General features: G+C 66.9%; 53 protein-coding genes and 1 pseudogene (1 of these 54 cut by a window edge). 19 read left to right on the plus strand and 35 right to left on the minus strand.

Going from position 1 to position 47,057, the window contains the following annotated elements; genetic code table 11:
- The 3 genes from IEX69_RS20035 to IEX69_RS20045 form a co-directional block, all read right to left on the minus strand.
- Nucleotides 1-137: the beginning of a hypothetical protein gene (locus tag IEX69_RS20035; protein WP_085021771.1), read on the minus strand. It extends 412 nt beyond the left edge of the window; only the first 137 of its 549 coding nucleotides appear in the window; it begins with the start codon at nucleotides 135-137; its stop codon lies beyond the left edge, outside the window.
- 62 nt (nucleotides 138-199) lie between these two features.
- Nucleotides 200-1,705 carry a ParB/RepB/Spo0J family partition protein gene (locus IEX69_RS20040; RefSeq protein ID WP_085021770.1) on the minus strand — a complete coding sequence of 502 codons (1,506 nt, stop codon included), beginning with the start codon at nucleotides 1,703-1,705 and terminating at the stop codon, nucleotides 200-202.
- Between the two features lie 96 nt (nucleotides 1,706-1,801).
- Nucleotides 1,802-2,185 (minus strand): DUF3846 domain-containing protein, encoded by a 384-nt coding sequence (locus tag IEX69_RS20045; RefSeq protein ID WP_085021769.1) that lies wholly within the window; start codon nucleotides 2,183-2,185, stop codon nucleotides 1,802-1,804.
- 659 nt (nucleotides 2,186-2,844) lie between these two features.
- Between IEX69_RS20045 and IEX69_RS20050 the strand changes: the two genes are divergently transcribed.
- On the plus strand, nucleotides 2,845-3,165 hold the full coding sequence (locus IEX69_RS20050; RefSeq protein ID WP_085021768.1) for a hypothetical protein: 321 nt from the start codon (nucleotides 2,845-2,847) through the stop codon (nucleotides 3,163-3,165).
- Between the two features lie 90 nt (nucleotides 3,166-3,255).
- Here IEX69_RS20050 and IEX69_RS20055 read toward each other — a convergent pair whose 3' ends face one another.
- Nucleotides 3,256-4,161: an ArdC-like ssDNA-binding domain-containing protein gene (locus tag IEX69_RS20055; RefSeq protein WP_085021856.1), complete on the minus strand. Its 906-nt coding sequence runs from the start codon at nucleotides 4,159-4,161 to the stop codon at nucleotides 3,256-3,258.
- Nucleotides 4,162-4,758: 597 nt separating this feature from the next.
- On the opposite strand from IEX69_RS20055, the gene IEX69_RS20060 reads away from it, so the two are divergent.
- Together IEX69_RS20060 and IEX69_RS20065 are read left to right on the plus strand one after the other, a co-directional pair.
- Nucleotides 4,759-4,929: a hypothetical protein gene (locus tag IEX69_RS20060; protein ID WP_157127517.1), complete on the plus strand. Its 171-nt coding sequence runs from the start codon at nucleotides 4,759-4,761 to the stop codon at nucleotides 4,927-4,929.
- Between the two features lie 312 nt (nucleotides 4,930-5,241).
- Nucleotides 5,242-5,757 (plus strand): hypothetical protein, encoded by a 516-nt coding sequence (locus IEX69_RS20065; protein WP_157127516.1) that lies wholly within the window; start codon nucleotides 5,242-5,244, stop codon nucleotides 5,755-5,757.
- 41 nt (nucleotides 5,758-5,798) lie between these two features.
- Here the strand turns inward: IEX69_RS20065 and IEX69_RS20070 are convergent, their stop codons facing one another.
- Together IEX69_RS20070 and IEX69_RS20075 are read right to left on the minus strand one after the other, a co-directional pair.
- Nucleotides 5,799-6,257, minus strand: coding sequence for a hypothetical protein (locus IEX69_RS20070; protein ID WP_157127515.1), 459 nt, complete (start codon nucleotides 6,255-6,257; stop codon nucleotides 5,799-5,801).
- Nucleotides 6,212-6,514 carry a hypothetical protein gene (locus tag IEX69_RS20075; protein ID WP_174604630.1) on the minus strand — a complete coding sequence of 101 codons (303 nt, stop codon included), beginning with the start codon at nucleotides 6,512-6,514 and terminating at the stop codon, nucleotides 6,212-6,214. Before IEX69_RS20075 ends, IEX69_RS20070 begins: the two co-directional genes overlap by 46 nt.
- A gap of 70 nt (nucleotides 6,515-6,584) precedes the next feature.
- On the opposite strand from IEX69_RS20075, the gene IEX69_RS20080 reads away from it, so the two are divergent.
- Entirely contained in the window at nucleotides 6,585-6,920 is a 336-nt protein-coding gene (locus tag IEX69_RS20080; protein WP_157127514.1) for a hypothetical protein, read from the plus strand.
- A gap of 375 nt (nucleotides 6,921-7,295) precedes the next feature.
- Here IEX69_RS20080 and IEX69_RS20085 read toward each other — a convergent pair whose 3' ends face one another.
- The 12 genes from IEX69_RS20085 to IEX69_RS20140 all read right to left on the minus strand — a co-directional run bounded on the left by IEX69_RS20085 (nucleotide 7,296) and on the right by IEX69_RS20140 (nucleotide 18,320).
- Nucleotides 7,296-7,559 carry a hypothetical protein gene (locus tag IEX69_RS20085; protein ID WP_085021761.1) on the minus strand — a complete coding sequence of 88 codons (264 nt, stop codon included), beginning with the start codon at nucleotides 7,557-7,559 and terminating at the stop codon, nucleotides 7,296-7,298.
- An 85-nt stretch (nucleotides 7,560-7,644) separates the two neighbouring features.
- Nucleotides 7,645-8,691: a PDDEXK nuclease domain-containing protein gene (locus IEX69_RS20090; RefSeq protein WP_085021760.1), complete on the minus strand. Its 1,047-nt coding sequence runs from the start codon at nucleotides 8,689-8,691 to the stop codon at nucleotides 7,645-7,647.
- Between the two features lie 799 nt (nucleotides 8,692-9,490).
- Nucleotides 9,491-10,033: a DUF3093 domain-containing protein gene (locus IEX69_RS20095; protein ID WP_085021759.1), complete on the minus strand. Its 543-nt coding sequence runs from the start codon at nucleotides 10,031-10,033 to the stop codon at nucleotides 9,491-9,493.
- Nucleotides 10,030-11,646 carry a cytochrome c biogenesis protein ResB gene (resB, locus tag IEX69_RS20100; protein WP_085021758.1) on the minus strand — a complete coding sequence of 539 codons (1,617 nt, stop codon included), beginning with the start codon at nucleotides 11,644-11,646 and terminating at the stop codon, nucleotides 10,030-10,032. The genes IEX69_RS20095 and resB overlap by 4 nt, the downstream gene beginning before the upstream one ends.
- Nucleotides 11,647-11,653: 7 nt before the next feature.
- Nucleotides 11,654-12,829, minus strand: a complete 1,176-nt coding sequence (locus IEX69_RS20105) for a M23 family metallopeptidase (protein ID WP_174604628.1) — start codon at nucleotides 12,827-12,829, stop codon at nucleotides 11,654-11,656.
- A 127-nt stretch (nucleotides 12,830-12,956) separates the two neighbouring features.
- Nucleotides 12,957-13,343 (minus strand): hypothetical protein, encoded by a 387-nt coding sequence (locus IEX69_RS20110; protein WP_085021756.1) that lies wholly within the window; start codon nucleotides 13,341-13,343, stop codon nucleotides 12,957-12,959.
- Between the two features lie 276 nt (nucleotides 13,344-13,619).
- Nucleotides 13,620-14,264, minus strand: a complete 645-nt coding sequence (locus IEX69_RS20115) for a copper resistance CopC family protein (RefSeq protein WP_085021754.1) — start codon at nucleotides 14,262-14,264, stop codon at nucleotides 13,620-13,622.
- Nucleotides 14,261-15,235 (minus strand): cytochrome c oxidase assembly protein, encoded by a 975-nt coding sequence (locus IEX69_RS20120; RefSeq protein ID WP_085021753.1) that lies wholly within the window; start codon nucleotides 15,233-15,235, stop codon nucleotides 14,261-14,263. Before IEX69_RS20120 ends, IEX69_RS20115 begins: the two co-directional genes overlap by 4 nt.
- A complete protein-coding gene (locus IEX69_RS20125) occupies nucleotides 15,232-17,220 on the minus strand; it encodes a bifunctional copper resistance protein CopD/cytochrome c oxidase assembly protein (RefSeq protein WP_229756497.1) in 1,989 nt (662 codons plus the stop codon). Before IEX69_RS20125 ends, IEX69_RS20120 begins: the two co-directional genes overlap by 4 nt.
- Nucleotides 17,217-17,420, minus strand: coding sequence for a hypothetical protein (locus IEX69_RS20130; RefSeq protein WP_308420522.1), 204 nt, complete (start codon nucleotides 17,418-17,420; stop codon nucleotides 17,217-17,219). The genes IEX69_RS20125 and IEX69_RS20130 overlap by 4 nt, the downstream gene beginning before the upstream one ends.
- Before the next feature lie 102 nt (nucleotides 17,421-17,522).
- On the minus strand, nucleotides 17,523-17,903 hold the full coding sequence (locus IEX69_RS20135; RefSeq protein WP_157127513.1) for a hypothetical protein: 381 nt from the start codon (nucleotides 17,901-17,903) through the stop codon (nucleotides 17,523-17,525).
- Between the two features lie 99 nt (nucleotides 17,904-18,002).
- Nucleotides 18,003-18,320: an ArsR/SmtB family transcription factor gene (locus IEX69_RS20140; RefSeq protein WP_085021751.1), complete on the minus strand. Its 318-nt coding sequence runs from the start codon at nucleotides 18,318-18,320 to the stop codon at nucleotides 18,003-18,005.
- A 72-nt stretch (nucleotides 18,321-18,392) separates the two neighbouring features.
- Here IEX69_RS20140 and IEX69_RS20145 point away from each other — a divergent pair, with 72 nt between their 5' ends.
- On the plus strand, nucleotides 18,393-19,316 hold the full coding sequence (locus IEX69_RS20145; protein ID WP_085021853.1) for a cation diffusion facilitator family transporter: 924 nt from the start codon (nucleotides 18,393-18,395) through the stop codon (nucleotides 19,314-19,316).
- A gap of 15 nt (nucleotides 19,317-19,331) precedes the next feature.
- The gene (locus IEX69_RS20150; protein WP_085021750.1) at nucleotides 19,332-19,640 is read left to right on the plus strand and encodes a TFIIB-type zinc ribbon-containing protein; all 309 of its coding nucleotides are present in this window, start codon (nucleotides 19,332-19,334) and stop codon (nucleotides 19,638-19,640) included.
- On the opposite strand, the gene IEX69_RS20155 is transcribed toward IEX69_RS20150, so the two are convergent.
- Nucleotides 19,637-20,212, minus strand: coding sequence for a signal peptidase II (locus IEX69_RS20155; protein WP_085021749.1), 576 nt, complete (start codon nucleotides 20,210-20,212; stop codon nucleotides 19,637-19,639). The two genes, IEX69_RS20150 and IEX69_RS20155, sit on opposite strands and share 4 nt — an antisense overlap.
- 29 nt (nucleotides 20,213-20,241) lie before the next feature.
- On the opposite strand from IEX69_RS20155, the gene IEX69_RS20160 reads away from it, so the two are divergent.
- Both IEX69_RS20160 and IEX69_RS21175 read left to right on the plus strand, forming a co-directional pair.
- On the plus strand, nucleotides 20,242-21,093 hold the full coding sequence (locus IEX69_RS20160; protein ID WP_308420523.1) for a calcium:cation antiporter: 852 nt from the start codon (nucleotides 20,242-20,244) through the stop codon (nucleotides 21,091-21,093).
- The gene (locus tag IEX69_RS21175) at nucleotides 21,078-21,332 is read left to right on the plus strand and encodes a calcium:cation antiporter family protein (RefSeq protein WP_308420524.1); all 255 of its coding nucleotides are present in this window, start codon (nucleotides 21,078-21,080) and stop codon (nucleotides 21,330-21,332) included. Before IEX69_RS20160 ends, IEX69_RS21175 begins: the two co-directional genes overlap by 16 nt.
- Here IEX69_RS21175 and IEX69_RS20165 read toward each other — a convergent pair.
- The 6 genes from IEX69_RS20165 to cmtR all read right to left on the minus strand — a co-directional run bounded on the left by IEX69_RS20165 (nucleotide 21,329) and on the right by cmtR (nucleotide 27,652).
- The gene (locus tag IEX69_RS20165; RefSeq protein ID WP_085021748.1) at nucleotides 21,329-22,063 is read right to left on the minus strand and encodes a cytochrome c biogenesis CcdA family protein; all 735 of its coding nucleotides are present in this window, start codon (nucleotides 22,061-22,063) and stop codon (nucleotides 21,329-21,331) included. The genes IEX69_RS21175 and IEX69_RS20165 overlap by 4 nt on opposite strands.
- Complete coding sequence (locus tag IEX69_RS20170; protein WP_229756498.1) at nucleotides 22,060-22,638, minus strand: TlpA disulfide reductase family protein; 579 nt, start codon at nucleotides 22,636-22,638, stop codon at nucleotides 22,060-22,062. Before IEX69_RS20170 ends, IEX69_RS20165 begins: the two co-directional genes overlap by 4 nt.
- A gap of 4 nt (nucleotides 22,639-22,642) precedes the next feature.
- Nucleotides 22,643-23,290 carry a DsbA family protein gene (locus tag IEX69_RS20175; protein ID WP_229756499.1) on the minus strand — a complete coding sequence of 216 codons (648 nt, stop codon included), beginning with the start codon at nucleotides 23,288-23,290 and terminating at the stop codon, nucleotides 22,643-22,645.
- Between the two features lie 79 nt (nucleotides 23,291-23,369).
- Nucleotides 23,370-23,963, minus strand: coding sequence for a M23 family metallopeptidase (locus IEX69_RS20180; protein ID WP_174604626.1), 594 nt, complete (start codon nucleotides 23,961-23,963; stop codon nucleotides 23,370-23,372).
- A 1,287-nt stretch (nucleotides 23,964-25,250) separates the two neighbouring features.
- On the minus strand, nucleotides 25,251-27,296 hold the full coding sequence (locus IEX69_RS20185; protein ID WP_085021851.1) for a heavy metal translocating P-type ATPase: 2,046 nt from the start codon (nucleotides 27,294-27,296) through the stop codon (nucleotides 25,251-25,253).
- Nucleotides 27,293-27,652 carry a Cd(II)/Pb(II)-sensing metalloregulatory transcriptional regulator CmtR gene (cmtR, locus tag IEX69_RS20190; protein WP_085021852.1) on the minus strand — a complete coding sequence of 120 codons (360 nt, stop codon included), beginning with the start codon at nucleotides 27,650-27,652 and terminating at the stop codon, nucleotides 27,293-27,295. The genes IEX69_RS20185 and cmtR overlap by 4 nt, the downstream gene beginning before the upstream one ends.
- Before the next feature lie 107 nt (nucleotides 27,653-27,759).
- Here cmtR and IEX69_RS20195 point away from each other — a divergent pair, with 107 nt between their 5' ends.
- Together IEX69_RS20195 and IEX69_RS20200 are read left to right on the plus strand one after the other, a co-directional pair.
- Nucleotides 27,760-28,134 carry an ArsR/SmtB family transcription factor gene (locus IEX69_RS20195; protein WP_157127512.1) on the plus strand — a complete coding sequence of 125 codons (375 nt, stop codon included), beginning with the start codon at nucleotides 27,760-27,762 and terminating at the stop codon, nucleotides 28,132-28,134.
- 200 nt (nucleotides 28,135-28,334) lie between these two features.
- Nucleotides 28,335-29,243 (plus strand): cation diffusion facilitator family transporter, encoded by a 909-nt coding sequence (locus tag IEX69_RS20200; protein WP_373284513.1) that lies wholly within the window; start codon nucleotides 28,335-28,337, stop codon nucleotides 29,241-29,243.
- A gap of 108 nt (nucleotides 29,244-29,351) precedes the next feature.
- Here IEX69_RS20200 and IEX69_RS20205 read toward each other — a convergent pair whose 3' ends face one another.
- From IEX69_RS20205 to IEX69_RS20235, 7 genes are all read right to left on the minus strand, one after another.
- On the minus strand, nucleotides 29,352-29,591 hold the full coding sequence (locus IEX69_RS20205) for a ferredoxin (RefSeq protein ID WP_085021743.1): 240 nt from the start codon (nucleotides 29,589-29,591) through the stop codon (nucleotides 29,352-29,354).
- Nucleotides 29,588-30,802, minus strand: coding sequence for an NADH-ubiquinone oxidoreductase-F iron-sulfur binding region domain-containing protein (locus tag IEX69_RS20210; protein ID WP_085021742.1), 1,215 nt, complete (start codon nucleotides 30,800-30,802; stop codon nucleotides 29,588-29,590). The genes IEX69_RS20205 and IEX69_RS20210 overlap by 4 nt, the downstream gene beginning before the upstream one ends.
- Complete coding sequence (locus IEX69_RS20215; protein WP_229756500.1) at nucleotides 30,799-31,371, minus strand: ferric reductase-like transmembrane domain-containing protein; 573 nt, start codon at nucleotides 31,369-31,371, stop codon at nucleotides 30,799-30,801. The genes IEX69_RS20210 and IEX69_RS20215 overlap by 4 nt, the downstream gene beginning before the upstream one ends.
- Nucleotides 31,364-32,263: an FAD:protein FMN transferase gene (locus tag IEX69_RS20220; protein ID WP_085021741.1), complete on the minus strand. Its 900-nt coding sequence runs from the start codon at nucleotides 32,261-32,263 to the stop codon at nucleotides 31,364-31,366. The genes IEX69_RS20215 and IEX69_RS20220 overlap by 8 nt, the downstream gene beginning before the upstream one ends.
- A 409-nt stretch (nucleotides 32,264-32,672) precedes the next feature.
- Nucleotides 32,673-33,851 carry a sensor histidine kinase gene (locus IEX69_RS20225; RefSeq protein WP_085021740.1) on the minus strand — a complete coding sequence of 393 codons (1,179 nt, stop codon included), beginning with the start codon at nucleotides 33,849-33,851 and terminating at the stop codon, nucleotides 32,673-32,675.
- Nucleotides 33,848-34,516 (minus strand): response regulator transcription factor, encoded by a 669-nt coding sequence (locus tag IEX69_RS20230; RefSeq protein WP_174604624.1) that lies wholly within the window; start codon nucleotides 34,514-34,516, stop codon nucleotides 33,848-33,850. Before IEX69_RS20230 ends, IEX69_RS20225 begins: the two co-directional genes overlap by 4 nt.
- Before the next feature lie 23 nt (nucleotides 34,517-34,539).
- Nucleotides 34,540-35,262, minus strand: a complete 723-nt coding sequence (locus tag IEX69_RS20235) for a VIT1/CCC1 transporter family protein (protein WP_085021847.1) — start codon at nucleotides 35,260-35,262, stop codon at nucleotides 34,540-34,542.
- A gap of 190 nt (nucleotides 35,263-35,452) precedes the next feature.
- Here IEX69_RS20235 and IEX69_RS20240 point away from each other — a divergent pair, with 190 nt between their 5' ends.
- Both IEX69_RS20240 and IEX69_RS20245 read left to right on the plus strand, forming a co-directional pair.
- Nucleotides 35,453-36,175, plus strand: coding sequence for a DUF2231 domain-containing protein (locus IEX69_RS20240; protein ID WP_174604623.1), 723 nt, complete (start codon nucleotides 35,453-35,455; stop codon nucleotides 36,173-36,175).
- Between the two features lie 16 nt (nucleotides 36,176-36,191).
- Nucleotides 36,192-36,893: pseudogene (locus IEX69_RS20245) on the plus strand (recombinase family protein).
- Between the two features lie 98 nt (nucleotides 36,894-36,991).
- Here IEX69_RS20245 and IEX69_RS20250 read toward each other — a convergent pair.
- Nucleotides 36,992-37,759, minus strand: coding sequence for a COG4705 family protein (locus tag IEX69_RS20250; RefSeq protein ID WP_229756501.1), 768 nt, complete (start codon nucleotides 37,757-37,759; stop codon nucleotides 36,992-36,994).
- A gap of 237 nt (nucleotides 37,760-37,996) precedes the next feature.
- Between IEX69_RS20250 and IEX69_RS20255 the strand changes: the two genes are divergently transcribed.
- The gene (locus IEX69_RS20255) at nucleotides 37,997-38,545 is read left to right on the plus strand and encodes a DedA family protein (RefSeq protein ID WP_229756507.1); all 549 of its coding nucleotides are present in this window, start codon (nucleotides 37,997-37,999) and stop codon (nucleotides 38,543-38,545) included.
- Nucleotides 38,546-38,596: 51 nt separating this feature from the next.
- On the plus strand, nucleotides 38,597-39,376 hold the full coding sequence (locus IEX69_RS20260) for a COG4705 family protein (protein ID WP_157127511.1): 780 nt from the start codon (nucleotides 38,597-38,599) through the stop codon (nucleotides 39,374-39,376).
- A 51-nt stretch (nucleotides 39,377-39,427) separates the two neighbouring features.
- Here IEX69_RS20260 and IEX69_RS20265 read toward each other — a convergent pair whose 3' ends face one another.
- Nucleotides 39,428-39,727, minus strand: a complete 300-nt coding sequence (locus IEX69_RS20265; RefSeq protein WP_085021738.1) for a hypothetical protein — start codon at nucleotides 39,725-39,727, stop codon at nucleotides 39,428-39,430.
- 138 nt (nucleotides 39,728-39,865) lie between these two features.
- On the opposite strand from IEX69_RS20265, the gene IEX69_RS20270 reads away from it, so the two are divergent.
- The 4 genes from IEX69_RS20270 to IEX69_RS20285 all read left to right on the plus strand — a co-directional run bounded on the left by IEX69_RS20270 (nucleotide 39,866) and on the right by IEX69_RS20285 (nucleotide 45,529).
- Nucleotides 39,866-40,561, plus strand: coding sequence for a response regulator transcription factor (locus IEX69_RS20270; protein WP_229756502.1), 696 nt, complete (start codon nucleotides 39,866-39,868; stop codon nucleotides 40,559-40,561).
- Nucleotides 40,558-41,940 carry a sensor histidine kinase gene (locus tag IEX69_RS20275; RefSeq protein WP_085021737.1) on the plus strand — a complete coding sequence of 461 codons (1,383 nt, stop codon included), beginning with the start codon at nucleotides 40,558-40,560 and terminating at the stop codon, nucleotides 41,938-41,940. Before IEX69_RS20270 ends, IEX69_RS20275 begins: the two co-directional genes overlap by 4 nt.
- Before the next feature lie 86 nt (nucleotides 41,941-42,026).
- Nucleotides 42,027-42,872: an undecaprenyl-diphosphate phosphatase gene (locus tag IEX69_RS20280; RefSeq protein ID WP_085021736.1), complete on the plus strand. Its 846-nt coding sequence runs from the start codon at nucleotides 42,027-42,029 to the stop codon at nucleotides 42,870-42,872.
- Nucleotides 42,873-43,066: 194 nt separating this feature from the next.
- Nucleotides 43,067-45,529: a bifunctional lysylphosphatidylglycerol flippase/synthetase MprF gene (locus IEX69_RS20285; RefSeq protein ID WP_373284512.1), complete on the plus strand. Its 2,463-nt coding sequence runs from the start codon at nucleotides 43,067-43,069 to the stop codon at nucleotides 45,527-45,529.
- Here the strand turns inward: IEX69_RS20285 and IEX69_RS20290 are convergent, their stop codons facing one another.
- Nucleotides 45,530-46,279, minus strand: coding sequence for an ABC transporter permease (locus IEX69_RS20290; protein ID WP_085021734.1), 750 nt, complete (start codon nucleotides 46,277-46,279; stop codon nucleotides 45,530-45,532).
- A gap of 203 nt (nucleotides 46,280-46,482) precedes the next feature.
- On the opposite strand from IEX69_RS20290, the gene IEX69_RS20295 reads away from it, so the two are divergent.
- A complete protein-coding gene (locus IEX69_RS20295; RefSeq protein WP_188760997.1) occupies nucleotides 46,483-46,995 on the plus strand; it encodes a hypothetical protein in 513 nt (170 codons plus the stop codon).
- Nucleotides 46,996-47,057: the final 62 nt, after the last annotated feature.

Genomic DNA, 47,057 nt, shown 5'->3' on the forward strand with positions numbered 1-47,057 from the left:
AGCAGGCCCCGGTCGCGCATCTCTAGGGTGACGGCGTCGAGTTCGGCTTGGTCCTCGGTGACGCTGTCGAGGCAGAGTCGGTGCAGCTCGCCCAGCTCTTTGTCGGTGCTGATCTTCACCTGGTCGTAGATCGTCATGATGCTTCTCCCTTCGGGCGAGGGGTGGGGCGGCGTGTGGCCGCCCCACCCCCTTGGCCGGATCAGGCCGCGTCAGCCTCAGCAGTCACGGACTCGGACTCGACCTCGACCGCCTCGGCGGGCGCATCCGCGTCCGCCGTGCTGGCCTCGGGGTCGGTGGGCTCGGGGTCGGGCTCGTACCCGGCTGCGATCCGCTCCACGGGGGACAGGTGGTAGCCCCACGTCTCCAACTGGCGCAGGTACGCCGCGTGCTCGGCGCGGGGGTGTCTCCACGACTCGCGGCTCGTCGCGTGCTCCCGAGCAGACAGCGCCACCGCGAGGGAGACGTAGGCCGCACGGGTGGGGGTCTTCTCCACCTGGGCCGCCATGGCCTCGCGGTTGTTGTAGCCGGTGATGCCGAGCAGCTCGCCCGCGATCCCGTCGTTGTCGTTGCTCAGTTCCCAGCGGTGCCGCGTCATCGTCACCGCGACGAACGAGCCCACACCGGTAGGCAGCTTCTTCCGCGACAGCAGGGTCTTGAGCCAGTCGATCCGGACGGTGGTCGCGGTGTCCCACGCCTTGTTGTTCGCGATCAGAGTCCGACGCGCCTCCCGCTTCGCCGTAGCCTCAGCCTCGGCGCGGGCCTCCGCTTCCTCAGCCGTCAGCTCCGGCTCGTCTGACGCGGCGCAGGCGGTGGTGTTCTGGTAGCGGTAGATCGAGCGGTGCAGCTCCTTGCGGGTGCAGTACGCGGTGACCTGCACGTCGCCTTCATCGAGGCCGTAGACCTCGACCCGCACGACGTGACCGGGGCAGGCGGCATGCGTCTCCGGGTCGAGGGTGGGACGCTCGTCGGCGTCGTCGTCCGCGTCGGTGAGGCGACCCAGCTCGGTCATGGTCGACCAGTCGTACCGGGTGACCACCGTGAGCCCCTGGGCCTCGTACTGGGCGACGAGTTCGGCCTGGCGGACCCGGATCACGTGCTCGTCGCGCTGCTCCTGGGCGACGAACTCCAGATCGTCGTCGTCGCAGTCGGTGACCGCCGAGATAGCGTCGTCATCGCCCTCGAACTCCGCGATCAGCATCAGCCGATCCAGCGAGTACGTGCCGTATCCGGCGTACTGGGTCGCGGTCTTCGACTTCGCCACGGTCAACGCGCCGGTGACGTGCTCCGCGCTCTGTCCCGCGCTCTTGGCGATCTTCTCCACGCTGATCCCATCCAGCGCCAGCTGCTCATACGCCGCGATCCGGTCCGTGAGGGCCAGATCGGCACGAGCGAACGTGCGCAGCTGATCCTGGATGCGCCCGGACTCGCTGCCGGTCGCATCTTCCAGCCCGAACACGGCGAGCATGCTCTCCACCCCGGCCTCGCGGGCGGCGAGGAGGCGACGCTGACCGTCGTACACGTACACGGCACCCTCCGCGGTGCGGCGGGCCAGGACGGGCTCACGGACGCCCTCGGCCCGGATCGAGTCGACGAACTCGGGCGGGAGGACGACCTGGGTGCGGATGTTGGGGTCCAGCTCGACCTCGTTCGGATCGATCTGCTCGATACTCACCACGGGAGCGGCGGTTTTAGTGGTCTTAGTCATCTTTTTCTCTTTCAGATAAAGTGATCGGTAGCGGTCGGGAACCGAGGCAGCTGAAATGCTTCGGTCCCCGACCTTTGTTCTTGGGTACTGCGAGGGTTAGACGAAGCTCGCGGCGGCGAGGTCCGCGGTGGGACTGCTGTGCAGCCACCACTGGACGACGGCGAGAGCCTGGTCCTGGGACAGGGACGCGATATCCCCGTCCGGCGTGGAGGCCAGGAACACCCCCGCCCCGTGGATCGGCGTCTGCTCCGACACCGACTGACGCACGACCTGCGTCAGCATCGGGTTCGGTTCCTGCCGGAACAGGCCCTCCTCGTCCACCCACACGGTGATCCCGTGGGCGACGTCGACCGTCTCGACCACATCGCAGCCGATCAGCCGGTACAGGGCCGTGAGCCGGTCGTGCACGTCCTCCGCGTCGAACTCGATCACGTGGATGGAGCCCTCCACGTCGATCTTCACGCCCAGATAGCTGGTCATCTGTTCTCCTTTCTCTTCCCCTTGTTGTTTTGCCTGGAAGGCGGTTTACCGCCGCTAGGGACAGGGCGGGGCGCGCAACCCGAAGGGCGGTGGAGGAGAGAATTTCGGCGCGAAATAAGGCCACGCCAGTGGCCGCGTGCCGAAAATCTCGGGGGAACCGGCCGCGCAGCGGCTTGAGCGCCCCGGTCTGGCCCGTACGCTGCCGAAGGCTTCCAGGCAAAACGACAAGCCACCCCCTCGGGGTGGCGGCACAGCGCCGGCCCCTGGCCGGCTCCACTCAGTCAGACAGCGGCCGCCGCCGGCGGCCGGGCCTCATCCGCTCTTGCACACAGCTCGCGGGCTTCTCTCTACCGAGGTCGATAGCGTGAGAGGACACCCACCGGAGGGGAGCTCGTCATGGGAGTTGTCATCGCCGCCGTCAGCGCCGGAGCGCTCGGCCTTGCTGCAGCCATCACAGGGGCGCTCGCCCTGCTCCGCCGTCACGACCACGTGGGGCGGCGGGCTGATGCGGTTGCCGGGACAGATCCTCGCCTGGCAACGGAGCTGCGCGACCTCCAGTCTCAGATCGATGCGGGCCGATCGGGCTACCGGCCGTAGTTCCGCATCGCGGCCCGCCACCTGATCTTTCCCGTGTCAGGGGCGAGAGCTACCGTGGGTGCATGGACGAGGACTACAGGCGCTACCCCGGAGCCGTCAGCGACGGGCTCTACCGCGGCCTGCGCACCGCCGGCCTCATCGGCCTCATCGTCTTCGCCGCGGGTAGCGTGCTGCAGCTGGCACTCACGTACGGCGCCGGCATCGAGACGCCGAGCTGGGCGATGGCGCCGCAATGGATCGGCATCACCCTGTTCCTGACCACCTCGATCATCCAGAGCATCGACGACCGGCAGCGCTACAAGGCCATGCTCGAGGCCGCGGCCTCGGCCGAGCGAGCTCGTCGAAACCCGCTGGCCTTCCTGCTCCCGAGCCGATCCCGGTAGACCCGCCCGTCCCGCTGGGTCTGGTGGGGAGCACGAGGGGCACCGCGCCCTCGTGGGCCGGCCCCCGGGGTGGGGCCGGCCCACGCGAGTTCACACCTGGCTGGGCTCGTCCTCGGGTGTCGGGCTGATGATGTCGTGGACCTGGTGCGCGACCCGCAGCACCACCGCGGCCGTCGACCGGATCAGGGCGGTGTCCGCGTCGGCCCATCCGGCGATGTAGCCGATCGAGTAGGCGGCGGTGTCCAGACCGAGCATGCCCGCGACGACGTAGGCGACCGACTCGGCCTCAGTCTCGGCACGCCCCCGATGCTCGGCGTAGTCGTCGACGTCGTCGACGTGCCCGGCGAGAATGTGAGCCGCCTCATGGATCAACGTCTTCGCAGCCTGAGCGGGGGAGAGGTCCTCCCGGATCGCGACCACCCGACCGGCGGGCCGGGCGTAGCCGTTCTTCTGACCTGCCATCGGCTCCCGCTTCACGCTCCAGCCCTCTCGCTCGAGGTAGCCAGTCAGGGCGGTGATGATGCCGTGATCGTCTGTGCCCTCGATCCGGCGCGTGAGCTCACCAGCAGCGGCGAGCTCCGGGTCGACGACATCGGTCTGAGAGATGTCGAACACGGACAGGATCGGGAACCTCGGCGACCTGGTCTCTTCCTCCTCCCCGTCGTCGTTCAGACGGGTTCCCTTCTTCGTCGAGTAGCCGATGATCCGCAAGGCTCGCTCACCCTTCCGCACTGCCCGTCCCAGGGTCAGCCACTTCCGGAACCCGGCCACCTGCGACGCCTCCGGGCACTGACCCAGGATCAGGAGGACGTTGCTGAGGCTGTAGCTGTGGAACGCGGATGAGAACGCCAGGAACCGCTCCCACGCCCCGGTGTCGCGCAGCTGCTCGACCTGCACCGCGATCTGCTCGTGCAACGCCTCGGCCTGCTGCTTGCGCTCCTCCACGCTCACCCGCGGCCGCGCCGTCTTCCGCGCCTTCGTTGCTGTGGTGACCATCAGCTCCACTCCCTCTCTTCCCCCTCGTTGTTTGCCGGGGAGGCACGAACGTGCCGAGCAGGGACGGGAACCGGAGCGCAACCCGGAGGGTGGCGGGGGAGAGAATCTCGGCGCGATGTGAGGGAGCGCAGCGACCGCGTGCCGAGAATCTCGGCGGAGCCGGCCGCGCAGCGGCTTGCACGCAGGAGCCCGGCCCGTACGATGCCGAAGGCTCCCCGGCAAACCACGAGCCACCCCACGGGTGGCGACACAGCGCCCGGCCCCAGGCCGGCTCCACTCAGACCAGTCAGCGGCCGCCACCGCGGCCGGGCCGTTCGAACGTGTGGGATGCGGGCCGCCGGTCGTTCCCGAGTAATTAGACGGCCCGCGCCGCCATCATCCCAGAACACCGCTGGAGCTCGTCGACGGATGGGCGTCACGATTCGCTGCGAATCGCGTCTCTCTTGGTGGAGGCCACGGCTGTCCGACCCCCACCTGGGCGGCCGTGGCCTTCACCCCGCAGCCAGTGGGGGCCGCCGTCACGGTTCGGCGCCACGTCCCGAAGGAGCAAGCCGCTTGCATATCGACCGGCTACCCTCGATGCCGGGGGTCACAGTCATGAGCGAAACCATCACCACCGCAACAGAGACCACACCCGTCACCACCATCGAACCCACGGCAGACCGCACCAACCCGAGCGGCACGTGGGAAGTGATCGTGCTTGGCTCAGCCTGCGCGATCACTGTCCTCGCGGCCGTGACCTCGATCTGTACCCTCGGCATCCAGTAGGCGGCGCGGTCAGTCCGTATCCGGGATCTCTGAGCGTTTCACGGCCCCCGGCCGTGAGTGCTTCCAGCTATCCCGGATCCGCCCTCTCCCGGGCTGACGGAGACTCGCTGGAGACTCGCTATGGAAGAGTCTTCGGACCCTAGTCCCCGGGTGCTGCAGGGGCTACGGTGGTGCTCGCACGAGCATCAGCTGTCCCCCCACAGCGCGCGTGTATGCGCCCCGCTGGCTTCCCCCGAGCCGCGGGGCGCCCTCGTTACTCAGCCCGGGCTGGTGCTGGGTCCAGTGTCGGCCGTCTTCGGTAGCGTGACGCTCATGACCGAGGACATCCGGACGATCGCCGCACGGCTCCTGGGCGCCCTCGACGATCCGAACGCGCCGCACCTGGTCATGGTCACCGATCCCAAGCTGGTGCCGGGCTTCTGCGACTTCTACGGGCCCTATCCGAGCGCGATGGCGGCCGCGAACGCGATCGACGATGTGCGGGCCACGATCGACCCGCGGGGGCCGCTGGACGTACACGGTGCATCGCCTCGAAGCGCCCCCGACCCCGTAGCGCGATCAGCGCCCCTCAGGCGGCACCGGGGGCAGGGTGCGGCCGATCTGGTTCCCGTTCCGGTCCAGGAGGAGACGTCGGCCGTCGGTGAGTTGAACGCGCATCTGTCGGACGGCGTGGATGACGTAGACGTGGGCGAGCTGGTCGCCGTAGAGAGCGCGGGCGCGATCCCAATACGGCTGATCGTCGTGGCTGATGTCAGTCGGCCCCTTCCCCGGGTCAGGAGCCACTCTAGGAGAAGGGTTCCATCCGCGGGGGAGTGCGTTCTAGCGTGAACGAGGGGCCGTCGCTTTCCTGTCCACGGCAGCGGCGGCCTTCACCGACCTCGACCGCCCCGCCGTCCTGGCGCGTAGACCTGTCGGGCGCCAGGCTCCCAGTCATGCGGCTGCTCGAGAGTCGCGTAGACGAGAGACCACCCCTCCGGCACCCGCAAGCCCGCGGCTTCCTCAGGGGTATCGGCGGTCTTGCCGTCGACCGTGTACCCAATGGTCAGCCCGTCGACGTCACGACGCATGCGCGCCCACACCACCGGCCTCATCCCACGGTGCGGCCGCAGGTAGCGATCAGGCCAGAGCTCCGGATTGTCTCGCACATCGACGCCGTCCGCCCAGATCCTGAGGCTGGGCGGGACGGCGCCGGCGTCGACGTACATCTGCTCCACCGACTGCTGCTGCGCCCGCCAATCCGGGTAGGCCGACGTGGCGTCGCGACGGTCGACCGCGAAGCCTTTCAGGGCGCCTCCCGCGGCTTGGTGACGGCCGATCGCCACACCCACGCCCGCTGTGTCCCCCCACCGAGCACGTCGTACTCAACCAGCGCGACGCGCTCGTTGAACGCCAGCACTCGGCCCTCGACCTCGACGGTGGCCTCTGGGTAGCGCACCCACGCCTTCACCCGCGGCGGGGCGGCTGGCTCGATCGTCGCTCCCGCTGAGCGGAGCTCCTCATCGGTGAGGGTAATCGGCTTGGGCTGAGTGAGGAAGGCGTTAACGGCCTTCCATGTCACGTCTCCATAGCGCCGGTTTTGACCCATTCCGAAAGAGTAGAACAAATGTTCGAATGATGCCCGCCTCGCGGCGGCCCACGGATCCTAGAGTGGGAGCGTGGATGAGTCGCGAGGGAGGGCCGTCATGGGGCGCCTGTGGCTCTGGGGTGTCCTGGTCGTCCCGACACTGGCCTATGCGTTCGCATGGCTTTCCCTGCCGATAGATTTTGGCGCGCCGGGCCCGATGGACCCGGGCAGGTTTGTGGGGCCGCGCGTGACGGCTGCAGTCGGGCTCGCGTGTGGAGTGGCATGCACGGTCGCAATCTGGGTGGTCGTGATGCGCAACAAGAATCTCCCGTTCGCGTTCTGGCCTCTCAGCTCACCACTCATCACAGCAGGGCTCGGCACGGTCGGGATGTACACGGTCGGCATCTACCCCGCCTTTCAGCTCTAGCGCAGCAGCCTCTATGGTGGCCAGCCAAGAAGGGCACACGAGCTCGATCCCGCGTTTCGATGACATCGGCGTAGCCTGCGCTCATGGGGGCTAGAACGTCGTGGATAACTAGCTGGTGGGCCCGCTTCGGGATGCCTGCGGTCATCATCGGTGTTGGGATGCCGATAAGCGCTGCGATCCGGCAGAAGGAAGACCTCACGGGCTACTTCATCTACGGCGCGATCTTCGTGATTGTGGGTGTCGTTTGCTTGCTCGTCGCAGCGTTCAGAGCCGCCCGTCAGCGACACACGCCTACGGCGGAGTCATCTACTCGCTCGCCCGGTTCCCGGAGTTTCTAGACGTTCGGATATGCGGACCACTGAGATCCAGCACCAATCACGGCGTGCACCCGCCGATCAGAGCATGCGCACACTGCGCGGATCCGATCGACAAGAAGAGCTGGAAGAGGAACTCAAACACGTACGGGATCGCGTAGGCGAGCCCGACCCCCGCGGCGACCATCAGCGCAAGGATGACGAGGAGCGAGCCGGAGAGCTGCAGCGCTTCGCCACGAGGCTCGGTTTCGGATTCGATCGAACCAGACAGCACGAAATCCCGGATTGTGTCGTCGTCGCTGGGTTTCTCGTTCACAGCCGGCATCGCCCCCTCCGAGATCCAGGGTCGTCGTCAAGGCTGGGGAAAACCTGGCTCGGCAGAGACCCTGAAACTGCGCTGATAACCTGCGTTACGTCGTGTCAGACAGCGCCTGCTCCGAAGGGTCTGCAACAGCATCGGCTGCAATTCTCGTGAGGGTGTCCTCCGCTGGAAGGGCGGCAGCGTCAGAGGCGGAGAGCTCGTACCTTGACACGGCGACAGGTTGTGCGGTGCCTGCGAGGGCGTAGCGGACGACGGTCTCGTTCTTGTCGGCGACGAGCAGCATGCCCATGGTGGGGCGGTGGAGGGTTTCGTCGCGAAGGCGATCGTCGACGAGTGCGACGTAGAAGCCGAGCTGTCCGGCATCGCGCGGATCGAACTTTGTCGTCTTGAGTTCAATGACCACGTAACGGAGTTGCTGGACATGGAAGAACAGAAGGTCGACGTAGTAGTCGTCTCCCTCGACGTCGAAGTGGACCTGACGACCGACGAACGCGAACCCCCGGCCGAGCTCACGGAGGGTCTCCATGATCCGTGCAGTGAGCCGGTCCTCGAGCTGGCGTTCGGACGCGTCTGAATCGATAGCGAGGAAGTCAAGCGTGTAGGGGTCTTTGGTGATCTGCTGGGCCAGTTCGGAATCGGCCGACTCGAGCGCGGTGGCGAAGTTGCTGGGAGCCGCTCCCTCCCGGTCGTGAAGACCGGTGGCGATCTGATGGGTGAGGACCGCGCGGCTCCATCCGTGCTGCAGGTCTCGGAGCGCGTACCAGTCGCGGAGGTTGGGGTCGTCGAGCTTGTCGAGCAGGGAGACGATGTGGCTCCAGGGCAATTCTCCAACAGGCTGTTGGAGAATTGCGTCCTCGGTCCAGCTCTCGGCGAAGCGCCGCATGTAGGCGAGATTCGCGAGCGAGAATCCCTTCATCGAGGGGAACTCGTTTCGCAGATCGGTCGCGAGCCGCGTCAGGACCCCCGTTCCCCACCGTTCGACGCGCTGCCGGGCAAGGATAGTGTCGCCAATCCGCCAATAGAGACGCAGCATCCCCGTGTTCGCCTGACGTTGGACGGCGAAGCGCGCTTCACGCACCTGCTGCTTCAGAATGGCGAGCGTCTCGCCGTAGCTGTCCGGCTCGATCTCCAGCATCTCGGACTCCTACTAGGGCTCGGTAAGTTTTCCAACAGGCTATTGGAGGACCGTCGCCGCGATCCGGAACCGGCTCAACCCACACTCACGACTCCGAAGCGCACTTCGCTCTATCCGGCCCCGCCACAGGCAACGCGCGAGGCCGTTGTCTTTGCCTGGCTGACCTGTCAGTGAGTTTCGAGAGACGATTAGGCTCCGGCAGAACATCTTGGTCCGTTTGGACGGTCTCTACTGACGGGAGGAGCAAGGAGGTCTCGCGGGGTCTTTGCTCCAACTGGTCCGGCTAGATTGCACGCTGGATGCGATAGCCATCAATCGAGGATCCGTCAGAGCGGGTGTCGCGTCCTCGGCTAGTTGTGTGGCTTGGCAGTAGAGCTGATTGAGCAGTTGGGTTGCGGCTTGTGGTCTGTCGGCGGCGGCGATGGTGTCGAGAGCACGGAGTTGATCCGTGGTCTGTTGAAGGTCGGGGTGGCTCTGCGTGAGTATCGCGGTCGGTTGTGCGGGTTGTCCCCACTCTGTGAGCACTGACGCGGCGAGGGTGTTCTCTGACTCGAGGGCGAGGGTGATGTCGTTGACGTAGGAATCTGACCCAGCCAGCGCCGTGAGCGCATCGAGGGTTTCGTCGTTGTGTTGGATCAGCGCGGTGGCGAAGAGGATCTCGTCATCGGAGACGGTGGCTGGCGTGGTTGGTCGTGGTGACGGTGGGTGGATGGTGTTGGGGGAGCGTGACATCTCTTTGGTGCATCCGGTGAGGGCGAGTCCGACGGTGGTGAGCGCCGCGATCGCTGTCAGCGCGGTCCTAGTCCTCATGGCCGTTGGGCGTTGAGGGTTCGGGGGTGGGGGTCGGTGTGGGAGCTGGTGGTGTGGGCTCCGGTAACGCGAGGACGGCGAGGAGCGTTTCTGGGCGCCGGGTGGAGAACAGCCAGTAGGGGGTGGGGTCTTGGGGGTCGTTGAGAGTGATCTTCGCGACTGGCTTGATCCAGCCGCGGATGGAGAGGTAGCTTCGCGCGTCAAGGCGGGTGCCGCGTTCGGCGGTGGCATCTGGACCGAAGTGTGCTGAGGCGGTGGCGAGGTGTTTTCTGTCGATGTGTGCGCGGCCGACAGTGAGCGTGGACGGGGTGATGCGGATAACGGGCGAGGTGAGAAAGAGCAGCCCGAGGATGCCGGCGTAGAGCAGGATGCCGACGGTGATTCCGACGGCGGCGCCGGGTATGTCGGATTCGGGGTTGATGGGTATGAAGACGACCAGGCTGGCGGGAATGACGAGGGCGATGGAGAGGATGATCCCGAGGGAGGGTCGCATCCTCTCGATGTATAGCGGCGACGTCGGTTGCGGGGTCATGGCTGCTTTTCTGGATCGAGGGTGGGCTGGGCCGCGGGCGGGTAGGCGCGCGTGAGGCTGTCGCGGAGTCGGGTGAGGGCCTCGTCGAGACGGGGGTCGTCGCCGCGGGCGAGGGCTGCATATTCCACGTACGTCCCTGTCTCGGTGGGTTTGACCTTGACCCAGATGCGGCGGCGGGGCACGAATAGGGAGGTCAGCAGGCCGGCGGTCGCGGTGAGGGCGAAGAGGAGGACGGCGTCCTGGGCGGGGTCGGAGCTGAAGTCGAACGAGGCGAACCGTCGCACGGAGTCGAAGGTGATGCTTCCAAGTCCGTTGGGGAGCGTGACGGTCTCGCCTGGCTGAAGGCGGAGGGACTCGGTTCCGGAGTCGCCTCCGGTGAGTTGTTGGAGGGAGTCGGTGTCGAGGGAGTACGCCGAGATGGGGGATCCCGTGTCCAGGCCGAGGTCGCCTTGGAAGACGTTCAGGGTCATGGCGGGATAGATCAGGTCGGGGAAGCTGGAATACTTCGCGCCTGTCGTGCTGGTGGCTTCGGTGGGATAGAGGAAGCCCAGCATCCCGATCTGTTCAGTCAATCCGTCGGGAACCTTGATCACTCCTAGAGAGGTCAGGTTGGCGTCCTGGGGCAGGAAGGCGATGGCGTCGGAGAACACGACGTCGCCCGCGGGGTTTCGGACGGTGATCTGGGGTGCGTATCCGTTTCCGAGGAGGAAGACGTCTGTGCCGCCGATCTCGAGGGGCTGGTTGACGCGGATAGTGGAGGTGGTAGCTGCCTGGGCGTCGGTGACGGTGACGCGTGCGGTGAAGTCGAGGGGTTGGCCGAGGGCGTTTCGGTTTCCTGTTTCATAGGTGACGTCGAGTCCGTCGAGCGCGAGCGAGTACCGGTCCAGAAGTGCGGGGGTGAAGAGCCGGCCAGGGGTGAATGAGTCGTAGGAGCCCTGGGTGTTAGCGAACCCTTCGCCTTCGACCACGACTCGCTGGCCGGAGTAGCCGTAGAGGCCTCCCGCAGCGACGGCGAGGAGAACGCCGACCAGGGAGAGGTGGAAGACCAGGTTGCCGGTCTCGCGGAGGTAGCCGCGTTCCGCGGAGATGCTTCGTATGGGTCCTGAGTCGTAGCTGGTGACGCGGTAGCGCTGGGCACGAAGCGACCGGGCGGTGTTCTCGAGGATGCTGCTGGGGGCGACATCGAGGGTGAGTGAAGTGTGGGCTGGCAAGCGGGAGAGCCGGGATGGGGTCCTGGGCGGATTGGCCCGGAAGGCCTTCCAATGGTGGCCGATCCGGGGGATGACGCAGCCGATGAGAGACACGAATAGCAGAAGGTAGATGCTCGAGTACCACCAGGACCCGTAGGAGTCGAAGGCTTGGACGGCATCGAGGATTGGCGCCAGCTGGGGGTTGTTGTCGAAGTACTGGGTGACTCCGTTGGGATCTGAGCTTCTCTGGGGGACGAGAGACCCGGGCACGGAGGCCAGCGCGAGAAGCAGCAGCAGAAACAGGGCCGTGCGCATGCTGGTCAGTTGACGCCAAGCCCAGCGCACCCAGCCACGGGAGGCACGGGGTGGCTGCACTGGGGCGTCGACGTGGTCGGCTGGCCGGTCGGGGGAGAGAGCGGTCATGGATGGGTCAACCCAGCGTGGCGCCCCGTGCCGACATGAAGGGCTCGGGGTCGATTCGGGTGCCGTTCACCGTGATCTCGTAATGCAGGTGACACCCGGTGGACACGCCGGTCGTGCCGGCGAGGGAGATGACTTGTCCGGCGGCGACGGTCTCGCCGGGACTGACGAGAAGCTGGCTGTTGTGGGCGTAGCTTGTTTGCACTCCTGACCCGTGGGTGATCTGCACCCAGTTTCCGAACCCGCCGAACCAGCCGGCGTAGTTCACCGTCCCTGCGGACGCGGCGTAAACGGGAGTGCCGCAGCTGGCCCCGAGATCTACACCATTGTGGTAGGTGCTGGCGCCGGCGGTCGGGGCGATGCGGGGCCCGAAGCCGTCGGAGATGCGCCCGCCCACGGGACGCCCCCAGCCCTGGTCGGAGAGCTGCCCGGAGTCCAGTTGCGGCGCGCCTGAGGCTGCAGCACGGGCGGCGGCCTCAGCAGCGGCGGCGGCACGACGCACCTCCTCACCCTTGGCGTAGTCAGCTTCGGTCGCCTGCCGGTTCTCTGTCAGGACAGTGAGTTGCGCCTTCATCGTCTCGGCGGCGGCCTGCTGCTCGAGGAGGTTCGCTTGAACCTGCTGGGAAGCGGCGACCGCGTCCTGCATGGCTGCTTCGGCTTCCACGGCGAGGCGGGCTCGTTCCTCTTCTGCCGTGGCGGCTTGACTGGCCAGGGCGGTCGCGGTGTTGCCCGCGGCGTCGGCTTCGGCGTAGAGCACGGACACGGTCTGGGTCAACTGCGAGGTGCTTGTCAGCCGGGACAGCAGATCCGTGGCGTTGTCGCCGGAGAGCAGGAGTTGTGCGGTGAGCTGGTCGATCCCGCCGGTGCGGGTCATGGTCGCCGCGAGCTGGCCGACCGTCGTTCTGGCCTGGTCGGCTTCCGCGCTGGCGGTGGCTGCTTCCGCGGTGAGGGCCTGGGTTCGCACGGTCGCAGCGTCGAGATCGCCTTGGGCTTGATCCCATGCCTGTGTGGCCTGTGTGGCCGCGTTCTGCGCGGTAGCGAGGTCGGCTTCGAGGGTGCTGATCATGGCGGTCAGCTCCGCGATCTGCTGTCGTTGGGCGGCTTCGTTGTTGCGAGCCGCCTCGACTTCAGCCCATGTGGGGTAGTCCGCGGCCTGTGCGGAACTGGGAGCGAGGATGAGGCCCATAGTCAGCGCGAGTGAGCTGAGGATGGCGGCGTGAGGGCGTGCGCGTGAAGCACTTCGAGACATGGATCTGCTTTCGACGAGAGTGGGCAGCGCGAGATGGCGCGCTCGGATCGGAGGCGGATCGTGTCTAGATACGGAGGCTGATGGGTCCCGGGCCGACCGCGAGGTCGTACCCGTACCATGCGGACCCAGCAGGGGGGTGATGATCTTCACGGCTCATGACGTGAACGGGGCGGAAGCGGATCGCAGCGATCAACAGGAGAAGGACCGATCCCGTCAGGGCGAGGATTCCCGCGCAGGTGGTGGAGGTCCCGTCTTGGTCTTGCCCGTCGTCTGCTTGAAGTGCTGCGGTCGCGACGTGGCCGGTGGCGGGCGCCGCCGCGACGACGGAGGAAGGCTGCTGTTGGAGGGCCTGCTCGGTGGCGGTGCTGTGCAGGATCACGCTGAGGGCTGCAGCGATTCCGACGAGCACGGTCAGGAGGATGAGCGGGACCAGGGGTGTGCGTGTGGTCATCCTGCGCTCACCTCCTCCGTCGCTCGATTGTAAACATGCTGCTGTATCCTCGGGTGGATTGGTGCTGGGGTGGGAGGTTTCTCGTGGGCGCGAAGCGGTCAAGGTGGACGTCGACGCAGTGGGCGTTGCTGGCGTTCGGGTTGAATGCGGCATGCCTCCTGGTGCTGTTCGTGAACCTTCTCACCGGCAATGCGTGGTGGGAGGCCGCGGTCGCGGTCGCGGCGGTGTGTCTGGGTCTGGGTGGAGCTGCGGCGTTCCAGACCCGTCGGCTGCGGATCAAGGAGCGTTACCCTCTCGACTAGCGTCCTTCCGGCGGCGGGCCCGTACTCCGAGGATGATCGCGACGGCGAGAATCGCTGCGATGACGAGCGCGGAGGCGACGAGGAAGATGGGGAACGTGGCGTCGTACGCATCCGAGGCCAGCGGGGTGGCGTCCGGACTGGGCGCGGGCTCGGTCGGTGCCGAAGCCTCGGGCGTGGGTGTGGGAGTCGTCGGGGTCGGCGTCTGGACGGGCGGGGCTGGGGCGGCGTCGACGGTGTAGGTGAACGCGTACTGTCCGGAGATGGGGTGTCCGTCGGAGGAGACGGTCTGCCAGAGCACCTGGTATTGCCCCGGTCCCGAAGGGGCGACGTCCTTCGACAGCTGCGTGTCGGCGATGCGGAGCGTGCCCGCGGACACGTCCGTTCCGGCGGGGTCGAGGACCACGATCGCCATCCCCGTTTCGAAGCCCGCCAGGGGGGATTCGTTGAACGTCAGCTCGACAGAGTTCAACGGCTCGGTCACGGTCGCGTCCGGAGCCGGTGTGGCTGAGGCGAGGGCGTCGTGGGCTGAGGCAGGCGGGGCACTGGAGAGGCCGAGTATGGCCGCCGCGAAGATGCCGGCGAGGAGGAGGGGGATGCGGTGGCGCGGACGGGCGGTCATCGCGGTCCTTTCTGTGACGGGTCGGTGAGCTGACCGAGGCGGGTGAGGTAGTCGTTGTATGCGTCGAGGTCCGGGTCGCCGTGGAGGTCGTGTCGTCGGTCCGCTTGGCGGGCGCGCCGGGTGTCGTCGCGGTACCAGCGGCTGAGAAGGACCAGCAGGATGATCACGGTCGGTGCCTCCCCATACGACCACGCCAATCCGCCGGCCAGGAGCTGGTCCTGGAGGGGGTCGATGCCCCATGCGGACGGAGGGTCCGCGAACCAGGCGACAAGCGGCGCGGTGGCCATCATGACGATGACCCCGAAGAAGGCGTGCAGGGGCATCTCGGCGAACACGTCGAGCAGCCGGCCCAGGTGGGTCTGTCGTGCGGGGAGTGGATCGGCGGAGATGAGCGGGACGGTGAAGAGGATGCCGCTGCCGAGGAAGAGCAGTTCGAGGCCGAGGTGTCCGCTCCAGGTCGCGAGGAGGGTTGATGCGATTCCTGTCAGGAACAGGCCGTAGAAGGTGAACAGGAACAACGGGATCATCACGGCCGGGTGCAGCAGGATCCGGAATGTGGGGGAGCGCAGGCCCCAGAACGCGATCCGGTGCACGACCTTGCCGGCACCGGAGTGGGGGGTGGCCCGGAGAAGCAGCGTGCCGGGGGAGCCGAGGACGAGCAGAGGCGGCACAGCCATCATCAGCGTCAACTGCTGGAACATGAACACCGAGAACATGCCGTAGCCGTATCCTTCGATGCCGGCCCCCATCGTGACGCCCAGGACGACGCAGCCTGCGGCGAAGCAGAGGGTCCGCCATCTGCTCCATCGTCGTCCGGTGGCCCATAACCGGATCGCTCCTGCCAGGTAGGCGGTCAGTGCGAGGAGAGCGATGAGGGGGATGACAGGAATGGGTTGCAGGTTCGGGGCCAGCAACTGAGCGAGGTCCGGGGGTACGGTAGGCAGCCAGATCGGGCCGCTGGGGATGTTCATCGCGGACGGTCTCTGTCGGTCAGCTGCTGCAGCATGGAGTTGTAGTCCTGCAGGTCGGCGTCCCCGGTTCGGGCGGCCTGGCGATCTAGCCGCCGAGCTTCGCGTTCATCCGAGCGAGACCAGAGGGTGATCATGGTGATGACCAGTAGCAGCGTGGGGATCTCTCCCACGCTCCACGCGATGCCCCCGGCGGAGCGCTGATCCTCCAGAGGGTCGATCGGCCAACCCTCAGTGATCTGTCCGTACCAGTCGGGCAGCAGGAGGCTTGTGGAGGACATCAACGCCAGGCCGAAGAAGGCGTGGAAGGCCATCACGATCAGCAGAGTCAGGAGTCGGAGCGGGTAGGGGAATCGGTAAGGGACCGGGTCGATGCCGATCATGGATAAGGCGAAGAGGTATCCGACGATGAGGAAGTGCGCGATCATCCACTGGTGTCCCAGCGGATCCTTGACGGCCCAGTCGAAGAGGGGAGTGTAGTAGAAGGCCACCGTCGAACCGGCGAAGAGCACGGCCGTGACGAGGGGGTGAGTGAGCACGGTGGTGAGGGGGGAGTGGATGAGGGTCATGATCCACTCCCGCGCTCCGCGACTACCGTCTGTTCGCGGCTGCACGGCTCGGAGGGCGAGCGTCACGGGCGCCCCGAGGACGAGCAGGAGGGGAACCAGCATGCTCAACGCCATGTGCTCGAGCATGTGGGCGGAGAACAGGTAGGTGCCGTACACGGAGGGAGCGCCGCTGGTCAGATAGACCAGCATTGCCAGGCCCGCCAGCCAGGCGACCAGCCGGGCGGGATGCCAGCTGTCTCCCCGGCGTCGCAGTCGTAGCATCCCCGCGAGGTAGAGAGCGGCGCCGAACCCAGCGACCGTCAGCCAGATCGGATCCACAGCCCACTGGTCCAGGAATCGGAGTGGCTCGAGCGGGGCGGGCAGGGGCTGGCCGCTGAGTCTCTCCGAGGCCGTGACCGCGAGCTCCTCGGTCACGGGCGGTGCCGTGCGAGCCAAGATCGCTGCAACCCCGGAAGCGGCGCCCATCACCGCCAGCTCAGCGGCCACAAGGCCGGCGAGCAGGCCCCCGATCCGGTTTCGTCCCTGGATCCGGCGGATGGTCCAGCGTCGGTGTAGCGCTCCTGCTAGGCCCAGCAGCAGTAGCGCGATGATCTTCACGATCAGCAACTGTCCGTATGGGGTGGTCACGAGTTGGGCGGGCGTTTCCAGTCGCAGCGACGCCGACACCAATCCGGAGATCGCGACGATAGCGAAGCAGGCCAAGGCGAGCGTGGAGTATCTGCGAAGTAGGGTGCCGCGATCGACGTCCATCCGTCCAAGAACGACGGCGGTGACCGCCAGACCTCCCACCCATAGCGCCGCTCCGGCCGCGTGCATCCACAGCGCCGATGTCGCGGCGGAGTGGCTGCCGGCGCCGGCGGCATGGCCCTGCAGCGCCATCGGGATGAGCGCGGCGAACGCTGCGGCTGCGAGGGCGCCGGCTCCGATCGGGGAGCGGACAGCGAATCCAAGCACGGCGAGCACGGCGGCGGACAGCACTGTCGCCAACCATCCTTGTCCGAGGCTGACTTCGGTCAGGAACTGCCCATAGCTGGCGCCGAAGATCGACCAGGGCACGGCGCCAGCGAGGTTCATGTATGCCAGGACGCTGGTCCCTAACGCCGAGATAGCCCACAGCGCTGCAGATCCCGCAGCGATGTCGAGAACACGCCCATAGGGTGCCTCTGTCACGGGCAATGCAGTCGCGGCTAACACCAGCGCTCCAATCGTGACGGCGCTAGCCAGGTCCACGATGATGCGACAGACGGGGAGGGCGATGTCGACGACGGGACCTGCGTCGATGAGCAGCGCTGGCGCCGATGCCAGCGTCGTGGCTGCCAGAATCACTCCGACACCGATCGCCACTGCGGCCAGCAGCGCAGGCGAAAGCAGAATGAGGAGCCGTGCAGACGAGCGAGGTGCGATCGTAGGCGCGGTCACGGGGCGTCCTCATGGGTAGCGTCGGCGTCCTGCGCTGCAGTGAGCCGGGCTCGTTCCTGCTCTTTGATCTTGGCGTAGACCTTCCGCTCGCGTGAATCGGCCTTCAGGATCGCGCGCATCGCGAACCAGAAGATCAGTCCGACGAGGATCGTGGGGGTGACGGAATAGATGGCGTTGAACCACCAATCGTCCATGCTCATGCGAGGCATCTCCGAGGTGAGCCGGTGGTGCCTGCTCAGGCACACCAGCGGGGATCAGGGCGTGCCTTCGTCGGCGCCGCTCCTGACAGGTCGGGTCTGCGTCTAGACCCTCAAAACCTGATGCCCGTGGCCCATCGGCCCGTGCCGCAGGACGATGTTCTGACGCACCGCCGCCGGAAGTGCTGCCGCGATCGCCTCCAGCACCGCCGTTCCCGATGGCAGCAGCAGAGCTACCAAGACGAGGAGAACGACTCCGGCTCCGGTCATCGAGGCGCAGAGTGCTGAGCACGCTGCAGCGACAGGAGCGGTATCCGGCGCCTGGGTCACGGACGACGCGGTCACACCCACCGGGGTGTCACCGGCAGTCACGGCGGCGGCGACCGACGCGGCTCCTGGTGCCGCGGACTCTGTCATCGAGTCTCGCGCGTGGCCGAAGGTCAGCGCCATGACCGCGGCGACAGCGAGCAGCACAGCGACGAGCACCGTCCATGCTCGCGTGACCGACACGTGCGCCGCCCTCTCCTCTTGCCACCGACGCACCTCAGGGTAGCAAGACAGGATCGGGCAGCTCGCCAATGCGAGCTAAACCGGGATCGGCATCACATGCTCGGGATCGGGTGAGAGCACCACGCCGAGCAGGTCTTCAAGAGCGTGAGACAGGCGCTGATCGGCGAGTTCATACCGTGCCCGGCGACCCTCGGGCACCATGACGACCAGCCCGCAGCCACGAAGACACGCCAGGTGGTTCGACATCCGCTGTCGCGACACTCCCAAGAGCTCCGACATCTCCGCGGGATACCCCGGCCCTGTCGACAACTCCACGAGGATCCGCGATCGGATCGGGTCCGAGAGAGCGTGACCGAAACGTGAGAGTGCATTCACGGCCACCAACGTCTCCATACGTGAATGATATCCGTTCTCAAGTAATAAAGGATTCACTTAACTATCAACGTCTGCGTGTACCTTTACGGTATGTCCGGTCACAGCCACACGCATGATGCCTCCTCGACCGGTGTCCACCGGAAGCGGATCGCCATCGCCCTGGCCATCACGTCGACGATCTTCGTCGCGGAGGTCTTCGGGTCGATCATCACCGGCAGCCTGGCGCTGCTGATCGATGCCGCGCACATGCTCACCGACCTCCTGGGCCTGACGATGGCTCTGGTAGCAGCAGCCCTGGCGGGTAGGCCGGCATCCTCCAAGCGGACGTGGGGTTTTGCTCGAGCGGAGGTCCTCGCGGCTATGGCCCAGGCGACGGTGCTGCTCGCCGTGGGACTCTTTGTCTTCGTCGAGGGAGTTCAGCGTCTATTCGCTCCGCCCGAGATCGCATCAGGCGAGCTGATCATCTTCGGCGCGATAGGGCTGGCTGCGAACATCGCATCCCTGCTGGTGCTGTCGGGCAGCCGAACGGGCAACCTCAACCTCAGGGCGGCGTTCCTGGAGGTTCTCAACGACGCTCTTGGATCGGTTGCGGTCATCGTCGGCGCCGTGGTCATCATGCTCACTGGCTTCACTCAAGCCGACGCAATCGCGGCGATGCTGATCGGTGCCCTGATTATCCCGCGCACTCTCAAGCTGCTGAAGGAGACCATCGATGTGCTCTTGGAGTCCACGCCGGCGGGTTTGAACCTCGACGACGTCCGCGAACACATCTTGCAGCTGCCTCACGTCGCGGGCGTACATGACCTGCATGCCAGCCAGGTCGCGACCGGCCTGCCCGTCATCAGTGCCCACGTCGTGGTCCGGGACGAGTGCTTCCAAGACGGTCACGCGCCCCAGATCCTGAACAGCCTGCAGGCGTGCGTCGCCGATCACTTCAACGTCGCGATCGATCACTCCACCTTCCAGCTTGAACCCGTCAGTCACCAAGAACACGAACAGGCCCTTCACGCCTAGCAGAGGACGTATCTGATGAAATGCCCTATCGACTCCACCGAGCTAGTGATCTCCGAGCGCACCGGCGTGGAGATCGACTTCTGCCCTCAATGCCGGGGCGTCTGGCTGGATCGCGGCGAGCTGGACAAGATCATCGACCGGGCCGATCGCTCTTACGGAACCTCCGATGACATCAGCTACCGCGGCCGGGATACCCGCGATTACGGTCGCCGGGACAGTCACGGAAGTCGCGGGGACCACCATGGCGACAAGTACGACGGACACGGGGACCGTCGAGGGCGTTCCCGCCGGGAGGGCTTCCTCGGAAACCTGTTCGACTTCTAGTTGATCGGCTCGCCCGCGGTACTCGAGCTCGGTCGCGCGGAGCGGACGCGGAGATATCCCCCGGCTCCGATGACGACGCCGAGGAACACCCAGATGTCCGCCACGTTGCCGATGAACCAGGTCGCGTATGCCAAGAAATCGATGACGGGTCCCGATCCCCAGCCCGGCTCGAGGCGGATTCGGTCGATGACGTTCCCCACCGCGCCTCCGACGACCAGACCCATTCCGACCGCGAGCCACAGCGATCGAGTTCGGACGATTCCCACGAGGAGCACGGCTGAGACGAGTACGGCGAAGGCCGTGATCACCGGCGTCATGCCTTGCCCGAGAGAGAAGGACATGCCTGAGTTGTAGACCAACTCCAGCCCGAAGAGCCCACCCACGAGGTCAATCCGGCTGGCTCCAGTGAGCGAGGACACCGCCCACAGCTTCGTTCCCTGATCGATCGCGATGGCCGCGGCGATGACAACCCCCGCGACCAGCAGCAAGCGAGCCCTGTCGCGACGCTGAAGATCTGTCTGTCCCGCGTTTGTCTCGACCATGCCCCCATAGTACAGATTGCGCTTAACCATCTTGGTGGTGCCGATCGAGAGAGTGATTGATGACCCTGACCCGGATCCTCCGCCTGTGGACGCTGGCGCTGCCTGTGCTGGCGCTGCTCGGCCTTCTTCTGACCTGGGGCCGGGAGCTTCCGCTGGGCCTGGTGATCGTCGTGGGCGCTCTGCTGGTGGGTGCGGTGCTGGCTGCTGTGCATCATGCCGAGGTCGTCGCGCACCGGGTGGGGGAGCCGTTCGGGTCGTTGGTGTTGGCTGTCGCGGTGACGGTGATCGAGGTGGCGTTGATCATCACCTTGATGGCGGGCGGCAAGCCGGGGACAGAGACTCTCGCGCGGGATACTGCTTTCGCTGCCGTGATGATCACCTGTAATGGCATCGTGGGGATCTCGCTGCTGTTGGGCGCGGGCCGGCACCGTCTGGTTCGCTTCAATGCGGAAGGCGCTGGAGCCGCTCTGGCGGTGGTGGCGACGTTGACGACGCTGACGTTGGTGCTGCCTCGGTTCACGCAGAGTGCGCCCGGAGGGCTGTTCAGCGGTGCTCAGTTGGCGTTCGTGGCCGTGGTCGCCCTGGTCTTGTACGGCGTCTTCGTTCAGACCCAAACTAATCGGCACCGTGACTTCTTCCTCCCGGTCGATTCCCGCGGGAGAAGCATCGCGGAGAGCCACGCGGCTCCTCCGTCGTTGCGGCGGACGCTCATCAGCGTCGTGTTCTTGCTCGCGGCTCTGGTCTCGGTGGTGGGGCTGGCTAAGGGCGTTTCTCCGGTGATCGAGGACGGGGTGCGGGCGGTGGGGATCCCGAATTCGTTCGTCGGTGTGGTCATCGCCTTGGTGGTGCTTCTGCCGTGGGGCTGGCTGCGTCCAGGGCGGCGCTGCGTGATCGGATGCAGGTCAGCTTAAATCTCGGATTGGGTTCGGCGATGGCGACGATCGGTCTGACCATTCCCTCGATCGCGGTCGCGTCGATCTGGTTGCCGACGTCGCTGGAGTTGGGTCTCGGCGCGGTGCAGATCGTACTGTTCTCGGTGACGATGGTCGTCAGCGCTCTCACGATCGTTCCGGGGCGGGCCACTCGACTGCAGGGCATCACGCATCTGGTTCTGCTCGCCGCGTTCGTGTTTGTGTCGATGAGCCCTTAGATCGGTGTGGTGAAGGCCCCGATCCACCCTTGGAGCTGGTAGATCACGGCGGTCCACAGCCCGGTGACCATGAGTAGCCCCAGGATGATCAGCATGATCCCACCGGCGATGTTCATGGGGCGCACCCACGCCCGTGCGCGAGCCACGGCACGGGTTGCCCAGGTCACCCCGCCGGCGAGCAGCAGGAATGGTACGCCGAGGCCTAGGCAGTAGGCCAGTGCCAGCAGGGCTCCGCGTCCGGCGGATCCACTGTCCATGCTCAGCGCCGAGATGGCGACCAGGGTGGGTCCGAAACAGGGAGTCCAGCCCAGACCGAACACGACCCCGAGGAGCGGGGCGCCGGCTAATCCGACCGCGGGAGTGATGCGGGTGCGGACGGTGCGCTGCAGTCCGGGGATGAATCCGATGAACGCGACACCCATCACGATGACGATCACTCCGAGCACGCGGATCAGCACCGATTGCCACTGGATCAGCCATGCGCCTACGGCGCCGAACAGGGCGCCGTAGGCGATGAACACGGCAGCGAACCCGAGGACGAACAGGGCTGCGCCAGCCAGGACCCGACTGCGGCCTCGTCGAGGGTCGGCTCCGGCCGAGCCGCTGACGTAGCCGAGGTAGCCGGGCACGAGAGGCAGCACGCAGGGGGAGATGAAGGACACCAGTCCCGCGAGCATCGCGAGGGGCAACGCGATGGCGAGTTGCCCGCTGAAGACCAGGTCGGGGATCATTCCGGGTCTTTCACGACGCGATCGATGAGCGCCTCCAGGGTGGAGACGTCCAGGATGCGGCCGAGGATGCGGGCCGCGACCCGTCCCTCTCTGTCCAGGACGAGGGTGGTGGGGACAGCGTTGGGTGCGACTTGCCCGGCGAACGCGAGTTGCGCGGCACCGTCTGTGTCGATGATCGAGGGGTAGGTGACACCGAAGGTGGCCGCGAACTCGCGTGCGGTGGCGGCCTGGTCACGGACGTTGATGCCAAGGAATTGCACGCCCTGGTCCCGGTATGTCTGGTAGGTCGCTTCTAGGTCGGGGGCTTCGAGACGGCACGGGGCGCAGGCGGCGTACCAGAAGTTCACAACCAGCACCCTGCCCCGGTAGCTGCCGTCGCTCACGACCTCGCCGGTGTCGAGGGTGCCGGTGAAGGTGATGGGCTCGCCTCTGTCTGGTTCCGCGATCTCCAGAACGGACCCGTCTCCTGCGATATAGCCCTTGTCGTCGCCGGCGCGGTATTGATCCGAGAGGGTATCCGGTGCGCAGGCGGAGAGGGTGAGGATGGCGGCCGTGATGCCCGTCACGACCGCCATCCGGCTATTGGGCCAGCGCGGCATCGATCTGGGCGGTGAAGTCGTCGAAGCTGTCGATGGTCATTTTCTGGCCGTTGAGGAAGAACGTCGGGGTGCCTTCCACTCCGAGCGCAACACCGTCGTCGAAGTCCTGCTGGACGCGTTGCTGGGTCTGCGGATCAGCGACGGCAGCGTCGTATGCGGCCATGTCCAGACCGAGCGCCTCGGCGTAGGTGCGGAACAGGGCGGCCTGGGAGTCCTGTCGTTCCCCCCAGGCCTTCTGGTTCTGGAACATCTTCTGGTACATCTCCTCGAACATTCCCTGCTGGGCGGCCGCCTCGACGGCGACCGCGGCGTTCATTGAGTTCTGGTGGGAGGGGATGGGGAAGTAGCGGGTGACGAACGTGATCTGCCCCGCGTATTGCTCACGTAGCTGCTCCACGTACGGGTAGAACGCACCACACACCTCGCATTCGAAGTCGAGGAACTCGACCAGAGTGACCTTGGCGTCAGGGACGCTGTCGAGGACGTGACTGTTCTCTCGAGTGACCTGCACTCCGCCGCTCGGTGCGGCGGCGGGTGTGCGGTCGTCGATGCTGTTGCCGACGCTGACGAAGATGACCGTCAGTGCTGTTGCGATGGCGAGGAAGATGGCGACGAGGACGATGATCACCGTCGAGGGCTTGCGGGGTCGTCGCCCTGGTGAGGTTCTGCGGGGCTGTGGGCGTGCGGTGGTCATGCAGACGCGCCTTTCAATTTCGTGCGGAGATGAACGCGTAAGGGTCGACGGGGGTGTTGTTCACGTGGACCTCGAGGTGGGTGTGCGCGCCGGTGGAGACGCCGGTGTTGCCCACCGAGCCGATCTGCTGGCCGACTTTGACGGCCTGTCCTTCCTCGACCAGGGGTGACCCGGTGAGCATGTGCCCGTACCAGCTGCTGACCGGTTGGCCGTCGATGACGTGATCGATCACGACATAGACGCCGAGGCCGCCTTGGTCGGAGCGCTGGACCAGTCGGACGACCCCGTCGGCGATGGCGCTGATGGGGGATCCTTGGCCGGGGGTGAAGTCGACGCCCTTGTGGTTGGTGCTGCCGATTCCGCCGGGAGATTCTCGGGGTCCGAAGCCGTCGCTGATGGGAACGCCGACGGGGAAGGGCCACTGGACTGCGCTGTCGGGGTTGTTGGTGAAGGTATCCGCGGTGCGGGCGACTGTGGGTAGAGAGGCAGCAAGCGCAGGTTTCTTGGGCGCGCTTACGCTGTATCCGTCTCGAGCGACCTGCGCGGAGCTTGCCTCGCCCATGGCGAAGTCCTGCGGGGTGGTCAGCGTGGCCGCAGGGGCGGCCACCGTCTCGACGTGAGTTGTCGGCAGCCCCGCTGCGGACAGTGCAGGTATTGCGGTCAGAGCGACGGCGAAGGCGAGTGCCGTCGCAGCGCGGGCTCCATGCCGTTTTCCCTCCGCAGAACGCGAACGCGGCCGGGGGCGGGGGCGGCTCGCTGCGGCTTCCCATCCTGCTCGACGCGTGCGGATGGATGGGAGGGCAGCCGTCCGGGGCAGCGGTGGGGGTGAGCTGTCCACGTTCGCTGGGATGGGGGCCAGATCGGGCACGCTTGATGGTTCATCGGCGCCCGCCGGCTGGGTGTGCACGGGGTCGTCCGCGAGGTGCAGGAGGGCGGTGGGCGCCTTGAGCTCGAGGGCGTCGCTGAGGGTTTCGGTCCTCTCTGTGGCGGCGATCAGTTCCGCGTGGAGCGCCCGCTCAAGGGCGAGTGTCTCTCGTCGCGTCAAGGGAGCGACTGTCGTCCGCAGAGCGCGACGGCCAGTCATCGGAGCGGGTACGACCGCCGTGGGGGTGGTCTCAGCCGCTCGTCGCTGTCGGCGGGTGGGGTAGGGGGTGTTGGGGGTGTTGGGGGTGTTCACGCGTTTGTCTCACATCACGGCCCCGTCGATGACGGGGCAGTCGGCTGTGGCGGATGCATGGCGGCAGCGCACAGTTCACAGCGGACGGTCGGTCAGGGATCGGCTCGGCGCGTACGCGCCTTGGGACGCCTGATCTATCTGCGGACAGTCGAGAGCATGAAGACAGAAGGAGGTGCCGGGATCAAACCTGATCCGGGGTCGCCGACACGATGCACATCAGGCCGAGGGCGCGATCGGGCCGTGTGGTCTCGACGCTGGGTCGAGACGCGGTGGGCTCGCAGCGCGAGCAGCCCACAGAGCAGAGTGATCGCCGCGCATCCCGCGAATAGTGCAGCGTCCGTCGTGATCGCACCGGCGCCATCGTTCCCCAGAGCGTCGATGGATGTCGTCGCGTTCGACGCCTGGACGATCGCAGCGGGCGCAGGAACGGCTATCGTCTCTGCGACATGGGTGGTCGACGCGGCAAACGCGAATCCGCCGAGGAGCGCGAGAGCGAGCAGGAGAATCCGCGCGAGAGAGACCAACGGAGAAGCTCCGACAGGTCGAACTTGCACTTGCGGTCTCCTTCCTGCTGGCTCGATCGGACACAGACTATAAACTCGATCGGACACAGACTATAAAAGGGTGCCTGAACAATCCATCTGTGTCTAGCTGCCTTCCGTTGCGGGGCCGGGGTGGCCAGGCTGCCGCGGGTTGATGCGGCGCGATGAGGATGGGTTAGTCCGAAGGCAGGACAGCCCGTCCCCGGGCTGCGCGGAGTCCGTTGGCGATGACGACAACCTCCGCGATCTCGTGAACGAGGACGACACCGGCCAGCCCGAGCACTCCGAATAGAGCCAGTGGGAAGAGCACGATGATGATCGCCAAGGCCAACACGATGTTGCCTGTCATGATTCGGCGGCCCCGCCGGGCGTGACCGAGTGCCTGCGGGATCAGGCGGAGATCCGTGCCCGTGAAGGCTACGTCGGCAGATTCGATCGCAGCGGCGGAGCCGCTGGCACCCATCGCGATGCCGACGTCGGCGGCCGCGAGAGCGGGGGCGTCGTTGATGCCATCGCCGATCATCGCGGTGCGCTGGTCTACTCGGAGGCTTTCTATCGCTGTTGCTTTGTCGGCGGGCATTTGCTCGGCGCGGTAGTCCGCGATGCCGACCTGTTCGGCTAGTGCTCGCGCCGTCCGGGTGTTATCGCCGGTCAGCAGGACGGTCGAAACCCCGTGCTGGCGTAGCTGGCTGACCGCGGTTGACGCCTCCGGCTTCAGCTCATCCCGGATGCCCAACAGACCCGCTGGCGCGCCATCGATCTCGACCACGATGACAGTCATCCCGTCTTCCTCAAGCGCCTCACACCGCTCTGCGAGCTCTCCTGGCGGTACCCATCGGGGACTGCCCGCACGAACGAGCGAGGAGCCCATCCTTCCCGCGACGCCCTGCCCGGGATGTTCGGTCACCTCGGTCACTGCGGGCGGGTGGGGCTGCGCGGCGAGGACAGCGGAGGCCAGCGGGTGGGTGCTGTGGGACTCGAGCGCCGCCGCGACATCCAGCACGCGGCTCCGCCCGGCGACGGGCCCGGTCTCGATCGCCACGACCTCGGGTCGATTTCTGGTCAGGGTGCCGGTCTTGTCGAACGCGACAAGCTGCACCGCGCCGAGCTGCTCGAACGCCTCGCCCGACTTAATGACGACTCCGAAACGGCTTGCGGCGCCGATGGCCGAGATGACCGTGACCGGGACGGCGATTGCCAGCGCGCAGGGTGACGCGGCGACCAGAACCACCAGGGCGCGTTCGGTCCAGGTCGCCGGGTCTCCCACGACCAGCCCGAACACCGCTACCAGGGCGGCGGCGATCAGCACGATAGGGACGAGAGGCCGAGCGATTCGGTCTGCTAGCCGTGCACGGTTGCCTTTACGGGTCTGGGCCTGCTCGACCAGGCGCACGATCGTGGTCAGCGAGTTGTCACGTCCGTTCGCGGTCGCTTCGATCTCGAGGCTTCCACTGCCGTTGATTGCTCCCGCCGGGACAGCATCGCCGGGGCCCACCTCGACCGGGATGGATTCGCCCGTGATGGCGGAGGCGTCAATGCTGCTTCGCCCTGACGTGACGATCCCATCGGTAGCGACGCGGTCACCGGCTCTCACCAGGAGAATGTCAAGCTCTCGGATGTCGGCGGCGGGCACCTCCACCGGACCCGAAAGTCGGGAGATGGTGGCCGTCTCGGGGATGAGCGACAGCAGCGCCCGCAGGCCATGCCGCGCACGATCCATGGCTCGGTCTTCGAGCGCTTCCGCGATGGAGAACAAGAACGCCAGTGCCGCGGCCTCGCCTACGTGGCCGAGCAACACCGCGCCGATGGCGGCAATCGTCATCAGCAGGCCCACGCCGAGGCGGCGGCGGAGAAGCCGGCGGATCGCGCTGGGCACGAAGGTCGACGCCCCGGCCAGAAGACTTAGGGCCAGGACGATGGTGCCGGCCAGGCCGATGCCGGTCCACTCCAAGATGTATCCGACAGCCAGAAGCAGTCCGGCCGCGATCGGGACCAGGAGATGGCGGTCCTTCCACCACACCGACAGCTCTTCGCCGTCGCCGTGTTCGTGCTCATCATCCGAGTGGGCATCATGGTCGTGAGAGTCGTGGTCGTGCTCGTCGTTGTCGTGCACACAGTGCGTCGTCGTGGTGGCGGCACCCGGCGCGCTGAGGTTCAGCGCGCTGCGCCCACCGATCGACAACGAGATCGGCTCATCAGGTCCGCAGCATTCCTTGCTCACGCGTTCGCTCCCGGACCGCAGCACAGCGGGACGTCGCAGTTCTCATCCACACACCCCGTGCCGTCCTCCACGGCCAACACCACATCGACCAGGCCCAACAGAGCCCGGGTCAGGTGTGGGTCCGCGATCTCGTAGCGAGTCTGCCGCCCCTCCGGGATCGCGGCCACGATGCCGCACCCACGCAGGCACGTCAGATGATCCGAGACGTTCGATCGGGTCAGCTCCAAGTCCCGGGCCAACTCGGCAGGATAGCCGGGCTGCCCGATCAGGCTCAGCAGAATCCGCGACCGGGTCGGGTCGGCCATCGCCCGCCCGAGCCGGTTCATGACCGCAAGATGAGAAGCAATGGTCAGCATCCGCTGACCATACAGCATTCGCTGTACAAGATCGAGGTCTGCCAAAGGGTCCCGACAGTGTTACGTTTCGCCCAATCGCAGAGCGTGGGTCCTGCTACTATCTGCGTGTGCACGTAGATAAGCAGGTTAGCAGCCTTGACCCCGACTCCGAGTACGTCGAGCTGGCGGCTGAGGTATTCGGGATGCTGGCGGATGCCACACGGGTGCGCATCATCCTGGCGTTGCGCAGCGCAGGGGAGTTGTCGGTGAACCACATCGCGGATGTGGTCGACAAGAGCCCCGCGGCCGTGTCGCAGCACCTGGCCAAGCTCCGGCTGGCACGGATGGTGTCCACGCGCCGCGAGGGGACGACGGTGTTTTACCGGCTCACCGACGAGCACGCATCGGACCTGGTGATCGACGCAGTGAAGCAGGCCGAGCACGTCGTGGGCTTCACCGTTCATCACAAGGCGGGATCGAGCGAGGAAGGACGCTCAGCGTGAGCACCCACCCCCACGCCGAGCACCACCACGGCCACTCGCACGGCGCACACGAGCACTCGCACTCGCACGGCGAACACGAGCACGAGCACTCACTGGATCACGGGCATGGCCACGATCATCCGCACGGGGGCGTGAAGGGCTTCCTCTACGACCTGTTTGTTCCGCACACCCACGACACTGCCGACTCGATCGATGACGCAATGGAGGCCAGCACGGCCGGGGTGCGCGCTCTGAAGATCAGCCTTCTGATCCTGCTGGCCACGACGATTCTGCAGGCGGTGATCGTCGCTTTCACCGGCTCGATCGCGCTGCTGGCCGACACGATCCACAACTTCGCTGACGCGCTCACTGCCGTGCCGCTGTGGATCGCGTTCATGCTTGGTCGCCGCGTCGCGACTCGCCGCTACACGTTCGGCTTCGGCCGCGCGGAGGACCTGGCGGGGATGTTCATCGTCTTCGTCGTCGCCCTTTCGGCCGTCGTGGCCGGCTGGCAGGCGATCGATCGATTCATAAACCCTCGCCCGGTGGAATATCCGTGGCTGCTGATGGCCGCGGGACTGATCGGGTTCCTCGGAAACGAGGCCGTCGCGATCTACCGCATTCGCGTCGGCCGCCGCATCGGCTCCGCCGCGCTCGTCGCGGACGGCGTGCACGCCAGGCTGGACGGGTTCACGTCCCTCTCGGTCGTGCTCGGCGCGATCGGGGTGCTGCTTGGGTTCCCGCTCGCGGACCCGATCATCGGCCTGCTGATCTCGGTGTCGATCATGGCGCTGCTGTGGGGGACGGTCCGCTCGATCGGACGCCGCCTCATGGACGGTATCGACCCCGACCTCATCGACCGCGCCGAGCATGCCCTGGAACACACTCCCGACGTCCGAGCCGTCCGTGACGTCCGGCTCCGCTGGATCGGGCACCGCTTGACCGGCTCAGCCACGATCGAACTGGACGCGACCGACCTCAACCACGCTTCCCAAATTGCTCAACACGCCACCGAACACGCGCACGAGGCGCTCAGGAATCTGGACGAATTCACCGTGACTCCCGCGCCCCACTCGGGGTCAATTTCTGCGGAAACTCACCACTCAGCAGGCACTCAGAAATCCGGCTGATAACCTCCGTTATGTCATATGCGCCGCGACGCCGAGGACCTGGGGCGGCTGCGCGGAGGGGCTGCAGGGTCACGTTCCGCGCCGCAGCGCTGCGTGCGGGAGCGGGGATCATTTCTCCCTGCGCAGGGTGAGTGCGAGTCGGGGGCAGAGCGCGACGGCGTCCTGAGCCGCGGGTAGTTGCGCGGCGCGTAGAGGGATGTTTGTCCGCTGTCTGGCTGGAGCCGCGGGCAGCGGGTATCCGTCTTCGTCGGGGTGGAGCAGATCGGGGAGCAGTTCTAGGCATGCTCCCCGGGCCTGGCAGCGTGTCCAGTCGATGTGAAGCGTGGGCGACGGTGTTGGTCGGGTCATCGGTGGGGCCCTTCGCAGCAGGTTCCGGCGCGGTGGCGATCGAGTTCCGCGGTGAACACCGTCAGGGCCGACCGTGCCAGGGCGGCGGTGCCGTCGGGGTGGTGGCAGGCTCCGCGGCCGGGGAGTGTCTCGATGAGCTGCCAGACGCGGCTCGCGTCGACTTCTTGGCCGGATGCGTGCTCGGCGTATCGGGTGGCAAGGCGGGGGAGTCCGAGCACGCACGGGCCGCATTGCCCCGCGCTCTCGGCCGCGAGGTATTCAAGGATGGACCCGGTCACTGTCAGTCCACACGTCTCGACACCGATAGCGAGGATGACCCCGGCTCCGACGGGCGCCCCGTCCGCGTCTGGGGCGGGTCGGGGGGTGAGTGATCGGGTCAGGTGTCGCGCGGGAACCCAGCGACCATGGAATCCTCCGACGAGCACCGCCTGAACGGCATCGGGATTGGCGCCGACTGCGGTGAGAGCGTCGATGATGCGGGTGCCTCCGGGGACTTCGAGGACATGTTCGCCGATCCCGTCGCCGTTTATGCTCAGCAGTCGGGTGCCCGGGTCCTCGGGTGTTCCCAGGCTGCGGAACCACCCGGCCCCGTAGCGGCCGATGAGGGCGACGTGGGCGAGGGTCTCGACGTTGAACAGCAGAGTGGGCCGGCGTCCGACTCCTCGTTGGGTGAGGTGCAGCGGGTGGTCCTTCGGTAGTGCAGGGGCTCCGGCGAGGCCGGCGACCACGGCTGTGGCCTCGCCTGACACGAAGCGGTCCTCGGCTACGCGCACCTCGATGTCACGACCGTCTGCGCGTTCGCGGAGTGCATGGCGGACCGAGTCGACTCCGTCAGGGCGCGCAACGATCACCAGCCGGGCCTTGGGGTTGAGAGCTGCTGCGAGTAGCAGCAGCCCGTCGATGACGAGGTGGGGGGCGTGGTGGAGGAGGGTGGCATCCTTCCGGCTCAGCGGTTCGCCCTCGGAGCCGTTGCCGATGATGGTGGCCGGGGGGCCCGTGAGCGCATCGATCTTCGCGGCGACCGGGAATGCTCCGCCGCCGCGGCCGGTGAGCCCGGAGTCACGGAGCGTCGCTACGAGCCCGGTCGTGGCGGGGAGAGGGCCGAAGCGGGCGGCGTGGAGGGTGGCGTCGGCGTGAGGTCCTGCGGCGAACAGCCGGGCGGGCATCGCGGGAGATGGCGCGACGCTGGGGAGTGGGGTGGTGAGGGTCATCGAGTCGTCCTCTGTGCTTGTGCCGCCTTTTCCAGGGGTGTCGTGCGGAATAGGGTGGATGCGATCCGCCAGGTGGTCGCCGCGGCGACGGCGGTCGCCGCGGACGCGGCCAGGATGTCGAACCAGGCGCTGGTGCTGTCGGTGCCGTTGCCGATCGAGTGCAGGACCGCGACGGGCCACATCAGGTAGACGCTCCAGTGCACCAGCCGGAACACGCGCACGGGGAGTCGGTGGCGGAGCAGCGCCGTGATCACGACCGCAACGACCAGGTCGAAGGCGACCGTCCCGAGTCCCTGCCAGAACGGCTGGTACGAGCCCAGGAAGGGCACAACGACGTCGACGAGCGAGAGCTGGGCGTAGCTGTCGCCGAGCAGGGTCGCCACATGCAGGATCAGGAACACCGAGGCCAGGAGGGAGACGTTTCGGTGTATGAGCACGATCCCGAAGCGCGGCAGCCCGGGCAGGGGCCGCCCGGCTCGGGTGAGGATCCCGAGCAGAACGGACGCGGTGAACAGGCCGAGCGACACGATGCCGCTGACCCGGCCGATCGCCCACAGCAGCTCAGACATGAGCGACCTCGATCTGGGTCGGCCACCCTTCGGTGGTGGTGACACGGTAGTGCTGGTCGACGAGGCGGGCCGGTACGTAACGGGCAGCCAGCCAGGGCACCGCTTCGTGACCCAGGATCACAGCGGCGGTGGAGTAGGCGTTGGCCTCGACACAGCTGACCGCGGCGCAGGTCACGGTGCGCCACGGACTCTGCACGGGCTGGAGGGAGCGCGGGTCGAGGATGTGGCTGACGAGGTCCGCGCCGACACGGTAACGGCGATGCTGAGTGCTGGAGGTAGCCAGAGCGGCTCCCACAGTGAGGGCGACCTGGTCGGCAGGGTCTCCCGGCTTATCCTGCACGAGGACCTGCCATCCGCCGTCCGGGTGCTCGATCGTGGAGGCGATGTCGCCCCCGATTCCGACCAGAACGCCCACGCCGGGTCCGAGGTGGGCGGCGATAGCGGCGACGGCCCGCTCGCTGGCGGAGGCCTTGCCGATCGCGCCGAGATCGAACGCGGTGCCCGGCGGTGCGGTCAGGATCCCGTTCTCGAGGGTGATGTCGGTCCGTCGGACGGGCCTGGCCAGGGCGGCCGAGACGCCCAGCGACGGTCCGTCGAGCTGGGAGAGTCGGTAGCCCAGGGTCGGGTCGACCAGTCCCCCGGTCATGTCGGCCGCGGCGAGGGCATCGCTGAGCAGGTCGGCCAGTTGCCGGGAGACGGGCGTGGTCGCCGATCCGGATCGAGTGAAGCGGGAGAGTTCGGAGTCGGGCCGGTACCTGCTGCAGGCGGCGTCGACGGAGTCCATGACGGCGCGGCAGAGACGAGTCGCGTCCTCGAGCAGAGCGGGCGCAGTGACGGTGACTTCGACGTCGGTGCTCCAGGCCCGCCATCGGGCGGTCGCGGTCGGGTCCATGTCAGGAGCCTTTGGTCGTGGCGTGGCTGGAACCTCCGCGCGAGGGGGCGACCAGGCCGCTGGAACCCTGCGTGGATGAACCCGATCCACCCGTCGATGACGACGATCCGCCCCCACTCGTCTGCGGTGTGCTCGACGGGGTGGGCGTGGTGGCGGTAGGGGACTGGGTGGTGCTGTCTTGGGTGGGGGTCAGCTCGGCGGTGGTGGCTTTGGCTTCCTCTGTGTTGTGCCAGAGCGCAGCGGCGCCGACGCCGGTTCCGATGATGGTGGAGGCGGCGAGCAGACCGGTCAGGGTTCGGGCGGTGCGGCGGCCTCGGTCTCGTGCGTTCACGGTGGTCTCCTCCCGTAGGGGTTGAGACCAGCATCGGGGCCGTTTCTTCCACGATTCTTCCAACCAGCATTCAGCTGGTCAGGGACGGGGCAGGCTTGCCTCCACCACCCCTCCCGGGAGCTCGGTCACGACCCGGACAGAGCCGCCGTAACGGCTGATCACGTCAGCGACCAGGGCCAGCCCGAGCCCGTAGTGGGCCGGACCTGTCCCGGGGGAGCGGTTGGACGCGAATCGTTCGAAGGGTCGATCGCCGTCACGAAACCCCTGTCCGTCGTCGGCGACCCTGATCCGGACGGTGCGAGCCTCCTCCGTGATGATCACAGTGACGGAGGACCGTGCGTGGTCGAGGGCGTTGGCGATGAGGGAGAACAGGACCCGCCGCAGGGGCGCTTCTCCTGCCGCCACGTGAACGGATTCCGGGGCGTCGAGCGTGAGCGCGATGCCGGCGGCGTCTGCTTCCGCGCGTGCTGCGGTCACGACCTCGCCGGCGATCGCGGCAACGTCGACAGCGGAGACGGCGGCGGGTCTGTCGTCGGCGGCGATGAGGAGGTCTTCGAGGATCGAGGTCAGCGCTGCGGTGTCCGCCACGACAGCGTCCGCTTCGGCGTGCAGGCGGTCGGGGGAGGCGTCGGTGTTGATGCGGCGTCGGAGCAGCTGCACCCGGGTGCTGAGCAGGGTCAACGGGGTGCGGAGTTCGTGGCTGGCGTCGGCGACGAAGCGGCGCTGTCTGGCCAGCGCCTCGGTCAGAGGCCGCATCGCCCGCGAGGAGAGGAGGTAGCCGCCCAGGGCCGCGACCGCCACGCCGACCGCCCCGGCGCCGACGAGCGACCAGGCCAGCCGCGTCAACTCCTCGTCAGATTCGCGTTGGTCGATCGCGACCTGGACGAGGATGTCACCGTCGACCCGGGTCCGCACCGCATAACTGTGCCCGTCCGCGGAGACGGTCGTGTCCACCGGGCCGGCTGCAGAGCGCGCCTCGTTCAGCGCTGTCGTGTCGGGCAGGCCTGCTGGCAGTGTCTTGGAGGACTCGGTGCGTCCGTCCCGGACCGTGATCACCCACGTGTCGGCGGGGGCTTCATCCCCTCGGAGATCCTGTCCACTGATGGAGAGGGAACGGTCGATGGCTTCCGCGACCGAGACGGACACGAGACCGTAGGCGATGATCCCGACCAGGGCGATGATCATGGCGATGACGGCCGCGAACTGCAGCGCGAGCCGTCGCGCGGTTCGGCGAAGAGCGGCGTCCTCGGCGGTCACGATCCACCGAGCCGGTAGCCGATGCCGCGGACGGTGTCGATGACGTCCCGGCCGAGCTTGCGACGCAGGTAATGCACATACGTGTCGACGACCCCGAGCTCCTCCGCGACCGGGAACGCAAGCCGCAGCAGCGTGGACCGCTCAAACACCTGATTCCGGTCCCGCGCCAACACCTCCAGAAGAGCCGACTCACGCTCGGAGAGCGTCACGCTCCCACCCGACGGCCGGATGACCTGCCTCAGCGACGGACGGAAATGTGAGCCGCCCGGCAGAGCGAGCGTGGCCGCGGTGGTCTCGTGGCGGCGCAACAGCGCCCGCACCCGAGCCAGCAACTCATCGATGTCGAAAGGCTTCGTCAGGTAGTCCTCCGCACCACGGTCCAACCCCTCGACCCGATCGGCCGGGTTCCCCAGCGCAGAGAGCACCAGCACCGGCACACCCACCCCCGACCTGCGCCAGCGGGACAGCACGTCCAAGCCCTCCAGTATCGGCAGGCCGCGATCGAGCACGACGACATCGAAGCCCTCGGTCAGCGCCAGATGGAGCGCCTGCTGCCCGTCACGGGCGGTCGTGACGCGATAGCCCTCGTCGACGAACAGCTCCTCGAGCATCGCGGAGAGCGACCGGTCGTCCTCGACGACCAGGATGCGCGCTCCCTCGGACATGGCGTGAGTCTAGAACCCGACGGTCACACCACGGTCGTGCCCAGCAGCGTCCCGATAGCGAAAGTCGCCAGCAACGCGAGGAGACCACCGACGACGACGCGGAGCGCGGCCCGGCCGCGAGAGCTGCCGCCGATCCACGCCGCCACATATCCGGTCACCGCCAGAGCCACGAGCACGACAGCGAAGGTGACAGGGATGCGAAGCCCCTCGGGCAGGAAGACGATGGTGAGCATCGGGAGGATCGCGCCAAGAGTGAACGCCACGGCCGAGGCCAGCGCGGCATGCCAGGGACTCACCACGTCCTCCTGGTCGATGCCCAGCTCGGCCGAGAGGTGAGCGGCGAGAGCGTCGTGAGCGGTCAGCTCTTCCGCCACCCGCCGGGCCGTCTCCTCACTGAGCCCTTTCGCCCGGTAGAGACCGGCGAGTTCTTCCAGCTCCTGCTCGGGCATGTCGGCCACCTCACGCTTCTCCTTGGCGATGAGCGCGCGTTCGCTGTCGCGCTGACTGCTGACCGACACGTATTCGCCCAGCGCCATCGAGATGGCACCCCCGACCAGAGCTGCGAGCCCGGCGGTCACGATCGCGGAAACCGCGGGCGTCGCTCCGGCCACACCGACGACGACGGCTGCGACGGACACGATCCCGTCGTTGGCTCCCAGTACGCCGGCGCGAAGCCAGTTGAGCCGCTGCGCGAGCCCCTCACGGTGGGGTTCATCGGTATGCGACCCATCGAGGCGTTTCTGCATGCTCACACCGTAGGAACCGCGCCCCGCCTCGCGCCAGCAAGCGTAGCCACACCTCAGGTGCCGTCTAAGAATCCTGGAAGAAATGCTCGTGAGCATGGCACCGGACGGTTGCTCTTGGGGCAGCCCGCCCGGGTGTTCCACCTGGGCTCCCCTGACGACTGGACAGGGGCCATTCCCGCATTGGAGCTAGATGTTCGACACGTTCTTCGGCCTGCCCCTCCATCCGTTCATCGTGCACGCCACCGAGGTGATCGTGCCCCTCGCCGCGGCCCTCGTCCTGCTGACTGCTCTGTGGCCTCGTGCGCGCCGGTGGGCAGGCTACCTACCCGCGGCGGTCACCCTCGTGGCGCTAGTGCTCGTACCCATCTCGAAGGAGTCAGGGGAGAGCCTGGAGGGTAGGGTCGGCGAGAACGACCTGATCGAACGCCACGCCCAACTCGCCGACGGCCTGCTTCCCTGGGTCGTCGGGCTCGTCCTCGTCGCCGGCCTCCTGCTCGCGTGGACGATCCGTGAGAAGCGCACCGCCCTCGCTCCGGCCGACACGTACGGCGCGCCGGTGTCCCGTCGCGCCGGCCCGCGCTGGGTGCCAATTGTCCTCATCGTGCTCGCGCTCATCGCCTCGACAGGCACCACCGTGCAGGCCGTCTTGATCGGACACAGCGGAGCCACCGCGGTCTGGCAGGAAGACATGAGCGGCCCGCCTCGACCGGCGACACCGACTAGGAGGTTCGTTTCGGTCCTGAAGAGCAGCAGGGGATCTTGGATTGACCGGCGCGATTGGAGACGCAGGCCCAGACGCCTCCATCGCTCGTATGGGGATCGTTCACCGGAGCGTCCTGGAGCGATGTCGAAACTGCGTGGCAGCGTCTCTCGTAAAACCCCTCCGATAGGCATTCCGGTGATCGGGGCCTGAGTGAGAGAGTGGGGGAGTGGCTTACCTCATCATCGGCTATGCCCGCGTCTCGACTGATAAGCAGGATGCGACCGCGCAACGCGACGCCCTGATTGCGTCTGGAGCGCAGCACGTCTACGTCGATCAGGGCCTTACCGGCACCAGCCGCGATCGGCCGGCGCTTCGCGAGGCGATGGCCGCGTGCCGTTCCGGCGACACACTGATGGTTACCAAGCTTGATCGCCTTGCCCGGTCCGTTCCCGATGCCCGTGATCTCGTCGATTAGCTCACGGGCAAGGGTGTCAAGCTTCGGATTGGTGAGAGCGTCCACGACCCGAGCGATCCGACCGGCCGGCTGTTGTTCAACGCACTCGCCATGGTTGCTGAGTTTGAGGCGGACCTGATCCGTGCGCGAACGCGCGAAGGAATGAAGGTTGCGAAGGCAAAGGGCCGACTGCGCGGGAAGAAGCCGAAGCTGTCGCCCGCAGCTAAAGGGCATCTGGTGGCCGAGTTCCATTCGGGCGACTTCACGGTCAGCGAGTTGGCGTCGCGATATGGCGTTGGTCCTGCGACCGTTTATCGAGCGGTCGAGAGAGCGAAGGTCAGAGCCGGGGTGGCACAGCCCCCCCCCCCCCCCCGCCTCACCCCGAGCCCAGTAGTCCACCCGTCCGAGCGCAGGGGATCCGCGCGTTGTCGTCGCACTGCGGGTGAACTCGAGCGCCTTGCTAAGGCAGGCTGAGGCCCCAGACTGAATGGAGGTGAGTCAGTCTGGGACCTCCCTCGACTGCGTCGAGGACTGTAAGTGGCCACCGGTGTGGGCCGGTGACCACGCGGCCGTCAGGCGGGTGCGGCCGCCACGCTGTGAGTGTCGCGTCGGATGGTCATGACCGTCACGCAGGCAGCGATGCCGGCCAGCAGGACGAGGGTGATCGGTCCTGTGCCGAGTCCTACTCCGCCCCTGCTGGTGTCTACGCCGAGCCAGTCGGCGAGAGAGGCTCCGAGTGGGCGGGTGAGGACGTAGGCGGCCCAGAAGGTGATGACTCGGTTGGCGGAGAAGAAGTAGTAAGCCACGGTGGGGACGGCGATGCATGCCAGGAAAAGCAGGCCAGAGGCGAAGTAGCCGAGGTTCAGGACGGTGGCCGTCCAGTCACCGACAGCTGTTCCGAGCGCGAAGGTGGTGAGCACGGTCACCCAGTAGAAAATCTCGCGGCGGCTGGTGTTGATGGAGTGGATCGACAGGTCGCGTTCGGTGGCCCACCACAGGAGGAAGATCGCGGCGAGGGCGGCGGCGAATGCCGCAGTGGACACGGTGTAGGGGATACCGAATTCGACATGGATGACGTCGGCGGCCATCGTTCCGAACACGCTGACCATGGCCACTGTGGCCCAGTAGAGCCAGGGAATGTAGCGGGTGCGAGTGAGCTGCAGGGCGAGCAAGGCCACGAGGACCAGGAATGCCAGGACCACCGCGATGACAGGGTCGATAGTGGTGACGAGGAAGTCGGATGCGGTCTCACCCATCCCGGTGGTGAGCACCTTCGCAATCCAGAACAACGCCGTGATCTGCGGCACTTTGTCCAGCATCGTCCGTTCGGATGTCGTCACCGCGTCTCCTCCATATCGTGTCCACCGTACGGAGCGCCAGTCGGACGTGGGCGGGATTCGGGCCCCTTGGTTCTGAGAGTGTTCTCAGGCGTCTGGGCGGCTGCTCAAGCTGAGCGGTGGCGCGCGACGTAGCGTCGGAGGCGAGAGGGGTGAGTGATGTTACAAAGCGGCGGGTTCTTAGATCCATCCGGCCTTCTCGTGGGCGCCGGCCCGTGGGCATTGGCGGTCGTGGCTGCGATGATCTTCATCGAGACGGGTCTGCTCTTCCCGTTCCTACCCGGCGACTCCCTAATCTTCACGGCGGGTCTGCTCAGCACTCAACTCGGGCTCCCGCTGTGGGCGGTCATCGTCACGGTGGCGATCGCCGCAGTCGTCGGCGACTCGATGGGTTACTGGATCGGCCATAGATTCGGGCGCAAGCTATTCAAAGCCGACGCGCGCATACTGAAGCTGCGCTATCTGGAGCGCGCCGACGAGTTCTTCGTCAAGTACGGCCCGCATGCACTCGTGCTCGCCCGATTCGTGCCGATCGTGCGGACGTTCATCCCACCTGTGGTGGGCGCTTCCCGCATGCATTACGGCCGTTTCATCCTGTGGAACGCGATCGGCGGGGTGCTCTGGGCGGTGTTGTTGGGCATCGCCGGCTACTTCCTCGGCCAGATCCCGATCATCGCCGACAACGTGGAGCTGATCGCGATCGGGATCGTCGTCGTGTCGGTCGTCCCGATCGCCATCGCGATCATCAGGGAGCGGCGACGAGACCGGCGCGCGAAGGATCCGGTGTGAGAAGTCTCAGACCGTGTCGGCCGGCTTAGCGGCCCGCGCCAAGGGGTAGCTGTGAGTCTTCCCGTCATGATGAACCCGCATACAGCATCGCCGAACACGCCTCAGACAGTCGGCCCGAAGGCCAGGAAGATCCCGGCTGTGGACACGCTCTTCTGGGCGATGGTCGTGCTCTCGGCTGTGGCGGGGATCGCCGCCGAACCCGCTCCGTCGCCGATGGTGCGTCTCTTTCTGGTGGCGGGCGGTACGTTGACGCTCATCGCCATGGTCGTCTTCCAGATCATGCTGCGCCGGTATCGTCCAGTCCCGTACTGGATCACGGTCGTCATGACGAGCCTTGTCGGGGCATCGGTAGCGAACAGTCTCGGTCCCGCACTGGCGGCGAGCCTCGGGGGAGGGCTGCTCCTGCTTGGTCTGATCGCCTGGCTCTTGTTCGAGAGGCCCTCGAGTGCCCTTGAGGTTCGGACGGTGCGGCAGGAGAGCGTCTACTGGGTCGTGGTGTTCGCGGCACTCGTGCTCGGCACCGGGATGAGGCAGCTGCTGAGCGTCACTGCGCATCTGGGGTCGCTGTCGTCCTCGATCGTCTTCGCAGCGGTCGTTGCTCTGTCCGTGATCGCCTACAGCTTCTTCCGTGTCCCTGCGTCAGCAGCCTTCTGGTGGGCCTTCGTCGGGGTAATACCGCTGGCGGGTGCAGTCGCGGAGTTGATCGCGATCGCTGCCGGCGGGGCAGCGGCAGCGAAGCTCACGGTCGGTCTTCTCGCCCTCGTCGCCCTGGCGGTCTTGGTCGTCATCGACTCTGGCCGCAATCGGCGGAGGGCAGCTCGTGGAATGTGAAAGGGGTGGGCCGCCCGTGAGCAGCCCACCCCTCCTTGCCGCTCGTAACGGTTACTGTCCGGCCGGGGTCGTCGGAGCCGGGGTGACGTCGTCGGCGGTCTCACCGTCGGCGGTGCCGTCCTCGACGCCGTTGTCCACGCCGGTCGGGTCGTCGGCGGTCTCACCATCGGCGGTGCCGTCTTCGATCCCGTTCTGGTCGTCGGCGGTCTCACCATCGGCGGTGCCGTCCTCCACCACCGAGCTGGTGCTGCTGGGGGCGGGGGTCGGGTCGGCCTGGGCTGGGACCGCGATCGCCAGACCGGCGGCCGCGAGCACGGCAGCAGCGGACAGAGATCCGATGGTCAGTCGCATCCGGGTTTTCATAAACTCTCCTTTCTGGGGGGATAGCCTCACGCTAGGAATCACACCGTGGACGTTTCTCCGAAATACGGCCCCGGTTCGTGAAGATGCGTTCAGACGCGCGGAAGCAACGCGGGAAGGAAGGACGCGGTGAACGGACCCGAGGGTGTGATCCCGGTGCTGGTGGTGGAGGACGATCCGCAGATGGCCGGGTTGCTGAAACGGGGCTTGACCGAGGAGGGATACGACGTCACCGTCGCCGCCGACGGGGTCCAGGGTCTGCTCGCGGCAACCAGAACACCACCTGGCATCGCGGTGCTGGATGTGATGCTTCCCGGCATGTCGGGGTTCGAGCTATGCCGTCGGTTGCGGGAGACGCAGCCATCAATCATGGTGCTGATGTTGACGGCACGCGACGACGTAGACGACCGGGTGCGAGGTTTGGACGCTGGCGCGGACGACTATCTCGTCAAGCCCTTCGCGTTCAGTGAGCTCGCTGCACGTCTGCGGGCGCTGCGCCGCCGGGATTCTCCCTCGACACCGTCGGTGCTGGTAGTCGGCGACATCACGATCCACACTGTCAGCCACGACGTGTCGGTCGAGGGTGTTCCGGTGCATCTAAGCCCGAAGGAGTATCAGCTGCTTTTCCTGCTGGGCACTCATTTCGAACAGACCGTGTCCCGGACCTCGATCATGACTGAGATCTGGGGGACCGTGGCGCACGCAGATCTGAACATCGTCGACCAGTACGTCAGCTACCTGCGACGCAAGCTGGACGTCATCCCCGCCCAGACCAGGGTCGTCACCGAACGCGGGGTCGGGTTCCGTCTGACGGCGTCGCCGTGAAGCTCGTCGCCCGGTTGTCGATCCGCGCGCGGATGACGATCGGGACTCTGCTGCTGGCGACGGCGTTCTTCACAGCGTCGGCGTTCGTCGTGCATCAGATCGTCGAACAGCTGCTGCGCGACTCCACCGTCGCCGTACTCGAAAGCGACATCGTCCCCTACGAGACCTCGATCCTCGTCGAGCCACACGACAGCGTCGACGCTCCCGGCGAAGGGCAACTGATCGCGGTGACGGACGCTGCCGGGGTGGTCGTCGCCTCGACCCTCCCGTCCGACCTCACGAACGCTCTAGGGCCCTTACAGCACCTGACTCCGGGCAATTCGCAGGTCTCCACTGGCTCGGCCACGTACGCCATCGCCGTCGAGAGCGTGCAGGGCCAGGACGGCACATGGACAGTGGTGGCAGCACAGGACCAGAACGCCAACGCGGTGCTGCTGTCCAACCTGACGGTCGGACTCGTCGTCGGCCTCGCAGTCCTGGTGCTGCTGTTCACGACGGCCTCGTGGATCCTCACCGGCGCCGCGCTTCGACCAGTCGAGCGTCTCCGGCGCAGCGCCGTCTCCATCGTGGACACCGGCTCGAACGATCTTCTCCCGGTCGGCAAGGCGCACGATGAGATTGCCGGCTTGGCGAGCACGCTGAACAACTTGATCGCCACCCTCAGGGCCTCGGCTGCCCGTGAACGACAGATGGTCTCGGATGCCAGCCACGAACTCCGAACCCCTGTCGCCGTTCTGCAGACCCAGCTGGAGCTCATGAGCAATGGCCGCGGCAGCGACCTCGAGTCGGACCTTGGCAACGCCCGCCGTGCGACCGCCCGACTCGCGACGCTAGTCGCTGACCTGCTCGAGCTATCTCGTCTGGACTCCGCTATTAAGCCCGGTGATCAAGCGACCGTCGCGCAGCTGATCGATGAGGCCGGCGACGCGATCGACCAGGGTCGCTTCCGCTCCTCCCACCAGGACATCACCGTCGATCTGAGCGTTGATGTCGACGTCGACGTGGGGGAATGGGTCGCAGAGATCCGTGCTTCGACGTTTGGGCGCATTGTGACCAACCTCGTCGGCAACTCGATCGTGGCCCTCGGCGGCAAGGGCGCGATCGTGGTTACGGTAACTGCTCATCATGCCGAGCTCATCCTGACGGTCCTGGACAACGGCCCCGGCATAGACCCCGCGTTCCTTCCTCATGCATTCGATCGATTCTCGCAACAGGACTCCGCCCGCGTTCCCAGCGACGGAGGAGCAGGTCTGGGCTTGGCGATCGTCCGCGCTGCGGCAGGTCGAGCGGGAGGCTTCGCCGAGCTGAGCAATCAGGCCGGTGGGGGTCTGCTGGTGACGGTGCGGCTGCCTCTGCGAATGTCCTCGCAATCGGCCTGAGAGGGCTCTCACGAATCCTGTTCCTGCGCCCGCGGCTGGCTACCGTCGTTGCGCCGGCCTCCGTCAGAGGTCGCGGGAAGGAACAGATGAACACTCTTGCCGCGCTACTGCTCGGTCTGGTCCAGGGCCTGACGGAGTTCCTGCCCGTGTCCTCCAGCGCCCACATCCGTGTAGTCGGCGAGCTGATCGGTACCGGCGCGGACCCGGGCGCAGCGTTCACAGCGATCATCCAACTCGGCACCGAGGCCGCGGTGATCGTCTACTTCTGGCGCGACATCGCCCGCATCGTCTCCCGTTGGGCGAGATCGCTGCTCGGACGTGTTCCGCGCTGTGACCCGGACGCGCTGCTGGGCTGGTACATCATTCTCGGCAGCCTCCCGATCGTCGTGCTCGGAGTCGCGTTCCAGACTCAGATCGAGACCGTGTTCCGGTCGCTGTGGATCGTCGCCGGCACCCTCATCGTGTTCGGCATCCTGCTCGGCATCGCCGACCGGGTCGGCACCAAGACCCGCACGCTGCGAGATCTGACTTGGCGGCACGCCATTGTCTACGGGTTGGCGCAGGCGCTGGCGCTAGTCCCGGGGGTCTCTCGATCCGGCGGCACCATCACCGGTGGCTTGCTCCTGGGTTACAGCCGAGCCGCCGCGGCACGCTACTCGTTCCTCCTCGCGATCCCGGCGGTGCTCGGAAGCGGGCTGTACGAGCTAGTGAAGCTCGTCACGAAACCCTGCCAGGATAGCTGCGTACCCGAGCTGTTCGGGCCCGTGGACACGGCGCTGGCCACCGTCGTGGCGTTCCTGGTCGGGCTGCTCGTGATCCGCTTCTTCCTCGCGTTCATCTCCCGCTACAGCTTCCTGCCCTTCGTGATCTACCGGATCCTGCTCGGCGCCGCCCTGATCGTCGCTCTCTCCGTCGGGGTCCTGCAGCCCTGACCGGTGAACCTGCGAGTGGTCCTGACAGAAGTCTCAGGGACCCAGGCTGCACAAGCCCGTCGGCCTCACCTCCACCTCAGATCCGGCGGCGAGCATCAGGATGAGCGTTCGATCAGGCGGGAGGCTGCATGCGCATCCGGACAGGAGCGTCCCGTACTGCCGGGCGGATTGTCGCGACGTCGAAGCTGATGCCGGTGACGCTGCTGCTGACCGGGCTGCTGGTCGCGGCGTCAGTGACGGCGTTCGTCCTGGACACGTCAGGACGGCGTGGCCTGGGACAAGCGATGTCCACCGGCTTCGACTCGGTGGTCGTGCAGCAGCGCTGGTTCTCGACCCTGACGACGGTGTTCTTCGGGCCGAACCCGGCCGCGCTCGTCCTGTTCGTGGTGGCGTTCCTCGTCGGTCTCGGCTGGGCCGAGCGACTGATGGGACGGTGGCGCCTGATCATCGTGTTCCTCACCGTGACGGTCACGGGCACGCTGGTCAGCTTCCTGCTGATGGCCGCGGGCGTGGCGGTGCGTCTCTACGCCGCCGACGCGACCCGCGCGGAACGGGTGCTGGATCCAGGTCTCGCTGTCGCTGGAGTGGTGATGGCTGCGACCGCGTTCGCGCCGATCCGGACACGACGCCGTGTCCGGATTATTGGCTTCTCTGTCCTGAGCGTCTTCGCTCTCTATGCCGGCCAGCCTGTCGACGTGTACCGACTGTTCGCGGGCGCAGCCGGGCTCGTGTTCGGGATGCTGCTGTGCAGGCGAGGCCCACGCACCCACGCCACCCGCTCGGAACGGCGGACCCTGTTGGCGGCCGTCGTGGCCGTGACCGCGCTCGGCCCGGTGATCTCGATGGTGGCACCCACCAGCCATGGGGTTTTGAACCCGCTCGGTCTGCTGTTCCGGAATCCCTCTCGCGACTTCGCGGCGATGGCGGCACAGTGCGTGACCGGGGACCTCAGCGCCCGGTGCGTGCACGCGATCGAGTTGGCGCGGCTGGACGGGCCCGCGGCGCTGCTGACCACTGTGCTGCCCCTGGTAGCTCTGCTCGTCGCTGCGCGCGGGATCCAGAAGGGACGCCGGGTGTCGCTGTGGGCGGCCGTGTCGCTGAACCTGGTTTTCGCTGCGCTGACGGTGCTGTTCTACACCGTGACTCCGCTGTGGAGCGGTGAAGCGAACTCGTTCCAGGACCAAGCCGTCGACAATTACGCCCCGTTCATCGTCGCGTCGGTCCTGGTGCCGTGCGCGATCGCGGCGATGCTGGTCGCAGGCCGGCGGCTGGTCGACCCCGACGCCCGCCCCTGGCCGGTCGCACGGCTGTTCATCTCCGTCGCCGCCCTATTCACGCTCTGCTCGACGCTGTACCTCGGCGTGGCAGCCGCAACGCTGAGCTCATTCACGCCCGGGACTGGGTTCGCTGACGTCGTCGCGAACCTCCCGGAGCGATTCGTGCCCGTGAGCTTTCTCGTCTACGAGCCCGTCGCGACCTCCGCGACCGGTGTCGCCGCAGTGGTGGGTGACTGGGTCGGCCCGGTGTTCTGGTCGGGAGTGATCGTGCTGATCCTGCGCAGCCGACGACTGCCGGATCCTGCTCGCGCCGCCGGTCTGGAGCGGGCTCGAGCCGCGGTCCAACGCGGGGCGGACAGCCTGTCCTGGATGTCGCTGTGGCGGGGTCACCGTTACTGGGTCGGCGAGGACGGAGTCGCGATCGCCTACCGGGTCATCAACGACATCGCCATCACCACAGGATCCCCGCTGGGCGCCGAGCGGGACGGGGACGCCTCAGCGGAGTTCGCTCGGTTCTGCGACGACAGGGGATGGACCCCGGTGTTCTACTGCGTCGCCGACCCCTATGCGTCCGCCCTGCGGGATCGCGGCTGGGCGGTCACCCGCATCGCTGAGGAATCGGTGCTCCACCCCGCTGAGTGGACAGTCGCAGGAAAGCGGATGCAGGACATCCGCACCTCGATCAACCGCGCCCGCCGCGCGGGCATCCGGGCCGAATGGGCCGGATGGGAGAACCTGTCGTCGGTATCGCAGCGCCAGATCGCGGAGATCTCCGAGCTGTGGGCAGCGGAGAAGACACTGCCGGAGATGCGGTTCACGCTGGGCGGTCAGGAGGAGATGACCCACGAGGGCGTGCGGCTGATGGTCGCACTCGATCAGGACGATCGAGTCCTCGCCGTGACCAGCTGGCTGCCCCGCTTCCGCGACGACACCGTCGTCGGATGGACCCTTGACGTGATGCGCCGACACCCCGAGAGCCCGAACGGGGTGATGGAGTTCCTCATCGCCGAGACCGTTCTCCGCGCGCAGTCGGACAGGATCGAGACGGTATCGCTCTCCGCGGCGCCGCTGGCGCAATCCACACGCAACGACCCGGGCCCCACCGACACCACCTCCGCGACGCTGGGGTTCGTGGCCAAGAGCCTTGAGCCCTTCTACGGATTCCAATCGTTGTTCGCGTTCAAGTCCAAGTTCCAGCCCGCTCTGCGAGAGCTGTACCTGTGCTATCCGGAGAAGCATCAACTGCCCACGATCGGGATGGCGCTGGCCCGCGCCTACCTTCCCGACGTCACCCCGTGGCAGGCGCTGCGGTTCCTGACCACTGCCGTGCGCTCCAGCCGTCGAAGCCGGCCCCGCCGCACCCTGGCGGCGAGATCCTGATCAGGTCACGTCGGGACGGGCGCTCAGCCGGCGGACACCCCAGGCGAGGATCACTGACTCCAACGTGCCCGAGGCGAGGATCGCGGCGAGGACGATGAGCTGGAACGTCCCCGCCTCGAGGGGACTCAACCCGCCGAAGATCGCACCGACGAACGCTCCCGGCAGCACCACCAGCCCCGTCGTCTTGGTCTGATCGATCGATGGAGTCAAGGCTCGGAATACCGCATCACGGGCGAGGGGAAGAGTCGCCTCGCCCGGCCGGGCGCCCAGCGCCAGCCAGCCCTCGACCTCGCTCCACCTGTCGGCAATCGATCGCAGCAAGATGCCACCGGTCAGCGACGTGATGGTCATCGCGTTCCCGATCACGATGCCGCACAGCGCCAGCGCGTAACGGGGCGTCAACGGGACGGCTCCACTGGCGAACACCACCAGGACGGAAGTGGCGACCCCGACCGCCATCGCCGCAGCGACGCGCGCGAACAGGACGCCAGACCAGCCGATACGCCGTGTCGAGGTGATCGCGGCTGCCACGAACATGATCGCGATGCCCACGGCCGTCCAGACAGGGGAGGTGATGACGCCGCTGAGGATCAGGCTGAGCGCCGCGAGCTGCACCCCACCACGGAGGACCGCAGCTGCCGCAACCCACGGGGTCCTCACCCGCGTCGCGGCGAGCACGGTGACGGCCACCGCGGCCAGGATCAGCACGCACACGACCGCGGCGAGAAGAGACGGTTCGGGCTGCACCATTCCACCGTACGGACATCACGCACCGCACCGTGCGAACTGCGCGCTGAGAGTTCTCACACGGCTCAGATCCCCGGAACGGCAAGGATCTGACGGCCATTCGCCCGGCGCAGCGTCCGCCGTTGTCGGCTGCTCTGCGGTCACGGCAGAAGCGCGTCCAAGGAGGCGTTCCTAGCGTCAGCGTCACCAGCTGAAAGGACTCACCGATGACCGACACGCCTCCCCCCAGCCGCGACGCCGTCCCAGACCCCGCCACGCAACCCGTCGATATGGTCCCTTCGGCTCCTGTCGTGTTCGGTCCGCACCCCGCCACGCCGCCGGCTCCCGCGGGCATTGAGGGCTGGCCGGCTCCCAACCCCGGGACGCGCACCATACCCGCCACGCCTGCCGGCACGAATCACCAGCGCGCGGCCGAGCGGCCTCGCCGGACCGGGCTGATCACCACAGCCGCCGTCGCCGGGGCCCTCCTCGTCGGAAGCGTCGCCGGATCCGGAGCCTGGGCGCTCTGGGACGGAACCCACGGCGCAGGGTCCTCGGTGAGCGGTCCCGCGACCGTGACGATCACGAACCCGCAAGCCGTCGCCGCCGTCTCGGCCGTCGCCGCGAAGGCCAGCCCCTCCGTGGTCACCATCGACGTGAGCAGCTCCAACGGCAGCGGAACCGGATCGGGTGTCATGGAGCTTGACCCGGTTTCCCGGACACCTGAGTTGAGGCGATGATCGTCTCAGTGAGGAGTCCGATATGCCTGCTGCGAAGTCGCCGGAGTTCCGGCGTCGCGCCC

The sequence above is a fragment of the Cnuibacter physcomitrellae genome, from assembly GCF_014640535.1.
In the GTDB taxonomy this organism is placed as follows: domain Bacteria; phylum Actinomycetota; class Actinomycetes; order Actinomycetales; family Microbacteriaceae; genus Cnuibacter; species Cnuibacter physcomitrellae.

Coding starts and splice junctions, on each gene's coding strand:
- IEX69_RS20060 (WP_157127517.1), top strand. CDS start 4,759: ATGAGCGAAACCATCACCACCGCAACAGAGACCACACCCGTCACCACC.
- IEX69_RS20205 (WP_085021743.1), bottom strand. CDS start 29,591: ATGACCCGACCAACACCGTCGCCCACGCTTCACATCGACTGGACACGC.
- IEX69_RS20095 (WP_085021759.1), bottom strand. CDS start 10,033: ATGACCCCGCAACCGACGTCGCCGCTATACATCGAGAGGATGCGACCC.
- IEX69_RS20290 (WP_085021734.1), bottom strand. CDS start 46,279: ATGGTGCAGCCCGAACCGTCTCTTCTCGCCGCGGTCGTGTGCGTGCTG.
- IEX69_RS20230 (WP_174604624.1), bottom strand. CDS start 34,516: ATGTCCGAGGGAGCGCGCATCCTGGTCGTCGAGGACGACCGGTCGCTC.
- cmtR (WP_085021852.1), bottom strand. CDS start 27,652: ATGCTGACCATTGCTTCTCATCTTGCGGTCATGAACCGGCTCGGGCGG.
- IEX69_RS20045 (WP_085021769.1), bottom strand. CDS start 2,185: ATGACCAGCTATCTGGGCGTGAAGATCGACGTGGAGGGCTCCATCCAC.
- IEX69_RS20255 (WP_229756507.1), top strand. CDS start 37,997: ATGATCTTCATCGAGACGGGTCTGCTCTTCCCGTTCCTACCCGGCGAC.
- IEX69_RS20220 (WP_085021741.1), bottom strand. CDS start 32,263: ATGGACCCGACCGCGACCGCCCGATGGCGGGCCTGGAGCACCGACGTC.
- IEX69_RS20210 (WP_085021742.1), bottom strand. CDS start 30,802: ATGACCCTCACCACCCCACTCCCCAGCGTCGCGCCATCTCCCGCGATG.
- IEX69_RS20235 (WP_085021847.1), bottom strand. CDS start 35,262: ATGCAGAAACGCCTCGATGGGTCGCATACCGATGAACCCCACCGTGAG.
- IEX69_RS20040 (WP_085021770.1), bottom strand. CDS start 1,705: ATGACTAAGACCACTAAAACCGCCGCTCCCGTGGTGAGTATCGAGCAG.
- resB (WP_085021758.1), bottom strand. CDS start 11,646: ATGACCGCTCTCTCCCCCGACCGGCCAGCCGACCACGTCGACGCCCCA.
- IEX69_RS20200 (WP_373284513.1), top strand. CDS start 28,335: ATGGAGGCCAGCACGGCCGGGGTGCGCGCTCTGAAGATCAGCCTTCTG.
- IEX69_RS20165 (WP_085021748.1), bottom strand. CDS start 22,063: ATGATCCCCGACCTGGTCTTCAGCGGGCAACTCGCCATCGCGTTGCCC.
- IEX69_RS20090 (WP_085021760.1), bottom strand. CDS start 8,691: ATGCTGGAGATCGAGCCGGACAGCTACGGCGAGACGCTCGCCATTCTG.
- IEX69_RS20145 (WP_085021853.1), top strand. CDS start 18,393: ATGTCCGGTCACAGCCACACGCATGATGCCTCCTCGACCGGTGTCCAC.
- IEX69_RS20105 (WP_174604628.1), bottom strand. CDS start 12,829: ATGGGCCTCATCCTCGCTCCCAGTTCCGCACAGGCCGCGGACTACCCC.
- IEX69_RS20280 (WP_085021736.1), top strand. CDS start 42,027: ATGAACACTCTTGCCGCGCTACTGCTCGGTCTGGTCCAGGGCCTGACG.
- IEX69_RS20265 (WP_085021738.1), bottom strand. CDS start 39,727: ATGCGACTGACCATCGGATCTCTGTCCGCTGCTGCCGTGCTCGCGGCC.
- IEX69_RS20215 (WP_229756500.1), bottom strand. CDS start 31,371: ATGTCTGAGCTGCTGTGGGCGATCGGCCGGGTCAGCGGCATCGTGTCG.
- IEX69_RS20140 (WP_085021751.1), bottom strand. CDS start 18,320: ATGGAGACGTTGGTGGCCGTGAATGCACTCTCACGTTTCGGTCACGCT.
- IEX69_RS20050 (WP_085021768.1), top strand. CDS start 2,845: ATGGACGAGGACTACAGGCGCTACCCCGGAGCCGTCAGCGACGGGCTC.
- IEX69_RS20150 (WP_085021750.1), top strand. CDS start 19,332: ATGAAATGCCCTATCGACTCCACCGAGCTAGTGATCTCCGAGCGCACC.
- IEX69_RS20295 (WP_188760997.1), top strand. CDS start 46,483: ATGACCGACACGCCTCCCCCCAGCCGCGACGCCGTCCCAGACCCCGCC.
- IEX69_RS20160 (WP_308420523.1), top strand. CDS start 20,242: ATGACCCTGACCCGGATCCTCCGCCTGTGGACGCTGGCGCTGCCTGTG.
- IEX69_RS20115 (WP_085021754.1), bottom strand. CDS start 14,264: ATGACCGCCCGTCCGCGCCACCGCATCCCCCTCCTCCTCGCCGGCATC.
- IEX69_RS21175 (WP_308420524.1), top strand. CDS start 21,078: ATGCAGGTCAGCTTAAATCTCGGATTGGGTTCGGCGATGGCGACGATC.
- IEX69_RS20065 (WP_157127516.1), top strand. CDS start 5,242: ATGACCGAGGACATCCGGACGATCGCCGCACGGCTCCTGGGCGCCCTC.
- IEX69_RS20240 (WP_174604623.1), top strand. CDS start 35,453: ATGTTCGACACGTTCTTCGGCCTGCCCCTCCATCCGTTCATCGTGCAC.
- IEX69_RS20085 (WP_085021761.1), bottom strand. CDS start 7,559: ATGCCGGCTGTGAACGAGAAACCCAGCGACGACGACACAATCCGGGAT.
- IEX69_RS20055 (WP_085021856.1), bottom strand. CDS start 4,161: ATGGTCACCACAGCAACGAAGGCGCGGAAGACGGCGCGGCCGCGGGTG.
- IEX69_RS20110 (WP_085021756.1), bottom strand. CDS start 13,343: ATGACCACACGCACACCCCTGGTCCCGCTCATCCTCCTGACCGTGCTC.
- IEX69_RS20155 (WP_085021749.1), bottom strand. CDS start 20,212: ATGGTTAAGCGCAATCTGTACTATGGGGGCATGGTCGAGACAAACGCG.
- IEX69_RS20120 (WP_085021753.1), bottom strand. CDS start 15,235: ATGAACATCCCCAGCGGCCCGATCTGGCTGCCTACCGTACCCCCGGAC.
- IEX69_RS20170 (WP_229756498.1), bottom strand. CDS start 22,638: ATGGCGGTCGTGACGGGCATCACGGCCGCCATCCTCACCCTCTCCGCC.
- IEX69_RS20075 (WP_174604630.1), bottom strand. CDS start 6,514: ATGGGTCAAAACCGGCGCTATGGAGACGTGACATGGAAGGCCGTTAAC.
- IEX69_RS20130 (WP_308420522.1), bottom strand. CDS start 17,420: ATGAGCATGGACGATTGGTGGTTCAACGCCATCTATTCCGTCACCCCC.